Genomic DNA, 57,671 nt, shown 5'->3' with positions numbered 1-57,671 from the left:
CTCTTTTGCATTCATTTCCAGAATTTTTTCCAGCTCTTTTTGTTCCCGTCCGGTCAATTCGTTGCCGAATGCTTCTAGTAATGGTTGATGCGTTTCACTTGCTTTTTCGGGTAACCCGAAGAGTTCCAGCTCGTGAATGGCAGCATCCAATATCTCGTGAGCCTGAGCGCGAATTGGGTCAGTTAATTTGATGCCACCGGATGTATCGCGCAAGTTCCAGCTGGAATAATCGTACTTTAGGTTGTTGATGAGCCGGGCATGTTCGCTGCCTTCACCAAAAATGCGGGAAATGTAAATCAGCGTGTGTGCCTTCCAGGCTTCCAGATCGAAACGCTTCACTTCGAGGCGGGCAATCTGTTCTTTCAGGATGTCTATTTCTCTCATGGTCTGTATTCAGTTGCCAAGATGTTGATGTACAATGTCGTAAAATTCCTCGAAATATGCACCGTTTGCCGCCACGATTTCTCCGCCGAACAGGAAATTATCGCCGCCATTAAAGTCGGTTACCTTTCCTCCTGCCTGTTTAATAATCAGCACTCCGGCTGCCACGTCCCAGGCGTGTAGCGCATGTTCCCAGAAAGCCTCGAAACGTCCGGACGCCACATAGGCCAGGTCGGTAGCAGCAGAACCCAACCGGCGAATGCCTTGTGAATGTTGCATGAAGTGGTTCATGGCTTCCATATAGCCATCCAGCTTCTTGAAATTGTAATACGGAAATCCGGTTGCTATTAACGCGTCTTCGGTCGTTTTGGCATCGCTTGCGCGGATAACTTTTCCATTTAGGTAAGCCTGGCTGTCTTTCCATGCATAGAAACATTCGTCCTGCGTGATTTCATAAACCACTCCCAGGATGATTTCGTTACCACGAGAGAGTGCCACACTTACTGCATAAGGCGGCATACCGTGAATGAAGTTGGTGGTGCCATCCAACGGATCGATGATCCATTTTAATTCTTCTCCGTGGTTTCCAGCCGTATTTTCCTCCGTAATAAATCCGGCTTCCGGTAAAAGCTGCCGCAGTTTCTCGACTAATTGCTTTTCAGCGCCTTTGTCGACATACGATACAAAGTCCGATTTTCCTTTCTTTTCAACGGCATCCAGTTGAAAACGTTTTCGTTCGCCGGCAATGAATGTGCCGGCATCTTTTACAATCCCGATAACGTCGGTACAGAGTTTTTCCAGGTTCATCACAAAAAATTTCTTCAAAAGTAATGATTAATCGTCTTGGTTGTCATTTTACCTTGTCAGGATAACGTCCTTGTCGGCTCTCTTAGAAATAAAAATCCCGTCGGGAACTCCTGACGGGATGTATTATATTCCGTATTTTTGAAATCGTTAATCAATCAAAACCGCCATATTCCCGGTAGGATTGATGCCGGACAGTTTCACTTCCCTGATTTGGTTAACCAGTTCATCACGGAAGTCGGTTTCCACCTTGATGTAATTCTCGGTCCATCCTGTTATTCTTGATTTCGAACGGCTTTTTTCGAACAGCACCCGGTGATTTTGTCCGTCGTGCTTCAGGTAAAAATCTTTTAGTTTTTGGTTGGATAACTCTTTGAGTTTTTCCACCCTTTTCTTCCGTTCGTTAACCGGAACCACGCCATCGATTTTCAGGGCGCTGGTTTTCGAGCGCTCGGAATAAGGGAAAACATGGAGCTGCGAAATGTCCAGTCCTTCGATAAACTGGTACGATTCCCCGAACAGTTTATCCGATTCACCATTCATGCCGGCAATCACATCCACGCCAATGAAGGCATGCGGAAGTAGCTCCTTAATTTTCCCCACACGGTGTGCAAACAGTTCGCGGTCGTAACGACGTCCCATCAATTTCAGCACTTCGTTGCTTCCGGCTTGCAATGGAATGTGGAAATGCGGGGCAATCCGCTTCGACCGGGACACAAATTCGATGATATCGTCGTTCAGCAGGTTCGGTTCGATGGATGAAATGCGGATGCGATCGACGCTCTCCACCTCGTCCAGGGCCTGCACCAGGTCGTAGAAGGTTTCGCCGGTGCTTTGCCCAAAGTCGCCGATGTTCACCCCGGTGAGAATAATCTCGCGGATTCCCTGTTCTCCGGCGCGTGTTGCTTCTTCCACCAGGCTGGTGATGCCGGGGTTCCGGCTTTTCCCGCGCGCCATTGGGATGGTGCAGTAGGTGCAGAAATAGTCACAGCCGTCCTGTACTTTCAGGAAACTGCGGGTACGGTCGCCGTATGAATACGCATGGTCGAACCTGTTGATACGGGTAAAGGAGCAGTTATGTACATCGCCCTTTTTGTGTTTTTCGAGCCCGTCGAGGTATTTGGTGATATTGAATTTATCGTTGGCTCCCAGCACCAGGTCCACACCTTCGATGGACGCCACTTCGTCGGGTTTCAGCTGGGCATAGCATCCTACTACCACAATAAATGCGGCCGGATTTTGCCGGATGGCCTGACGAATAATGGCACGGCTCTTCTTGTCGGCGGTATCGGTTACCGAACAGGTGTTGATAACGTAAACATCAGCTTTGTCCCTGAAACCAGTCCTGTCAAAACCCATCTCCTGGAAAGAGCGGGCGATAGTGGATGTTTCGGAGAAATTCAGTTTACATCCCAGCGTGGTAAAAGCTACTTTTTTCCCGTTGTAATTCATTCCTCTCTTGCTTCAAATTTGCCCGGGGGCAGTCAACGTTTTCTGTTACTTTATACCTGAAAAACAGCTAAAAAGTTTTCAGGATAAAGTCGTCTTTTATTGTCGGCGCAAAACTAATAAATAATTTTGAAGGAGGCGGAACGGGATGATGTAAACCGGGATAATGACAACACCCGCACTTTGTTTCCCGCCAGAACGACGAAATGTACTTGCCTCCCGCGTTGTGGAGAGAACAAATTACAAATTGTAGTTTTCTCCCGCGTCCGGACAAGAGCCATCTGCCGTTCGCAGAAGCTTTCCGCAAGGAAAAAAGGTGTCGTTGCGAAATGCGGTAGCTTCCCGCTTCGTGTCGGGATCCAACCGCCAAATGCGAAAACGCATTTCAGCCGGGTTTCCCATAAAAAAAGACCAGCATTCGGAGCTGGCCCCTTTCGTTTTTCTATCTGGATGAAATCCAGAAAAATCAAAGTAAATCGCTGGCCAGCTCAGCCAGGTAGCTGCGTTCGCCTTTCACCAGGTTGATGTGTGCAAACAGGTCCTGTCCCTTCATTTTGTCGGTGAGGAAAGCCAAACCGTTCGACTGCATGTCGAGGTACGGCGAGTCAATTTGCATGATATCGCCGGTGAAGATCATTTTGGTGCCTTCGCCCGCACGGGTAATGATGGTTTTCACTTCGTGTGGAGTGAGGTTCTGCGCTTCGTCGATGATGAAGAAACAATTGGAGAGACTTCGTCCCCTGATGAAGGCGAGTGCCGTAATAACCAGTCGTCCGTCTTTTCGCAATTCCTCGATTAACTGAACTTCTGTGCTGCGTGGATTGAAACTTTTCTTAATCACGGCCAGGTTATCGAAAAGCGGTTGCATGTAGGGCGAGACCTTTTCTTCGGCATCTCCCGGCAGGAAACCCAAATCGCGGTTACTTAGTGCTACAATGGGGCGGGCCAGCAAGGTGGTATCGTAAAGCTTGTGTTGAGCAATAGCAGCGGCCAAAGCGAGCAGGGTTTTTCCTGTTCCTGCTTTCCCGGTCAGGGCAATTAGTTTTATTTCGGGATTCAACAGGGCGTCCAGCGAAAACGTCTGCTCGGCATTCCTCGGCTTGATGCCATAGGCCACATGTTTATCGACTCGTTTGATGGTTTTCGAGAACGGATCGTAATGAGCCAGTGCACTGGATCGATTTCCTTTCAAAATCAGGTATTCGTTGGCAAAGGGTGAGTCTCCGATTCCGGCTTCTTCCAGCGCAAGCGATTTGTTGTCGTATAATTTGGCGATGAGTTCGTCATTGTACTCATTCATTTCCCTGATACCTTCGTACAGCACATTGACATCGGAGATTTTATCGTTTTTGTAATCTTCCGATTCGATGTGCAGCGATTTGGCTTTCATCCGGAGATTGACATCCTTGGTGACAAAGATGGTTTTCCTTTCGGGATATTTATCCCGAACAGCTTCGGCGATGGCCAGAATACGGTGGTCGGGAATGTCATCGCGGAAGGATTCTTTCATTTGTTTGGAAAAAGGCTTTCCGGTTTCGATAATGAGTTTGCCTTTTTTCGGTCCAAGCGATAATCCTCCATTGAAGAGGTCGTCGCCGACGATTTCATCCAGAATGCGCACAAACTGACGGGCCTGAAAATTAATCTGATCGCTGCCTCGCTTGAATTTATCCAGCTCTTCCAAAACAGTGATCGGGATTACTACATCATTGTCTTCGAAATTGTAGATACACTTGTGATCATGCAAGATGACGTTAGTGTCGAGGACGAATACTTTAGATTGCGTCATATTCGTAGGGTTTGAAGGGTTTGCTTTTAAAGATAGCATTTTTTGCATCTGGTGTACGGCAGGTCGAAATGAATTTACGAACTTTAACCCGTTGATAAATTCTTTTCACATTATGGACAGATTTGAAGCGACACTGAGATATTTATATGAGCAATTGCCTTTTTATCAACGGAAAGGGCCGGCTGCGTATAAAAATAACCTGGATAATACGCTGGCACTGGATGAGCTTTACGGACATCCGCACCGATTATTTCGGAGCGTACATGTGGCAGGAACGAACGGAAAAGGATCGGTTTCGCATATGTTGGCGAGTGTGCTTCAGGAAGCAGGTTACCGGGTGGGATTATATACCTCACCGCACCTGAAAGATTTCAGGGAACGTATTCGCGTGAATGGTGTGAAAATTCCGAAAGAGGAGGTGGTGCGCTTTGTGGATGATTTTGTGGCACGTAACCAGCGTGAGAGGATGGAACCATCTTTTTTTGAGTTAACCGTAGCCATGGCATTTGATTATTTTGCCCGCGAGCGAGTTGACATTGCTGTGGTGGAAGTTGGATTGGGCGGCCGCCTCGATTCTACGAATATCATTACCCCCGAAGTGTCGGTTATCACGAATATCAGCCTTGACCATGTGGCGTTGCTGGGAAATTCATTAACCGAAATTGCCGGTGAGAAGGCGGGCATCATGAAAAAGGGGATTCCGGCTGTTGTGGGGGAAACCATGAAAGAAACGGCCCCGGTTTTCGCCGAAAGGGCGGAAAGCCTGTGTATCCCGCTGCAGTTTGCCGATCAATTGTATCAGACTGGTTATTCCATGACTTCGCCCGAAGGAAAGCAACTCTTCAATGTGCGTTATAACAATATACTTCGTTTCGAGCAGCTTTCACTTGATTTATTGGGACAATACCAGGGCCGAAATCTTTGCACAGCCTTGGCCGCTATGGATGTTTTGAAAGAACGGGGCTGGAAAATTTCGGATGATGCCTTGTACCGGGGCATGGAACATCTGGTGCAAAATACCCGATTGCTTGGACGCTGGCAGGTGTTGGGGGCTAATCCCTGCATTGTTTGTGATACCGGCCATAATGAAGCCGGGATTCATGAAATTGTGCATCAGATACATCAGACTCCTTATAAAAAACTACACTTTGTATTGGGAATGGTAAACGATAAGGATGTGATGAGCGTCTTACGGCTCTTGCCGAAGGATGCGGTTTACTATTTTACCAAGGCTTCCATTCCAAGGGCGATGTCTGAAAATATGCTTGAGTTGAAAGCAACTGACCTGGGATTGAAAGGACAGAAATATCCGGCTGTTGTTGAGGCGCTGACTGCCGCAAAACAGCATGCTGAACCCGACGACATGATTTTTATTGGTGGAAGTACCTTTGTCGTGGCTGAAGTGATTTAATCTTTTTCCGGAAGGGCATAAAAAAAGGATTCCACAGAAGTGAAATCCTTTGAGTGGGAACTGCTGGATTCGAACCAGCGGCCCTCTGCTTGTAAGGCAGATGCTCTGAACCAACTGAGCTAAGCTCCCCGAAAAAATAAAATCCTAAATATGAATATGTGGGAACTGCTGGATTCGAACCAGCGACCCTCTGCTTGTAAGGCAGATGCTCTGAACCAACTGAGCTAAGCTCCCGCTTTCGTTAAAAGCGTTGCAAATATAGATTTTTTTTGATTCCTGCAAAAACAGATGACAAACTTTTTAACTGATTTATTGCTATGCCTGATTTTCGAAATGCCTTATTCTGCCTGCTTCTTTCGTAAGGTTCTTATTGTAAATAAATTGGGGAAGGTACAAAAAAAAACTGCCTCAGGTTCTGAGGCAGTTAATAGATTTTTGCTCTTCAATGTTTTTATACTTCGTGATGTTGAAGAATTTCTTCCGCTTTTTCAAGTATGGTGGTATCATCTAAAAGTACGATACCTCCATTAGGGCCTTGTTCAAGGTGAATTCCAACTGCTTTTCCTTTCTCGTAATTTGCTCCGCCGAAATAATTCCTGACGGTCTCAACCTCAATGCCTAATTCATCGGCAATATGGTGGATGGCACCGTCAGGCAAACGGTCTTTAATTTTTCTCAGTTCGTTGAAGGTTATTTTCTTTGTCATAGCGGTAGGATTTTATCTTGTTAATAAAAAGTTTTGGAAGCAAAACATGTATCACCTTAAAAATAAAATTAAATATTTAATAACCCAACGGTAACATCGGTTACGCTTCTGTTATTAGGTATAATTCACATTTATTAACAAATAAAAACCCCCTTAAATCATTCGCAACAATCAGAAAATCAGAATCGTGTATTTTCGTCCGATAGGGAGTCAAGCCTGTTTGTCTGCAAATGTTTTATAACATGTTTTTGTCTGTCTTCTTCGCTTTTTAATCCCCGTTTAAGTGCATCATAAACAGCTTGGTGTAGACGGGGCCTTAAGTTCAGTTCGTAGAGTTTCCGGTCGTTTCGGGTAGGATAAACCCGGTTGGAAAAGAACATGAAAAGAAGTCCGTTTTCAGGATCGGCCCAGGCAAATGTTCCGGTAAAGCCACTGTGTCCAAAGCTCTCTGCACTGGATGACGGGGCAGGATAAGCTTCATCAATTGTTTTTTCACTGTTGTCAATCAGTGGTTTGTCAAATCCAAGTCCCCGCCGGTTATCGTTCTCGGGGAACTGACACCGGGTCCATTCTTTCATGGTTGCTTCACTGATGTAACGTTTCCCTCCGTATGTCCCGTAATTCAGATACATCTGGATGATTTTTGCCGCATCGTTAATGGTCCCAAAAAGCCCCGCATTACCCGAAACGCCACCCATCATGGCTGCCCCCTCGTCGTGCACAAATCCTTGAATTTGCCGGTGGCGGAAGAACGTGTCGTCCTCTGTGGGGATCATTCGGTTGATGGGATATTTCAGATAAGGATTGTAGGTAACCGTTGAGGCTCCCAACGGTCCATAAAAGTTTTCGTGTATGTATTTTTGATAATCCTCACCGGTCAGGTTGGCGATGATTTGCGGGTAGAGATAAAAGGTAAGCCCGGAATACACATATTGCTTTTTAGGCAATAACGGTGATTTATCAATGTCGGAATATATGGTGTCAATGAAGCTGTGATTCAGGTACATTCTATCGCTTACGCGAAGAGAATACTTCCTGGTAGGACGATGTCGAATGTATCCATGCTTAAACCGGCCGTTGGGTTTCACAATACTTTTCCAGTAAGGAATCCATGCTTCCAGCTGTCCCTGGTGAGCCAGGATGTCGCGAATGTGGATATTGGCTTTGTTGGTATTGTTCCATTCAGGCCAGTATTTCGAAAATTTATCGTCGACATTGAATTTTCCCTCGTCTGCCAGTTTCATCAGCGCCGGTAATGGACCGGTTACTTTGGTCAATGACGCAAAGTCGTAAATATCGGAAGGTTTTACTGGTATCTGGTCGTTGTACGTCCTGTAGCCATAGCATTTATGGAAGAATATTTTTCCGTTCTTGGCCAGCAATATCTGGCATCCGGGGTATGCTTTCTGTGCAAGTCCGATGTTCACCAGCGAATCGATACGTTGTTCCAGGAAGTTAGGGTCAATTCCAACGGCTTCGGGAATTGTGTAGGAAAGACGTCCCAATGCTTTTGTTTGTATTCCGGTTCCAGCCGGGAAAAACTGATTCAACGTAACCGGCAATTTTCCCTTAGCAGCAATGCCGCCAAAAATCATTTGCGCTGCCCGGTTTTCAGCCTCATCGGTTTCCTGGTAAGCCATAACGATGGAACGGGCATCGTTGAGGTCACGAAATGCGTTGGCCGCATAGGCATTTCCAAACAATACAACGACCGAGTTGTCCATCTTGCTGATGATATTTGTTGCATCGAGTTGAAGTTGCGTCAGATGGAAGTTATCTTCCGGAGTCATCCAGAAATTATTGACCGCTGCGATCACCAGGTTGTAATTCTTTAATTGAGGCAAAAGCTCCTGAAGCGCTTTGCGGGGAGCATTTTTATCGATATGGAAATTATCAACTTCCAGGTATTCTCCCAGTGCTTTTTGAAACACAGTATTGTAATCACGGCCGATGCTGACGGTCGCTATATGTAAGGCGTCAAGTTCCTGAAGAGGTAACAGGTCGCCTTTATTTTGTAATAGCGTGATACTTTCTTTGGTCAATTCGAGGGAAGTCAGATGGTAAAGCGGCTTCTGCAAATCTTGGTACAGGCTGTCTGTTTTTACCGGTTTCCAGTTGTTCAGGCCAGCCCATCTTTTTACCATTAATACCTTGCGGCACTTTTGGCCGATTTCTTCTTTGGTAATCCGGCCTTTTCTTACCGCCTTTTTGATGGCTTTGATGGCCACTTTCGGGTTGGTGACAAATTCCAGTACGTCGTTGCCGGCAGCCAAAGCCATTACATCAGCTGTTCCGGCAGGTCCATTCACTTTTGCGCCTTTCATGTTCATGGCATCGGTCAAAGTGAGCCCTTGAAATTCCAGTTCATCGTGGAGCAGTTTTCCGGTAATTGGCTTTGAAAGTGATGCTGCTGTTCCGGCCGGATCTAACGCAGGCACATCGAGATGCCCTACCATGATGCCGCCAATTCCTGCTTGAATCAACCGGTTAAAAGGCATAATTTCGAGGCTGTCGAGGCGTGCCTTATCGAATGGAACAACAGGAAGCGTTTTGTGTGAATCTTTTTCAGTATCGCCGTGTCCGGGAAAATGCTTGGCGGTTGGAAGTATATTTTCCTTTTGCATTCCCAGCGCATACATCATCGCTTTTCGGGCGACATTTTCTACATCCTGACCGTAAGAACGGTACCCGATAATTGGATTCTTGGGATTGCTGTTGACATCGGCTACCGGTGCAAAGTTGACTTGAATGCCCATCCTTTTACATTGCTGGCCAATGTCTTTTCCCATCTGATAAACCAACGAGTCATCCTGAACGGCCCCAATAGCCATTGCATCGGGATAACTAATGCAACTATCGAGACGCATTCCCAAGCCGTTTTCTGCATCGATGCCAATTAGCAACGGAACTTTTGATGCCTGTTGGAATTTATTGGTTAATTGTGCCTGACGGACCGGTCCACCCTGAAAGAAGGCCAGGCCTCCTATTTTATTTTCGGCTATCAGTTGTAAAATCTCCTGGGTGTGGGTTTCATCTTTGTTGGAATAGGCCGCAACGGTGATTAACTGGCCAATTTTCTCATCAAAGCTTAGTGATTGAAATACCGAATCGACCCACGCATCGTTTTCGTATGCGTAAAATGGCGGGCGGACCGGATTGGCGGCTTGATTCATTACCGGATGAAAGAGGATAATAATGAGGTTGATTAATCCAAGCAGGTTTCTCGGGAGCTTCATGATGTCATAAGTTGTAGTGATGGACAATTTCGATTTTCGTAAAATTAGTAAATGGATTGTACTGTACTAGCTTATCTCGTACCAGGAATAGTTATTTTTACTTCGAGGTTCATCACAAATTTGTATTTTAGTCGGATATAATATGTATTACAAATTTAAAGTCTTAATTGATTAATCCTAACAATTTTCTGAATCGTTTATAAAAACTAAGCCCATGAAAAATCATATCCTGCTCTTACTTTCGGTTTTCCTCTTTTCTTCTTGTGGAAATGCGAATGAAAAACACATCATAGTCGGCGCCGAACAACCTGGGAAATACCTGCCGTTGCTGGATGGTAAAAATGTGGCATTGGTGGTAAATCAAACCTCCAGGGTAAACGGTCAGCATCTGGTAGACTTTCTGCTCGAAAGGCACATTAATGTGAAAGAGATTTTTGCTCCTGAACACGGTTTCAGGGGGCAGGCTGACGCGGGTGAAAAATTGGAAAATACGTTTGATAAACGGACCGGGTTGCCGGTCATTTCGATTTACGGAAAAACCAAAAAGCCAAGTCCGGAACAGCTAACGGGAATCGATTGGGTCGTGTTTGACATTCAGGATGTAGGTTGTCGTTTTTACACGTACATCAGTACCATGCATTATGTGATGGAGGCTTGCGCCGAAAACGGCGTGAAAATGATGATTTTCGATCGCCCCAATCCCAACGGCGATTACGTAGCCGGACCGGTTTTTAAACCCGAATTTCGCTCATTTGTGGGGATGGAGCCCATTCCGGTGGTGCATGGTTGTACGGTTGGAGAACTGGCACGGATGATTAATGGCGAAGGATGGCTGACAAATCATGAAAAAGTTGATTTAACAGTAATTCCGGTTAAAAACTACGCTCATCAGGATCGATATTCTTTGCCCGTGAAACCTTCTCCCAATTTACCGAACGATTTGTCGATTCGTTTGTATCCGTCACTCTGTTTTTTCGAATCTACCAGTGTGAGTGTCGGGAGGGGAACTTATTTTCCCTTCCAGGTAGTAGGGTATCCTGATCCCAGATTTGGTTCCTTTTCGTTTACTCCAGAAAGTATCGAAGGGATGGCCAGGTCGCCACTTCATTTGGGTGAGAAATGTTATGGGATGGATTTCAGGGAACTGAAAAATACGCCGCGTTTTACGCTGAAATATTTTCTGGATTGGTATCATCGCTTTCCTAACGAGAAAAATTTTCTGACCCGCGGGCGCTGGTTTAATTTGTTGATGGGAACTGATGCTGTGATTAAGCAAATCAGGGAGGGAAAGACTGAACAGGAGATTCGCGCATCGTGGAAACCGGAACTCGATGCTTATCGACAGATTCGTAAAAAATATCTTCTTTATCCCGATAACGTCCAAAACTAAATCATGAATCCATTTATTGTGCTGGCCGTCATTGGCGGTTACTTTCTTTTGCTGATACTTATTTCGCGCTTGACAGCGAAAGGGGCGGACTCTGATACTTTTTTCACGGCCGACCGGAAATCGCCCTGGTTTGTGGTAGCTTTTGGTATGATTGGGGCTACGCTCTCGGGCGTTACGTTCATTTCCGTTCCGGGAGAAGTCGGGAGTTCGGCTTTTTCCTATTTTCAGTTTGTACTGGGAAATTTAGTAGGATACTGGATTGTGGCCGGAGTACTCTTACCCATGTACTACAAGATGAACCTGGTTTCGATTTATGGTTACCTTGAAGAACGATTTGGGCCGGCAGCGTATAAAACCGGTTCGTTCTTTTTCCTTCTCTCCCGTACCATTGGAGCGGCGTTTCGTCTCTACCTGGTAGCTGGCGTATTGCAACTTGCTTTTTTCGACGCGTTTGGTATTCCTTTTTGGGTTACGGTAATGATCAGTATTTTACTAATTTGGGTGTATACTTACCGGGGAGGGATCAAAACGATTGTATGGACCGATACTTTGCAGACCACTTTCCTGATTCTTGCTGTCGTTCTGACGATTAATTATATCCTGAATCATTTTGGATGGTCGGTGGGAGAAGCTTTCCGGCACATAACTGCTCATGCCGGTTCCAAGATATTTCATTGGGGATGGAAATCAGGCAATAACTTCTTCAAGCAGTTTTTTGCGGGGATGTTTGTCACGGTCGTTATGGTTGGCCTTGATCAGGATATGATGCAGAAAAACCTGACTTGCCGGAATGCCCGGGAAGCACAGAAGAATATGCTCTGGTTCAGTGCCAGCTTTGTATTGGCAGTTATGCTGTTTCTTGGGTTGGGTGTTTTGCTTTACATGTTTGCTGCGCAAATGGAAATGCCTCTCCCGGAAAGGACTGATGATTTGTATCCTTTGCTGGCGCTGAATAAGATGAGCCTTTCTGTCGGTATTGTGTTCCTGTTAGGAATTACTGCGGCAGCCTATTCGAGTGCTGATTCGGCTTTGGCTTCGTTAACCACAGCGTTTTGTGTTGATTTTCTGAGGTTTCAGAAGCGGACGGATGATAAAAAAGAGAAGCAGCGAAAAATGGTACACATTGGTTTTTCGGTGATCCTGTTCTTCGTGATTATACTTTTTCGGATCATTAATGATGAAAGTGTGGTGGTGGCACTTTTTAAAGTAGCAGGATATACCTACGGCCCCTTGCTCGGTTTGTTTGCTTTTGGGATGTTTACAAAGTACGAAGTGAACGACCGTGCTGTTCCAATTCTGGCTGTTACTTCCCCACTTATCAGTTGGGCCATCGATACGTGGTCGGAACAACTATTGTTTGGCTATCGATTTGGCTTTGAGATTCTTATTTTAAATGGAGGATTGATGTTTCTCGGTCTTTTTCTTTTTCGCAAAAAAAAATATTTCGAAAGTTAAAAAATGTTAAAGAAGTTTGATTATTATTATTATATTTGAACAGGGAAAGGTTGCTATTTTCCTGGCCATGATGATGTTATTGAGTGTGCTTATATAAACCGATGAGGGGATTTTGTAAAATACTGGTTGTTATGGTGTTGGTGTACCTTTTCGCTTCCTGTGAAAAGGAAAATATCAATTCATCTAACGATGCCCTTCTACATTTCTCAACCGATACAGTTGCCTTCGATACTATTTTTACCGCCATTGGCTCGCCCACCCGTAATGTTCGTGTCGTAAATCCAACCAACAGTACCCTCGTAATTTCTTCGATTAAGCTCGCTGGTGGAAACAAAAGTGGATTTCGTTTGAATGTAAATGGAGAAGTAGCTAACGATGTTTACGATGTGGAGGTCCCTCCGAACGACAGCATCTTTGTTTTCGTTGAAGTCACCCTTGGTGAAAACGGGGGGAATATTCCCATGGTTGCTGAAGACTCCATTGTCTTCAGGGTAAATGGCATTATGCAGGATGTTAACCTGATTGCATGGGGGCAGGATTTTAAGCGAATTAACTCGAAGGTGATTGAGACAACTACCTGGACCAATGAGAAGCCTTACCTGGTTTATAATTATGCCTATGTCGATTCCGGGGCTGCTTTAACGATTGAACCGGGAACCATCATTTATTTTCATGATGGAGCCGGATTTTATGTGAAAGGTACGCTTGATGTTCAGGGGACCAATGATGAGCCGGTCGTTTTTCAGGGGGATCGGCTGGAGTCGATTTACAGTGATTTACCTGACCAGTGGAATGGCATCATTCTTTTCTCTGGGAGCCATAATAACCGGCTCGAACATGCTGTTATCAAAAATGCCAATATCGGATTGCAGGTGGGAACGATTGAACACGAGGGGTATGCATCAGTCGAGCTTGCCGATACCCGAATCGAAAATATGAGCTGGGCTGGTATTTGGGCCATGAAATCGAAAATACTGGCAAGTAACTGTGTGATATCCAACGTACGGTATTACAATACAGCCTTGTTGTTGGGGGGGGATTATCAGTTTTATCATTCCACGTTTGCCAATTACTATAATGCCCTTTCTACGGGCATCCGAAATACGGAAACATTGATCGTCTCCAATTACCTGATCGACAGTAAAACCGATACGCGTTATGTCGGGAATATGACGCAGGCCACATTTGGAAACTGCATTGTAACAGGGAACCGGTCTGGTGAGTTACTGGTGCGCATGGATAAGAAAGGTGAGGGCAATTATCTTTTCGACAATTGCCTGTTGCAACTTAGCGATACAATTGATATCGATAATAACTCCCATTACCTGGGAATTCTTCGAAATGCCGATCCTCGTTTCATCGATCCGTATAAAGGGAACTTCCAGCTCGATACACTTTCCACTGTAAAAGACATTGGTAAATTGAGCTATGCCAAAATGTTCCCGAATGATTTTCTGGGGGAAAGTCGTTTGGATGATGCCGGACCGGATTTGGGAGCTTATGAACGGATTGAAAAGGATCCGGACAAAAACGCAGATTCGAAATAACAGCATATGTCATTTCCGGTACTGGCTATTTTACTGATGGTTAATCTTCTCCCTTCTGAGCTGCAATCTGCTTCGAAAAATGATTTTTGCATTGTGTTCTACAATGTGGAAAACCTGTTTGATATCAAGAATGATCCGGAAACGAAAGATGATGATTTCACCCCTGACGGAAAAAATCACTGGACTTATCATCGGTTGGATGCCAAACTACAACACATTTATAAAGTACTGATTGCAGCCGGGAAGGGCGAATTTCCCGATGTGATTGGCCTGGCGGAAATCGAAAACCGATGGGTAATCAAATGCTTAATAGACAGCACCCCATTGAGTCGTGTCCCTTATGGCATTATTCATAAGGATTCGCCGGATCGGCGTGGCATTGATGTGACATTGCTTTACCGAAAAGATCGGGTTGAGCCGGTTGACGTCGATTTTTTACGCGTGGTGAAAGAAGGGAAGAGGCAGTTCGAATCGCGCGATATCCTTTATTTCTCCGGTAGTTTAAGCGGAGATAAGGTCCATTTCTTTGTCAACCACTGGCCATCTCGCTATGGGGGCTATATGGCTACAAAGAAGAAGCGTAATTTTGCAGCCCGTATTTTACGGCAACGAATTGATACCATTTTTAAAAGTGAACCAGACGCGCGCATTTTACTGATGGGCGATTTTAATGCGACGATGAATGAAGGTTGCTTGCGGGATGTTTTGCGTGCTGCTCAGTTTACGAACATTAACGGAACGGATTCGTTGATTAACCTCACCAGTAATTGGAAAAAGGGATCCACCGGAACCTTGAGGAATCAGGGGCAATGGTCAGTTTTCGATCAGTTTATTTGCTCTCCTTCATTGCTTAATGGTACACAGCTAAAGCTGGATCTTTCCCGTACCCATATTTGCCACGAAGCCTTTTTGCTGGAAGCAGACGAAAAATACCTGGGCAGTAAACCGAACCGTACTTATCTGGGGCCAGCTTATCACGGAGGTTTTAGCGACCACCTCCCGATAGTGACCGTATTACATTATGAGTAGCTTATTTCAATGGCGATAATCCCATCTCTTTTGCCTTTTTAATCATATAGTTGTAAGCCTCTTCGTAATTGTTGTGAATAAGCCCATCCAGAATAGCTTCTTTGATGGCAGCCTTCAGCAAACCAACTTTCCGGCTAGGATTAAGGCCAAATGTCTCCATGATAACCTCTCCGGAAACGGGTGGCTGAAAATTCCGAATGGCATCACGTTCTTCCAGGTCCTGCAACTTTTGTCGGACAATCCGGAAATTATGCATATACTGTTTTACTTTGTCGGCATTTTTCGACGTAATATCGGCTTCACACAATGTCATCAGATCTTCAATATCATCTCCGGCATCGAAAAGCAATCGTCTGACAGCTGAATCGGAGACTTCTTCCTCCGACAAGACAATGGGACGCATATGCAGCAGAACCATCTTTTGTACAAATTTCATTTTCTCATTCAGCGGAAGCTTTAGCCTCTTAAACAGGACCGGAATCATTTTCGAACCGATGAAGTTGTGCGCATGAAAAGTCCAGCCCTGTCCTTCGACAAAGCGCTTGGTTGCAGGTTTGGCAATGTCGTGCAGAATGGCCGACCAGCGTAACCATAAATTGTCGGTATTGGGGCAAATACGGTCGAGAACCTCAAGTGTGTGATAGAAGTTATCTTTATGGCTGATGCCTTGCTTTATTTCGCGTCCTTTCAGTTTAACAAATTCCGGGAAAACGATGGACAGTAATCCGGTTTTATCCAGCAACTTGAAACCTACCGATGGTTTAGGAGATAAAATAATCTTATTTAGTTCATCTACAATGCGTTCCATCGATACGATCTTAATCCGTTCGGCTTGTTCCGTAATTGCTTCGAAGGTTTTATCCTCGATGATGAATCCCAACTGGGTGGCAAAACGAATGGCCCGCATCATGCGAAGTGGATCGTCCGAAAAGGTTATTCCCGGCTCCAGGGGGGTACGGATGATTTTGTTGGCAAGATCATCCAGGCCGCCGAATGGATCAAGCAGTTCTCCAAACCGATCTTTATTCAGCGAAAGCGCTAATGCATTAATGGTGAAATCGCGCCGTTTTTGGTCATCTTCCAGGGTACCATCTTCCACAATAGGCTTACGGCTATTGCTCCGGTATGATTCTTTACGGGCACCAACAAACTCAAAATCGATGTTGTCGAATTTAAACATGGCGGTTCCAAAATTTTTGAATACCGAAACGTTGAGTTTGGGATTAATGGCGCTCGCCACATCCCGCGCCAGCGAAATGCCACTACCTACTGTGACAATATCGATATCGTAGTTTTCCCGTTTCCGTTCAAGCAGCAAGTCCCTTACAAAACCTCCAATTACATAGGTTTCCAGGTTTTGCTCGTCCGATATCTCGGCGATGGTGCCAAATACTTTGTGCGTTAATTTTGATTTAAAGTTCTGCCGATTAGGCATATGGAGATATTTATGGTTAATTGCAAATTCTCAAATTGTTGACAAAAATAGAAGTTTTCACCGAACTTGTCGTTCTTTGTTCCGGAAGGGAACAATGACAGATATTCATTTGTTGACTTTTTTAAGAACTTGTCATAAAAATTGTAATCTATGCTTGAACATTTAACGAAAGAAACATTCAAAGAAAAAGTATTCAACTTTGAAGAGAATAAAGAATGGAAATTCGAAGGAGATACCCCTTGTATTATAGACTTTTACGCCGATTGGTGCCAGCCCTGTAAAATTGTTGCGCCCATACTGGAAGAACTTCAGGATGAGTATGGCAATAAACTGGTGATTTATAAAATCGACACCGAGGCGGAGCAGGAACTGGCCGGAATGTTTGGCATTCAGAGTATCCCATCGTTACTTTTTATTCCGGTAAACGAACAACCGCAGATAGCGATGGGCGCTTTGCCCAAGGATACTTTCAAACAAGCCATTTCGGATGTGCTGAAAGTTGAAAATTAGTATTCCTGATATTTCCACTACGATTTATAAACGGGTTGAATTTGATTCAGCCCGTTTATAATTTTTCCACCAGCGATTCCAGTTTCATTCCGCGCGATCCTTTTATGAGCAGATAATATCCAGAAGGTTTTGTGTTCTCCAAATAGGTTTTGGCTTCCTCCGTCGTTCGAAACGATTGGAAAGAATCCGGCATCCGGCATTTTGCGAATTCAGGTCCAACCAGCAGAACAAAATCTGGTTTGAGTGAAGCCAAGCAGTCAACTACTTTTTGGTGCTCTTCGGCCGAAGTTGTTCCTAGTTCCAGCATGTCGCCCAATATGACTCCTTTGGGCATATTATTGATATGCTGAAAAGTATCCAGTGCGACTTGTATACTTGACGGATTGGCATTGTATGCATCGAGTTGCAGTTTGTTGCTGTTGCTTTCGATGAATTGCGAACGGTTGTTGGCCGGGACATAGTTTTCCAAAGCTTCTTTTATTTTTAACGGATCGATTGCGAAGAAGTTTCCGACAGTTGCAGCGGCCAGTGCATTTTCCAGGTTATAGCCACCAATGAGTTTGGTTTTGATGTAAAGCCATCCTTTCGGGAATTTCATTTTGCAAACCATAAACGGATTGGACTCGATTAATTCGCCCTGAAAGCCGGGTTCGTTTTTGTCAGTTGTATAAGGAATGTTTGACGTTTCTCCGGCCATTTTCTTCAGGTGGGCGTTGGCCTGGTTGATGAATATCTTTCCTCCTGTTCGTTCGATAAAACGATACAATTCTGCTTTGGTTTTTTTTATCCCTTCGAAAGAACCAAATCCTTCGAGGTGTGCTTTGCCCACATTGGTTATCAAGCCGAAATTGGGAAGAGCAATTTCGCAAAGGGCAGCAATTTCACCCGGATGATTGGCTCCCATTTCCACAATCCCTATTTCTGTTTCAGCCGTCATCGACAGCAGGGTTAGCGGTACCCCGATGTGGTTGTTCAGGTTACCCTGTGTAAAAACGATTTTGAATTTCTTCGCCAGAACAGCAGCTGTTAGCTCTTTTGTTGTGGTCTTGCCGTTGGTCCCGGTAATGGCAAGTATCGGCAGATTCAGCTGCTGGCGGTGAAAGCGTGCCAATTGCTGAAGGCTTTCCAGAACATTTTCCACGTAAATGGTGCGCGAATCGGTGACATATTCTTTTTCATCCACGATGGCATAAGCAGCGCCCTGTTCGACAGAGCTGGCAGCATATTGGTTCCCGTTGAAGTTGGCTCCTTTCAGCGCGAAAAAAAGGCATCCCTTTTTTATGTTCCGACTATCTGTAGAAATGTTCGGATACGAGGTAAACAGCTGATATAATCCTTCTGTGGTCATGGCTTAAAAATAAAAAACCTCAGGCAAATGCCGAGGTTTTCAATCGGTAATATTTTTTGGGATTAATCTCCATTACCAGGACTACCTACGTGGGTCATGGCACAGCGGAAACCAATATCATCTGTCGATTTATTCTGATCTATATATCGACGTGCTCCGGGACTTAACCAATACGGGCGGTCTTTCCAGCTTCCTCCTTTGTATACTCTTACTTTGTCGGTAATGCGTGGTGCAAATTGCCCGGCATTAGCTTCATACATATTTTTTGAAGTACTGTCGGCCTTATTGGCTTCGGAGTTCCAATCTTCCGAATCGTCAATTCTTGATTGGTAATCGCCGTCCCGGAAGTTTCTGGCATCGGCAACCGTATCAACAATGAGCCGACCGTAGTCGTCACGCATCAGGTTGCCATCGGCATCTCGCTTGTATTTTGTATAAACGTTTCCACGGAAGGGCTGAAATTCAGCTTCATCCTGTGTCGCTGCCGGGCGATATACGTCCTGTACCCATTCGTTGACATTGCCCGCCATACAGTAGAGGCCATAGTCATTGGGCCAGAATGATGTTACCGGGGCTGTAATGTCATATGCATCGTTTAGTGCACCAGCCATGCCCATCATATCACCCCTTCCACGAACACTGTTGGCCATCATTTCTCCACGGTATTTTTTCTGCGTGTTCCTAATTTGAGTACCGTTCCACGGATAGATGCGACGATCGGTTAACAGCTCTTTGTCGGTATTCCCAATAAGGCCAAGTGCTGCATATTCCCACTCCGCTTCGGTAGGAAGACGATAGTTCGGTAAAAGCAGACCATCTGATTGTTTTACACGACGCGTCGCTCCATCCTTTGAATAATCCTTCATCGGATTGTCTCCTTCTACTCCCTGATACAAACCGTTCAGATATGATTCAGTCGTGAAAATATTTTGTCCCTTCTGAGACAAGTCATCCGTAAGGACCCCTTCGTTAATGAGAATTCGTTCATTAACACGGTCGGTACGCCATTTACAATATTGTGTTGCCTGTACCCAGCTGACACCTACTACCGGGTAGTTACTGTAAGCCGGATGACGGAAATAGTTTTCCAAATAGGGTTCGTTATAAGCCAGCTCGTTTCTCCAAACCAATGAATCGGGAAGTGCTTCGTTATATTTATTTTTGTCATCGGGATATACCCTTTTTATCCAATGTAAGTATTCGCGCCAGTCAATATTTCTCACTTCCGTTTCATCCATGTAAAACGAAGCAACGGTTATTCGTCTTGGTGTGTTATTCCAATCATACGTAACATCCTGCTCAACGCGGCCCATCGTGAAGGTTCCTCCTTTTATGAAGACCAATCCCGGACCTGTTGCCTGATGGTATCCCGCCTGGTATTCAAACCCACCGTTATCCGGATCGTTATACGCCCAGCCTGTGGTAGAAGAAACTCCGGGATCTTTTCCTTTAAAAAGAGTGCAGGAGCCAAGTAATAAAAGACTAATCGCCAATAACGGAATTAATTTCAATCTCATGATGTGTATAATCGTTAATGATTTTCCTTGGTGAACACAAATATAACTGAAAACCCGCCTTACTTATTGTCTGTCGGGAATAACTTTTTTAAATGCCGCACGGTATCGGGACAAATATAATTGTAAAATATTGCGATTAAAGAAAATTGCGTTCATTTGTCTTGTTCGAAATATTTGATTTTCCAAAAAAACGTTGATATTGTCAATGATTTTCTGTTTTTCAGTCAGTTTGGAATTCAGAGAGCGGAATAATACCATCAGTATTTGCTCGTCCACAATGTATAAATTATTCTTTTTCATATCAATCTTTCTATTCGGCGGTAATCTTTACGGCGAGCAGCTTACGGTGTCATTGACGTGGCACAAGGCTGATAATTCAGCACTTCCTGTTTTTACCGGTGCTAAATTCGATGATGTTCAACCCGACATCCCTTTTTGGTCGGCAATGATACCGGTTAATTCGGTAAACGTTGATGCGGGGCTGGTGGTTGACCAGTGGAATTCTCTTCCGGATACGGGAGCGGTAGAAGAATATGCCTTCCCCGATACATTGACTTTTACCGGTAAAGTAGTGATTGCAGCAGGGACGAAATTTCTTCAATTACGATTGTCTCCTTTCGTCAGGGAATCAGGAAACGTTCGGTATGTTTCCCGTTTTCATGTAAGATACTCTGTCCTTCCGACCTTGAAGACAGCCAGTTTGGTTGGTAGAGTGGCCACTCATTCCGTATTGGCTTCCGGTACATGGAAAAAGGTGAAAGTAACCGGACAAGGGATGCATTGCATTACCTATGCCGATTTGACTGATATGGGGTTTCAGACACCGGCGAACTTGCGGATATACGGAAACCTGGAATATATGTTAGATCGGGTGAACAGGCCGGACTCTCCGGATGATCTGGTTCCGATTCCTTTTTATACCGGGAAAAATGCCTCGGGAGACGATTGTTTATTCTTTTATGCACCCGGAACCGTGAAATGGACGTACGATGAGACAACGGGGATGTATCAGCATCAGCTGAACTCGTTTGCCCCTGATTATTCCTTCTTTTACCTAACGGAAAATTCCAGTATAGCCCCTCAAGTACCAACTGAAGCGATTGCGGGATCAACAGCTGATGCCATTGTTACACAATATGATTATCATGATTTTTCGGAAAAGGAAGAGAATAACCTGATTGAATCGGGGCGGCAGTGGTTTGGTCCGGCTTTAACCGGTAGTGCTTCTCAGAGTGTTGCTTTCTCTGTGCCCAACCGGGTTGTTTCGGAGCCTGTTTCATTTCAAATGGAGGCTGCGGCGAGGACCAAGAGCGGCTCCTCACTATCTGTCAAGACTAATGGAACAATACTCTCCGATTTTCAATTTAGTGCGTATCAAACATACGAAAGTGCCGACTACGCTGATCTGCAAGAGAAACAATTTGCATATTCCGGTGCGGGGACTCAACTGAATGTCGTGCTGCAGTCAAATGCGGGAGGAACCGATCAAACCTGGCTGGATTATATCCGAATGCAGGCCCGGGCAAGTTTGATTCTTTCGGGAAATGAACTCATATTTCGGGACAGTCGTTCGGTGAAGCCAGGACGGACAGCCCGATTCAGTCTTTCCGGTGCCAATTCCCAAACAAGGATTTGGGATGTAACCTCGCCTTTGAGTCCCAGGGCGATGCAGACAACATTGGACGGAAGTAAATTAAATTTTCTCGCTTCAGTTGATAGCTTGCATGAATTTATTGCGTTTAATCCTTCTGCCAATTATCCGGGCGTTGAGTTTGTTGAAGATATTGCCAACCAGGATTTACATGGCATTGATGCAGGACAAATGCTCATCATCACTCCTGAAATTTTTCTGGCGCAAGCTAATGAGTTAGCCAACTTTCACCGGCAAAAAGACGGGTTGAATGTTTCGGTTGTTCCGGTAGAAAAGATTTACAATGAATTCTCAATGGGCATAAAAGATGTAACAGCTATCCGGAATTTTATTCGAATGTGTTACCGTAAAAATTCGGGTAATTCGTTGAAGTATGTATTGCTTTTCGGAAAAGGGACCTACGATAATATTCATGACGTGCCAGATGAAAATCCGGATTATATCCCGACCTGGCAGTCTGAGAATTCGGTAAATCCGTCATTGTCTTTTGTGTCGGACGATTATTTTGGGCTGCTCGATGATGGTGAGGGAGAGTACAATGGAGCTGTAGATGTTGGGGTAGGAAGAATTCCTTGTTTATCACAGGCTGAAGCAGCATCAGCCGTTGAAAAGATTATCCATTATGCTTCGGGAGCTAGTTTGGGGGAATGGCGAAATGTGTTGTGCTTTATTGCCGATGACGAAGATGGGAATTTGCATATGCGTGATGCCGAACGGTTGGCTGATCAGGTGAACTCGAATTACCCGTCATTTTACACCGATAAGATTTATTTTGATGCCTATCCGCAGGAAACAACGCCCGACGAGCGATACCCGGAAGTGACTACTGCCATTAACGACCGTATCAAGCGGGGGGTTTTGATCATGAATTATACCGGTCATGCGAATGAGGAGGGCCTGGCTCATGAAAAAGTGTTGATGAAGCCCGATATTGACGCCTGGACCAATTATGATAAACTTCCGGTGTTCGTTACAGCTACCTGCGAATTCAGCCGGTGGGATTATACCAATAAACAATCGGCTGGTGAACACGTTCTCTTTAATCCCAATGGTGGTGGGGTAGCGCTTTTCTCGACAACCCGGTTGGTTTATTCTTCTGCCAATTACCAGATTAATAAAAGTTTTTTCAACCATGTATTTGAGCAGGACCAGAATGGAGAAAACCTGAGAATGGGCGATGTTATCCGGTTATCGAAGATTGATAATGGCGGGACTATTAATTCGCGAAAATTTGCTTTACTGGGCGATCCGGCATTGCGCCTTACCTATCCGCAATATCATGTGGCTACGTTGAAAATTAATGGACAGCAGGCTGATACATTGCGCGATACGATTCATGCGTTGGATGTTATTAAGGTAAGCGGACAGGTGCAGGACATCAAAGCAGACAAATTGACAAACTTTAACGGCGATCTTTATCCGATAGTTTATGATAAGCAAACGACAGAGCAGACGCTGGGAAATGCCGGGCAGGCACCTTTCGATTATGTTGTTCAGAATAATGTACTGTACAAAGGGAAAGTGTCGGTTACAAATGGTGTATTTTCCTTTTCGTTTGTTGTGCCAAAGGACATTAATTACCGTGTGGATAAAGGGACGATACGCTATTATGCAACGGATGGAAAGGTTGATGGGCAGGGCTATTATAATCAATTTGATATTGGCGGAGCCTCTTCCGGCTCAACAAACGATGTAACCGGACCAGATATTCAGATTTATTTGGATAATGAAAAGTTCCGTTCGGGCGATGAAACCGGGAAAAACCCGCTGCTATTGCTTTCCCTGGCTGATGAAACCGGCGTTAACACTTCCGGAACGGGTATTGGGCATGATTTGACCGCGACGCTTGATGGCAATGAGCAAAACTTAATTGTATTCAACGACTTGTTTCAGGCCGATCTGAATTCTTATAACAGCGGAACCGTAAATTACCAGTTTAATAATTTGTCCGACGGTATTCATACCCTGAAGATAAAGGCTTGGGATGTATTGAATAATTCTTCGGAGAAAGAGGTGGTATTCAACGTAAATACGGGGTTAAAGATAAGCCGTGTCTATAATTATCCGAACCCGGTTACGGACGAAACGCATTTTGTTTTTGAACATAACCAATATGGTGAACTATTTGATGTTACCATTTCCATTTACGATTTGCAGGGACGTCTGGCCGACCGAATGGATAAATCGGTTCTATCCGATGGATTGTCGAGTAATCCGGTTACCTGGAATCCTGCCTCACGCGGTATTTATTTGCCAAAGGGAATTTATGTTTATCGGATCACTGCCACTTCAAGCGAGGGTTTTTCGGCTTCAGGAAGCGGACAAATGTTGATATTGTATTAGAAACATACGTCTGAAGATAATTTTTTATTATGAAAAGCGTTCCAGTATAGGAATGCATTTTGAAAACAAAAGCTTATTTTTGTGGACATTAATGATTTTACTTTACCATGATCTATGAGAAAACTGCTTGTTAGCCTAATTGTCATTGCCCCGTTGCTGCAAACAGCGAAAGTATTTGCGCAGGAAACTATTACCGGCCAGGATGTGAAGGCAAATCCGATTACGACGGCTGTACCTTTCCTGACCATTGCACCCGATTCAAGACATGGAGCGATGGGGGATGCCGGTGTGGCTACATCTCCGGATGTAAATGCCCAACACTGGAATGCATCGCAATATGCATTCATGGAAAGCTCATTCGGGATCGGAGTTTCCTATACCCCATGGCTTCGGGATTTGGCCGACGACATTAACCTGGCTTATGTGGCCGGTTACTATCGTCTCGACAACCTCCAAACAGTAAGTGCATCATTACGGTATTTCTCTCTGGGTAGCATTCAGCTTACCGATGTGCAAGGACAACCGATGGGGAGTCAGAATCCGAATGAATTTGCTTTCGATGCGGGTTATTCAAGGAAACTTTCGGATAATTGGTCCGGTGCTGTTGTGCTGAGGTATATCCGTTCCGACCTTTCCGGTGGAGTGGGCGATGAAACCTATTCGCCTGGTAACGCCTTTGCAACCGATGTTTCATTCTATTATCACTCGGCTTGGAAAGACAGTCGGCAACGTCGGGAGATTTCGGCTGGTATTGATATTTCCAATGTTGGTTCGAAAATTTCATATGACCAGGGAGAAACGAAAGAGTTTCTTCCGGCCAATCTTCGTTTGGGAACGGCATTCTCCATGGATTTGGATGAATATAATTCGTTGACGCTGACGGCGGATGTCAATAAATTGCTGGTGCCGACTCCAGCTGATACCATTTCTGCAACCGGTTCAGGTAACGGAACTATTGTTGTAACTCCGGGATATGGTTCAGATAAATCTGTTATTAGCGCTGTTTTCTCTTCATTTGGTGATGCGCCAGGTGGATTTAAGGAAGAGTTGCAGGAAGTGATGGTGTCACTTGGAGTAGAGTATTGGTATAATAAGCAGTTCGCTTTGCGTGCCGGATATTTTTATGAGAATCAAAATAAGGGCAACCGAAAATATTTTACAGCTGGTGCTGGTTTGAAAATGAATGTGTTTGCTCTGGATTTTTCTTATCTTCTTCCGGTTGAACGAAACAATCCGTTGCAAAATACGCTACGTTTCACATTGTCATTTGATTTGGATGCATTTCAAAAAAATCGGCGTTAGTTTATGGCTTATCGTGTGGGACTGGGCTACGATGTTCATCGGCTAGCCGAAGGTGAGGAGTTATGGCTTGGCGGAGTTCGGATTCCTCATTACAAAGGGATCGTGGCGCATTCCGATGGTGATGTTTTGTTACATGCCATTAGTGACGCCATGTTAGGAGCCGCCCGTCTGCGTGATATTGGTTTTCATTTTCCCGATACATCGGAAGAATTTAAAAATGCTGACAGCAAAATGCTAATGGCGGAAGCATACCGGCTGGTCAGGGAAAAGGGCTATCAAATTGTCAATATCGATTCAACCATTGCTGCTCAGAAGCCGAAGCTGATGCCTTTCATCACGATGATGGAACAAAAGATTGCAGAGGTATTGGTAATCGATGAAGAAAGGGTGGCGGTAAAAGCCACAACTACTGAAGGACTTGGTCCGGAGGGGAGGGAAGAGAGCATTTCGGTACAAGCTGTTGTGTTGTTACAAAAACAAATTTCATAAACGCGGGAGCAACAATGTTCCCGTTTAGCATTTAATGATCTTATGCATTTTGAAGAGTTGGTAGAAACCAAAGCACTGGTATTATTGTATTTTACCGGCCCCAACTGCTCGGTTTGTCATGTGCTGAGGCCCAAAGTTGAGGCGTTGGTGCAGAGAGAATTCCCGAAAGTCGCTTTTCGGGCGGTGAGTGTGGACCAGGAACCTGAATTGGCTGCATCATTTTTAGTCTTTACAGTTCCGACGGTAATCTTCTTTGCCGAGGGAAAAGAAACTTTCAGAAAAGTTCGTGCCTTTTCTCTCGATGAGCTTCAAGGCGATATGTCCAGAATTTACCGCTTCTTTGAGGATTAATAACCGACAAATACTGTCTTACATATTGGCCTTATTTTAATTAATGTTTTTTTATCTCAGTAATTTTTTTTAATTTGTTTATCTAAACCCAACGTTCTGTTACCAATTTTAAAACCTACTTAACCAACCGTGCCCAGAGGTAAGTTAATTTATATAACCCTATTGTTGGGATTGGTTTGTATACCCTTAATCTTGAGAGCCAAGCCTAACGTTGAAGAAGTCGACAGTCTCGTGCAAAAGCTTTCTTCCGTTTCGGAGAAAAATAAAGCAGAGTTGCTCAACAAGATCTCTTTTGCCTACCTCTATTTAGATTCCAGGAAAGCCCAAAATTATGCTGAGCAAGCCCTTGAACTGGCTATTAAACGGAAGGATCGTAAAGAGGAAGGGACCGCTTACTTGGCAATGGGCAGTAATTATTTTCTGCGTGGGGAATATGAGGCTTGTCTGCCACTGTTAAAACAGGGGTTGTTGATTGGCAAAGATTTAAATGACCGGAAATTAATTACCAATTCCCTTAATTCGCTTGGGGCCTATTACAACAAGATAGGCGATTTCAAGAAGGCAGTGGATACCTATGAGGAGGCTTTTACTTATTTGAAGTCTCCCAGGGACGATCTTGAGATTTCTACTATTGACTCGAACCTGGGCGGATTGTATTCTACTTCTGGTAATTATGTTAAGGCAATGGAGCTGTTTATGCGTGCTTTAACCGTTTTTGAAAAGAAAGGTACAAAAGAACAGGTGGCACGCATTAAAAATAATATTGCGGTAGCCTATCACGATTGGGGCAACCTCGACAAAGCGCTTAAATATTACAATGAGGCACTTGACGTGTATCGTGACTTGAATCAACTTTCCAACGAAGCTATTCCATTAAATAATATCGGAGAGATTTATAAGGACCTGGGTGAATATGAAAAAGCGATTGACTACTACCGTCAATGTTACGGTATCGGTATTATGCTTGATAACAGGCAGTACGAAGGCATTGGTGTTTTGGGCATGGGCGAGGCTTTGATTAAGCTCAACAGGATTGACGAAGGCGAAGAGAAGATTCTCGAAGCAAAAGCAAAATTCGAAAGTATGAATTATGTGGAAGGACTGGCGCATGTATACTATAATATGGGATTGATTGCCAACGCAAGAAAGCAATCGGACCAGGCCATGGCAGCCTTCGAACAGAGTATCGACTATGCCAAGAAGCTGCATATTATTGATTTGCTGGAAAAGAATTACGCTGCTTTGTCCCGGCTGGTAGCAATAACTGGTGATTATCGCCGCGCTTTCGATCTGTATAACACCTATTCAACGATTCGTGATTCGGCTTTCAATGAGAGTAAAGCTAAATTGGTTACGGAAATTCAGAGCCGTTATGAACTGGGGCAGAAACAAAATGAGATTGAAATTCTAACCCGCGACAACGCGATTAAGGATTTGGAGTTGGGCAGAAAACGGGTTCGTTTCAATATCATGCTTGGAATCATTTTGGTTCTGGCTGTTTTTTCTGTATTGGTCGCTACGCTCTATTCAACCAAGCGTAAATCCAATCTCTTACTCGAATCCAGTAATGAACAAATTCTCCGGCAAAAGGATGAGCTGGAAAAACTTAATACCACAAAAGACAAGTTGTTGTCAATCATTGGTCACGACTTACGTGGTTCGATTGGTGCTTCCAAGAGCATGCTTCATCAACTGATTAAGGAACCGGATGTGTTCCCGCCAGAGGAGCAGGAGCAAATCAAAGAAGAGTTGTACCGGCTTTCGGAGAATACCTATGAATTGCTGGAAAACCTGCTTTCCTGGGCAAAAAGTCAGCGGGGGCTCAAGATTTTCAAAGATGCTAATTCTATTCGTCGGTTAGTGGATTCGAATATCGAGCAGCAGCGTTTCTTTGCTGACAAGAAGAATATTGAACTGACTTCGCAACTGACAGAAGACTGCATGGTATACTGCGACAGGAATATGATTAATATGGTCATTCGTAACCTGTTGACGAATGCCATTAAGTTTACACCGGAAAAAGGCAAAATCACCATTTTCGGTCACCGTGCCGGAAATAACTATCGCGTTTCGATTAAAGATAACGGAATCGGTATTCCTACTGAGAATATTTCCCGCATTTTTGATTCCCGTGAATTCTTTACAACCTATGGTACAAATAGTGAAAAAGGTTCCGGTCTTGGTTTGATTCTTTGTAAAGAATTTGTTGAAAAGAATGGGGGCGAAATCAGTGTTGAATCTGATTTGGGCCGTGGTACCACATTCTCATTTACATTGGTTGTTGCCACCGGAGTTAATAGCTCCAGCATGGATGTGAACCAGGATAACGATAATGGAAAAGCAACGCCTGGTAATACTTCCATCGGATAAAAAAACTGCCCGAATATTCATCCGGACAGCTCTTTCCTATGCATTGTATCCCTTTTGTTATTTCTTGAATTGCTTTGCGACTATATCATCGTCGGCAATATTGGGCAATGTCACCTTCAGGTTGGGATTTTGCTCCATTGCGCGTTTGATGGCAAATATGGCGGGTTCATTTCTGGCCCACGAACGTCGTGAAATACCATTGTTCACATCCCAGTGAAGCATTTGTGTTATTCGGCAATCGCATTCTTCCGAACCGTCAAGCAGCATACCGAATCCGCCGTTGATCACTTCGCCCCAACCGACGCCGCCACCATTGTGCAACGAAACCCAGGTAGCCCCTCGGAAAGCATCGCCAATGACATTCTGAACTGCCATGTCTGCCGTAAAACTTGAACCGTCATATATATTCGAGGTTTCCCGGAAAGGGGAATCTGTTCCTGAAACATCATGGTGGTCGCGTCCCAAAACGATCGGAGCGGAGATTTCACCATCAAGAATGGCTTTGTTAAACGCGGCGGCAATCTGCATCCGGCCATCACAATCGGCATAAAGAATCCGTGCCTGTGAGCCAACCACCAGTTTATTCTCTCCTGCTTTGCGGATCCAGTGAAGGTTGTCCTCCATCTGCGATTTGATTTCTTTCGGTGCTTCCGCAGAAAGTTTTTCCAATACCTGAGCAGCGATGGCATCCGATTTTTCCAAATCTTCCGGGTTCCCTGAAGTACAAATCCAGCGGAAGGGTCCGAAACCGTAATCAAAGAAAAGTGGTCCCATTATATCTTCCACATATGACGGATAACGGAATAGCCCGTTGTCTTTCATTACGTCAGCTCCGGCACGCGAAGCTTCCAGAAGGAAGGCATTTCCATAGTCCCAGAAATACATGCCATTGGCTGTCAGTTGATTAATGGCAGCCACGTGGCGACGCAGGGTTTTCCGGACCTCTCCTTTAAATCTTTCCGGGTCTCCTACCATCATTTTGTTTGACTCCTCCATCGTCAGACCTGCCGGGTAATAACCTCCTGCATATGGATTGTGCAAAGAAGTCTGGTCGGAACCAAGTTCAACGGGGATACCGTCTTTCGCCAGTCGTTCCCATAAGTCGACTACATTTCCCAGGTAAGCGATGGAGACAGCTTCTTTGTTGCGACTTGCCTGGAGCATTCGCTGAATCAATTTATCTAAGTCACTGAACACTTCGTTAACCCAACCTTGCTCATGCCTTACTTGCACTGCTTTGGGATTGATTTCAGCTACGACACCTACGCATCCGGCAATAACGGCAGCCTTGGGCTGGGCACCGGACATTCCACCCAAACCGGACGATACGAATATTTTGCCGGCAATTCCTCCTTCCGAATGCATTCGGGCTGCATTTATTAAGGTGATGGTTGTGCCGTGCACAATACCCTGCGGGCCAATGTACATGAATGAACCAGCAGTCATCTGACCATACTGGGTCACACCGAGCGCATTCATTCGTTCGTAATCATCTTTCGATGAGTAGTTGGGGATGACCATCCCGTTGGTGACCACCACTCTGGGGGCCTCCTTGTGCGACGGGAAAAGTCCCATTGGATGGCCAGAGTACAAAACCAGGGTTTGCTCATCGGTCATTTCCGAAAGGTATTTCATGGTCAGCCGGTACTGGGCCCAATTTTGAAAGACCGCCCCGTTTCCACCATAGGTGATCAATTCGTGAGGATGTTGCGCCACTGCTTTGTCCAGGTTGTTCTGAATCATTAGCATAATGGCTGCAGCTTGTTTTGAGCGGGCAGGATAGTCAGCGATGGAATGCGCGTGCATTTTTATTTCCGGACGAAACCGATGCATGTAAATACGCCCGTAGGTTTCCAGTTCCTGAGCGAACTCCGGAGCCAGTACTTCGTGATGCTTTTTAGGAAAATATCGTAATGCATTGCGAAGGGCAAGCTGCTTTTCCTCATTGGACAGAACCTGCTTCCGTCTTGGGGCGTGATTGATATTCGGATCATAACTTTTCGGTTCCGGTAAAATATCCGGTATTCCTTCGGTTATTGATTTCGCAAACGTATCATTGGTCATAGTTTTCATACGTTTAAAATTTATAATTATGGTCCATAATTTAATTCTAAATTTGAGAACGTATGGAACCGCTTCGCTCTCACATAAACTTTTTTTAATCATTGCCTTTGGCGAACTTTTGATTAAAAAAGTTCATGTCCGTTTCGTTTTAATATTCTGACAATAAAATTACAATGGAGGAGATGATTAAAAAATGAGGAAGTGCATGTTTGATAACCGGCCTTAATAGAGCTCTTTTTTTACTGGCATGCCAATTCGGCAGGAAATGTTTTATTTTGAATGAGTTGATTATGATAGTGTTTGTTAGATGAGACTGCCATGGCGTATCACGGACTGGATTTTGTGTTAACTTGTAAGAAAATATTCAAGTAGTAATTGAGCCACAGAGAATGAGAGAACTTCATAACCTGAATGATGCTCACTTGTGGTCATCCCGGCATTCGTCGGTAAAATTTGATAATTAAAAGAGATAATACACATGAAAAGAGTTGGAATTATTATTCTGGTTGTAATCGTCGTGATCTTCTTCGGGATTTTTAAATGGGGCGTTGGTATCAATAACCGGATGGTAGAAAAGCAGGAAGCTGTTTCGTCTCAGTGGTCGCAAGTTGAAAATGTCTATCAGCGCAGGGCAGACCTGATTCCTAATCTGGTGAATACCGTAAAAGGATACGCTGAACACGAAAAAGAAACCCTCACTTCAGTAATTGAGGCGCGTGCCAAAGCCACATCAGTCAATGTAAATGCCGACAATCTCGATCAGGCTTCAATGCAAAAATTCCAGGAAGCGCAGCAGGGACTGTCTTCTGCCCTGAGCCGTTTGATGGTAACAGTAGAGCGGTATCCTGATTTAAAGGCGAACCAAAACTTCCTTGGGCTGCAGGCACAGCTGGAAGGAACAGAAAACCGGATTGCTGTTGAACGCCGCCGTTTTAATGAAGTGGCCCGTGATTACAACACCTACATTCGTAAATTCCCGCAAAGTATTATTGCCAATTTCCAGGGATTTGAAAAGAAAGCCTACTTTGAGGCGGATAAAGGAGCAGACAGGGCGCCAAAAGTCCAATTTTAAAAAAAAGAGTTTCATGAAAATCGAAGAATTTTTCAGCAAGGAAGAACAGGCTAATATTATGGAAGCCATTCAGGAAGCTGAGCACAATACCAGTGGCGAAATCCGGGTACATATCGACGATAAATGCCCCGGCGACGTGATGGATCGGGCCGCTTATGTATTCAAAGTACTTGATATGCACAAAACCAAAGAACGAAACGGTGTTTTGTTTTACCTGGCCGTGGGAAACAGGAAATTTGCCATCCTGGGTGATGGCGGCATCAATAAGGTTGTTCCGGAGAATTTCTGGGATGATATTAAAAACAAGATGCTCGAATCCTTTAAGAAAGGTGATTTTGCTATCGGACTTGCTGAAGGTATTTCCATGGCCGGACATCAGCTTAGCGAACATTTCCCTTATCAGAAGGATGATGTAAACGAATTATCAGACGAAATCTCATTCGAAAAATAATGAAACAAATTAAACATATTTCTATACAACTTAAGGGACGGTTGCTGTTGCTGGCTTTGATGGTTAGTTTTAGTGCTTTCGCAGAAAACAGTGATTTCCCGTCTCGTCCTGAACCAGCCAGACTTGTCAACGATTTGGCCAATATTTTGCCGCAGCAGAAAGCAATGATGCTGAATGAAAAACTGGCCGAATTTGCCCGGCAAACATCCACCCAGATTACTGTAGTAACAGTCAATAATCTTCATGGTTACGATAAAGGTGATTATGCTGTCCGGTTAGCTGAAAAGTGGGGAATCGGACAAAAAGGGAAAGACAACGGCATATTGATGTTGATAAAACCAAAAACCAGCGAATCGACAGGGAAAGCATTTATTGCTGTCGGTTATGGCCTTGAAGGTGTCGTTCCGGATGTAGTCGCAAAACAAACAATTATTGAAAATGAGATGATTCCCTGGTTCAAAAAAGGAGATTATTTCATTGGCATCGATCGGGCGGCCAATGTGTTGATGGGATTGACAAAGAAGGAATTTACAGCCGGCCAGTATATCAAGGCTACACGCGAACAGAGCAAACGAGGAAGAGGTACCGGAGGAGTTGGGGTGGTGATTTTCTTCATCATCTTATTCGTCATCTTTGGTCGTCGACGCCGCAGGGTTGGCGCTGTTGGACGCGGTCCTTCATTTTTGGAGGGACTGTTACTGATGAATCTTTTAGGCGGGAGCCACCGGGGCTCCTGGAATGATTTCTCCGGCGGAGGCGGAAGCTTCGGTGGCGGAGGAGGATTCTCAGATTTTGGCGGTTTCGGTGGCGGAAGTTTTGGCGGCGGTGGAGCCGGTGGGGAGTGGTAAATAGCAAAACGATATAATAAAAGAAACCCGGTCCAGAAATGAACCAGGTTTCTTTTATGGAATAATGCTTTGTTTATTTGCTTTCTTTCTCTTCTGAGAGTGGTGTCATGATATCCTGGTCAACAAGGATACGACCACAATACTCACAAACAATAACTTTTTTCCGTGAAGCAATGTCCATTTGACGCTGCGGCGGAATTTTGTTGAAGCAACCTCCACAGGCATCGCGCTGCACGGTAACAACAGCCAGTCCGTTACGCGCATTCTTACGGATACGTTTGAAAGCCGTGAGTAAACGATCGTCGATGGAAGCTTCAATCGATTCTGATTTATCGACGAGTTTTTGCTCTTCAACGGAAGTCTCAGAAGTAATTTCTTCCAACTCTTTGCGTTTGCGCACCAGATCTTCTTCGTGTTCTTTCAGGTCGACCTGAGCTTTGTCGATTTCGTCTTTTTTTAGTTTTGCTTCAGCAGTAAATTCTTTGATGCGCTTTTCTGCCAGCTCGATTTCCAGCGTCTGAAATTCAATCTCTTTCGACAGCGAATCGTACTCACGGTTATTACGTACATTATTCTGCTGCTCGGTGTATTTTTCAATCAGCGACTTGGCTTCCTTAATTTCGGCCTTCTTGTTGGTAACCGCAGTATTCAAGCTCTTTACCTCATCGTCATAATTCGTGATGCGGGTTTTCAAACCGGCGATTTCGTCTTCCAAATCCTGTACTTCCAGTGGCAATTCTCCGCGCAATGTGTGGATTTTATCGATTTCTGATACAACTGTTTGAAGCTCATAAAGCATTCTCAGCTTCTCTTCTGCAGGAACTTCATTTCCACCAGCCGGCTTGTTGAATTCTGTCGTCATATCCTGTCTGTTATTTATTGTGTTTCTTAAGTATTTACAGGTACATTACCGGGTTGGTTTTCACCTCCGATAAGCGAATGGCAAAGTTAGGGAAATTTTCGGTAAGTATTTCATAAAAAACTTCTTTAGTAAACTGCTCGCTTTCATAGTGCCCAATGTCGGCAATTACCAGTTGATCCCCGGCATCGAAGAACTGGTGATATTTAAAATCACCGGTAATGAAAACATCGGCTCCGGAGGCTTTTGCTTCGTTTAAAAGGAAACTACCCGAACCTCCGCAAAGCGCCACTTTTTTAACGGGCTTACCCAATAACCGGGTGTGCCGGACAGCTCCGCAACGAAACGTTTCTTTTACCTTTAGCAGGAAGGATTTTTCGTCCATCGGTTCCGGAAGATGGCCGACCATCCCCATGCCTGTTTCAGCCCAGTCGTTTTCCAACGGATAAAAATCGTAGGCTACTTCTTCGTAAGGATGACTTTCCAGAAGTGCGCTAAGAACTTTGCCTTTCCGGTAACGGGGTAAAATAGTTTCCACACGGGCTTCCTTTTCGGTATGCTGCTTTCCGGGTTCTCCCACAAAAGGTTTAGTGTTTTCGCTTCCGCGGAAAGTCCCTTCGCCGGGCAGGTTAAAACTGCATTGGTCGTAATTACCAATGTGCCCTGCTCCAGCAGCGAAAATGGCTTCACGGACTATACCGGCCTGTTCAACCGGCACGAAAGTAACCAGTTTCAGCAGCTGCCCTTTCATGGGCGATAAAATGCAGCACTCCTTCAGCCCCAGCTTTTCACACATCTTACTGTTCACTCCGCCGGGGACACTGTCGAGATTGGTATGCGAGGCATAAATGGCCACATCGTTTTTGATGGCCTTTATCACACAGCGTTCCACGTAGTTTTTGCCGTTCAATTGCTTCAATCCTTTGAATATAACCGGGTGGTGAGCGATGATCAAACCCGCTCCGGATGAAATAGCTTCATCAATGACCTCTTCGGTTACATCAAGGGTTAGCAAAACGGCGTCAACCTCATCTTCCTGGCGGCCAACAATTAGTCCGGCATTGTCGTATGGTTCCTGAAACGAAAGCGGCGCCAGCGCTTCCAGTTTACTGATGATCTCATGTATCTTGAATTTCATTTTTTGTGGTTTTTGAAGACAGGTAGTTTGGATAAAAAAAGAAGGACCTGCTATAGTTCTTCTTTTATGTCGAGTAAGAATTTTTTTATATCCTGCAGTTTCTTTATGACTTCGTAAGTCTCTTCAGTATCCTGCCGGTTTTCTTTTATTTTCTTATGTGCACCTTTAAGTGTCATCCCGCGCTCCTTTACCAAGTGATAAATCAAACCGAGATGTTCAATATCTTCTTTGGTGAAAAAACGGTTGCCCTTCTTGTTCTTATGCGGCCTGAGGGATTCAAATTCTTTCTCCCAGAAACGAATGGTGGAAGGCCGGAGATCGAACATCTCGGCTACTTCTCCAATCGAGTAATATAATTTTTCCGCTTTAGGCTGTTTAAATGGCACGGTATTCGGTTTTTAGTCAAAACTCTGTCCCATGTTGGACGAAATTTCAATCATCTTCTCATACTCCTGCGGCGACAAATCGAGGAAGTAATAATTCTGGGGGTTAACTTTTTTACCGTTTTTATGAACTTCATAATGAAGGTGCGGTGCCGTTGATGTCCCGGTACTTCCCACATAACCAATTATATCGCCGCGTTTTACCTTTTGACCGGCTTTCACATTGAAAACGCTCAGGTGAGCATACAATGTTTCGAAGCCATAACCATGATCGATGGTAATGTGATTTCCAAATCCGATTTTTGACCGCTGAATACGTTCTACCACACCACTTCCGGTAGCGAAAACCTCAGTCCCGGTCGGTGCAGAGAAATCCATTCCGTAGTGAAATTTACGTATTTTATAAATCGGGTGGATACGGTAACCCCATCCGGATGCAGTTCGTTTCAAATCTTTGTTTGAAACGGGCATGATGGATGGCAAACTGGCCAACATTTTTTCCTTGTTCAGGGCCATGTTCATCACATCATCATATGATTTGGACTGAATATAAATCTGTTTGGTCAAAACATCCAGCTTGCGAGCTGTGGAAATGACCAAATCAGCATTGCCCATACTTTCCAGTTGTGAATATCGGTTTACGCCACCAAAACCGGCTTTACGAACGGACGCGGGAATCGGTTCGGCTTCAAAAATGACCCGGTAGATATTGTCGTCCCGGTACTGAATATCCTTCAACACCTTGCTCATATTATCCAGGTCCTTATTCATCAAAGTATATTGCGTGAGCAACCTTTCGTTCTCACGTTTCATCCGGCGAAGTTTGGGGGAATCGAAGAACTGCAGGGACACCATCGAAATGATGACTGCCAGGACTATGCTCGTAGAAAGGTAGCCAAACAATCTCTTGACAAGAGATTTAATGTTGCGTTCAATCTTGTCGTAACTGAGCGTTTCAGGGTTAAATCTATAGTTGGTTTTACCCATGCTGGTCCTTTATTTTACAATATATGTTAACAAATTTAACGAAATAATCTAAATTTGCAAGGATCAATAAAACAGACCCTTCAAACGGTTGCAAATCTAAAATTTTTTTCGAGTTTCGCAGGAGAAAACCCAACGAACCGGGTCGATTTTAACATTTATTGAATTAAGCTTCCTGATTATGAATTCAAAAGAGATACGTCAAACATTTCTCGACTTTTTTGCATCGAAACAACATCGAATTGTTGCCTCGGCGCCCATGGTGGTCAAAAATGATCCAACATTGATGTTTACCAACGCGGGGATGAACCAGTTCAAAGATATCTTTCTGGGGAATTCGCCGGTTAAATCGCCGAGAATCGCGGATACTCAAAAATGTTTGCGTGTTTCGGGCAAGCATAACGACCTGGAAGAGGTGGGACACGATACTTATCACCATACGATGTTCGAAATGTTGGGCAACTGGTCATTTGGCGACTACTTCAAGAAGGAAGCTATCGATTGGGCATGGGAATTATTGGTCGGCGAGTTTAAAATTTCTCCCGATCGTTTTTATGCTACGGTATTTGAAGGCGATGAGAAAGACGGAGTTGCAGCGGACGAAGAGGCCCGGAGTTACTGGAAACAGTACCTCCCGGATGCTCATATTCTGTATGGAAATAAGAAAGACAATTTCTGGGAGATGGGTGATACCGGTCCATGTGGCCCCTGTTCCGAAATTCATGTCGACTTGCGTGACGAGCACGAACGTGCTAAGAAGGACGGACGTTTGCTGGTCAACAAAGATCATCCGCAGGTAATCGAAATCTGGAACCTGGTATTTATTCAGTATAACCGGAAAGCTTCCGGAAAACTGGAAGAACTGCCGGCCAGGCATGTCGATACAGGAATGGGGTTCGAACGCCTTTGCATGGTGTTACAGGGAAAGCAATCGAATTACGATACTGACGTTTTTCAACCCGTTATCAGGGAACTCGGAAACCTGGCCGGAGTAAAATACGGCGATGACGAGAAAACCGATATTGCCATGCGCGTGGTGGCTGACCACTTGCGCGCCATCGCGTTTTCTATTACGGATGGACAGCTTCCGTCGAACAATAAAGCCGGTTATGTTATCCGGCGTATTCTTCGCCGTGCGGTGCGTTATGGTTATACTTTCCTGAATTTCAGAAAACCATTTATTTTCCAACTGGTTCCGGTTCTTATTCAGAATATGGGGGAAGCATTCCCTGAACTGAAGAAGCAGGAAGAGTTGGTGACCAAGGTGGTTCACGAGGAAGAGGAATCATTCCTGCGGACGCTGGAAACCGGTATCCGTATGTTGGACAGCATTATTGGGGAGACGAAAAAGAACGAATATAAAGTGGTCAGCGGGAAGCTGGCCTTCGAACTTTACGATACGTTTGGTTTTCCGCTTGACCTGACCGAATTGATTCTTCGTGAAAACGATTTGGTGGTAAACCGGAAGGAATTCAACGAGGCCATGGAGACTCAGAAGAACCGTTCGCGAAATGCCACTCACCAGGAAACCGGCGACTGGATTCAGCTGCAGGCCGACGATGAAGAGGAGTTTATTGGTTACGAGCACCTGGAGGCTAAAGTGAAAATTACCAGGTATCGCAAGGTGAAAGTGAAGAACAAGGAATCGTATCAACTGGTCTTCAACTTCACGCCTTTTTATGCCGAGTCAGGTGGTCAGGTTGGCGATACCGGCTACATCGAAGCGAATGGACAGAAAATAAGTATTCTGGATACCCAGAAGGAAAATAACCTCATTATTCATTACGCAAAAGAGTTACCGGACGATCCATCGGAAACCCTTGTAGCACATGTCGATAGCCGCAAACGGCAGTTGACAGCCAATAACCACTCGGCAACACACTTGCTGGACTACGTACTGCGGGATGTGTTGGGCGGGCACGTGGAGCAGAAAGGTTCACAGGTGAACGAAGATTACCTGCGTTTCGACTTTTCGCATTTTAAGAAAGTAACCGAAGAAGAGTTGGACGAAATTCAACGTCGGGTGAACCAGATGATTCGCATGAACCTGAAACGGGAAGAGTTTCGTGCTGTTCCGATGCAGGAAGCGATGGATATGGGAGCGATTGCGTTGTTTGGTGAAAAATACGGCGACCTGGTTCGTGTTATTCGTTTTGGCGATTCAACCGAATTGTGCGGAGGGACCCATGTGGAAGCTACCGGTGAAATCGGTTTGTTTACCATTGTTTCCGAAGGTTCGGTTTCGGCTGGCGTTCGACGGATTGAAGCTATTACGGCCGACCGTGCCGAACAAATGATGGTGCAAAATCACAAAGTGCTGAAAGAGGTTTCAGGTATGTTGAATAATCCGAAAAACCTGAAAGTATCAGTTGAGGAGTTTATGAAGCGCAATAATGAGCTGACCAAGCAAATTGAAGCTTTCGAGAAAGAAGCCGTCGGCATTATGAAGCGCGATTTATTACGCGAAGTAAAAGAGATCAATGGGATGAGCTTCATTGCTCGTCAGCTGAATGTCAATAATGCCGCTATGTTAAAAGATTTGGCTTTTCAGTTGAAAGGTGAAATCGATAATCTTTTCCTGGTACTGGCCTCTGAGATTGACGGGAAAGCCAACCTGCATCTCATGATTTCGGACAAGCTGGTGAAAGAGCGTGGTTTCAATGCCGGCAAAATGATTCGCGATTTGGCTAAGCTTGTGAAAGGCGGCGGTGGCGGACAGCCGTTCTACGCAACGGCCGGAGGAAAAGAACCGGCCGGAATCCCATCGGTATTGGAGGAGGCATCCAATCTGGTGAATCAGTAAACAAGATTATTAAAGATATTGCTTGAAAGGCTGCCTTTATGGGCAGCTTTTTCTGTATGAAGGGGATAAGTTTTAGGAAAAAGAAAATTATTTCTCCCCAAACAGTATCTTACTTATGGTCTTAAATACAGACACTTTTAATTATTTATATATGTTTTAAATTTGTGATATGCCGCAAAATCTCATATTTCATACTGAGATAAAACAGCGCAGATGCTATTTTTGTCAGGTGCAGAGATCTGCCTTTGTAAATTGAACTAAACCAATTGGGATAATGAAAGTGACAAGAACATTTGATTTGCTCGATCGGATGGCCGCTAATTTCGATAAGGAGGTAATCATTGCCGGCAAACAGGACGGAAAGTGGAAGACCTATAGCACCCGGCAATACATCGAAAAAGTAAACCACTTTAGTTATGGTTTGTTGGCCCTGGGAATAAAATCTGGCGACAAAATTGTCACGGTTTCGAACAGTCGTCCCGAGTGGAATATTATGGACATGGGGATGGCGCAGGTTGGCGCTGTTCATGTAGCTCTTTATCCCAACCTGACGGAAGAAGAATATACCTACCTGCTTTCGCATTCCGGTTGTCGTGCCGTGGTGGTCGGCAACCGTACCATGTACAACCGCCTGAAGAAAGTATCTGATGCAGCTGATAATGTGGAGCTCTTTTTCACGATAGATGACATCGACAGTGAGCGAAACCTCTCTGAAATCTGCGCGTTGGGCGAAAAACATCAGGATGAATATAAGGAAGAGGTTGAACGAATCAAGAGTGGTATCACGGAAGAGGATTTACTTTCCATTATTTATACTTCCGGTACAACCGGAACCGCCAAAGGGGTAATGTTGGCCCACCGAAGTGTGGTGACCAATGCCATTGCCACTTCATCGCGAAACAAAGTGGATGAAAACGATAAAGCCATCAGTTTCCTGCCACTTTGCCACATCTACGAACGCATGGTCAATTACCATTACCAGTATAAAGGTGTCAGCATTTATTATGCACAGAATCTGGGAACAGTAATGAATGATCTTCGCGATGTACAGGCCGATACCTTTTCAACAGTGCCTCGCTTCCTGGAAAAGGTGTATGACAATATTATTGCCGAAGGGAAAGACCTGACGGGTATCAAAAATTCGATCTTTTTCCGGGCGGTCAGGCTCGGAGAAAAATTCGATCCTTCGAAGAATTACGGATCTTTCTACCGTTTCAAACTGAAGATGGCCCGTCAACTGATTTTCGACAAGTGGCGCGCTGCCCTTGGCGGGGAAATTCGTGTTATTATCACCGGTGGAGCGGCTATGCAGGAACGGCTATGCAGGATTTTCTCAGCCGCGGGAATTAGTATCCAGGAAGGGTACGGACTGACCGAAACAGGACCGGTGATTGCCGTAAACGGATGGGGAAAAGAGGAGAAGATGATTGGTACCGTCGGTCTTGTTTTGGACGGGGTGGATTGCAAAATAGCTGAAGATGGCGAAATTTTGTGCAAAGGCCCCAACGTAATGTTGGGCTATTATAAAGATCAGGAATACACTGCCGAAGTGGTTGACGAAGACGGATGGTTTCATACGGGCGATATCGGAACATTGATTAATGGTCAGTTTTTGAAAGTTACCGACCGGAAAAAGTCCATATTCAAACTGTCGTCCGGGAAATATATTGCTCCGCAGGTGATTGAAAATAAGTTGAAAGCTTCCGGTTTTATCGAACAGGCTTTGGTGGTGGGTAGGAATGAGAAATTTGCCGCAGCCATTATTTCGCCGGCTTTTGATTACCTGCATTTTTGGGCTGCCAAACACAAGATTAACTATCGTGACAACGAAGAATTGACACAAAATCCGTCAGCAATTGGCCGGATTCAAAAAGAGGTGGCCATCATAAATAAAACGTTGGCTCCACACGAACAAGTCAAAAAAATAAAAGTGGTGGTGGATGAATGGACGCTGGCAACCGGTGAGTTGTCGCAAACGCTCAAAGTGAAAAGGGAGGTGCTGATTGAAAAGTACCAGGCCGGGCTGGAAGAGATATTCGGTCATCCTTATAACGCCCGCCAATAATTCGAATAACGATTTCAGATCTACAATAGATGAGTGCAGTAACACGTACATTCGATCTCCTCGATCACTGTTTGAAGAATTTTCCACGTGAAGATGCGCTTTGCAGGAAAGAAGGAGGCGAGTGGAAAAAGTACAGTACAGAAGAATATGCCCGTCATGCCTACCTGATTGCCTATGGCTTAATGGCTTTAGGATTAAGAAGGGGCGACCGCGTGGTGACGGTGAGCAGTAACCGGCCGGAATGGAGTTTCCTCGACATGGGACTGGCATTGTCAGGCGGCGTGCATGTTCCTGTTTATCCAACCGTCAGCGAAGAAGAGTACCGTTATATTCTGGCACATTCCGAAGCCCGGTTCCTGTTTGTCTCCGATGCGAAGATGTATGAAAAATTAAAGCCATTGGCTGGTGAGCTGAAGTCAATAGAAGGGATATTCACGTTTAACGAAGTGGAAGGGGCCAGGCACATCAGCGAAATTTATTCATTGGGCGAAGCAAATGAGGGCCATTTTCGCGGTGTGGTAGGTGAACTGAAGAACAGCATGAGTGAGGACCAGATGGTGACGCTGATATATACTTCCGGTACAACCGGGATGCCAAAGGGGGTCATGCTTTCGCACAAAAACCTGGTTTCCAATTTTAAGGCTCATGCGCAAAATCACGAATTGGGGGATCAGCACCGGGTGATTTCATTTTTGCCACTCTGTCATGTTTACGAACGTTCGATGAACTATCATTTCCAGTACAAGGGAATGGGAATCTATTATGTTGAAAACATTGCTCAGATTATGCCTGCCGTGAAAGAGGTAAAACCTCATCTGTTTAATACGGTCCCCCGCTTGCTGGAACGTATATATGACGGCATTATTGGGAAAGGTGAGCAACTTACCGGAATAAGACGAAAGATATTTTTCTGGGCGCTGGCCCTTACCGGGCGGTTCGACTACCAGGTGAAACTTGGCTTGGGATACCGGTTTAAGTTGGCTATTGCCGATAAACTGGTGTTTTCGAAGTGGCGCGAAGCCCTTGGTGGAAATGTGCATTACATTGTTTCGGGTGGCGCTGCGTTGCAGGAACGGATTGCCCGCGTCTTTGGGGCAGCTAAAATTTGCACCCTCGAAGGGTACGGTTTGACGGAAACCTCACCAGTGATTGCTGTCGCTAATCCGGCTACCGGCGAAATGAAGATTGGCACCAATGGCCCGGTACTGCCGGGCGTTCAGGTCCGTATTGCCGATGATGGCGAAATATTGGTGAAAGGCCCGAATGTCATGCTGGGATATTACAACGAACCGGAGATGACCCGGGAGGTGATCGACGACGGAGGTTGGTTTCATACCGGCGATGTGGGAACATTAGTCGAAGGGAAATACCTCAAAATTACCGATCGAAAGAAGGAAATTTTTAAATTGTCGGGCGGAAAATACATCGCACCTCAGATGATCGAGAATAAATTCAAGGAATCTCTCTTCATCGAGCAGATGATGGTGATTGGAGAAAACCAAAAATTTGCCAGTGCGCTGATTTCTCCTAATTTTGATTTTCTTCATGACTGGTGTGCTGAAAGGAAGATCCATTTTCATGATAATAAAGCGTTGGTTCGTACCCCCGAAGTGATGAGCCAGTACCGGGAAGCGGTTCGTGAAATCAACAAAGTATTGGGCCGGCACGAGGAGATTAAACGGTTCCGGTTGGTTTGTGAGGCGTGGTCGCCGCAATCGGGCGAATTATCACAAACTTTGAAACTGCGGCGAAAATTCGTTGCTCAGAAGTATAAGACGTTAATTGATGATATTTACAATAAACCGGTGTAGTAGCCGGTGACTAAATCCAACCTATCATTTATTCTGAAGGGAAGGTTCATTGTCCGAATCTTCCCTTCTGTATGTGTAAAATGTGTAGTAATGGGTGGAATTGAATTTCCTGAAGAGGGCGGTTTTCGGAGGAATCTAAGTTATTTTTTTCTGATTATGTAAAAATCAATCTTTATTACGGATCGGGTTTTACAGCTAATCCATTACTTTTGTCAGGTTAAAGAGATTTACTTTCAACAGTAAATTGCTTTACGGAATAATCCAGTACGCAATGGAGAAAATTTTAATAACCGGTGCCACGGGCAATGTAGGGTTGGCAACGCTGAAGTACTTAGGCGAAAAAAATCTGCCCGGAGTGGAATTGCTTGCTGCCGTTCGGGATGAGAAACGTGCTCATCATGATATTGGCGCAGGACATTGCCAGTTCATTCCGTTCGAGTTTGATGAACCTTCGACCTATGCAGATGCACTCGAGGGCGTAACGAAAATTTTGCTGGTCAGGCCACATCAACTTTCCGATGTGTCGAAATATATTTACCCGTTTTTGGATGAAGCAGCCCGTAGCGGGGTGAAGCAAATTGTTTTCTTATCGGTTATTGGCGCGGAGCGTAATAAATTGCTTCCTCATTACAAGATCGAGAACTACTTGCTGAACCTGGGAATCAGTTACACATTTGTGCGGCCCTGCTTCTTTATGCAAAATTTTACGACCATTTCCCGGGAGGAGATACTGGAGCATAACAAAGTATATATCCCGGCGGGAAATACCCCGGTTAATTACATCGATGTGCGGGATGTGGCCGAGGTGATGGGACGTGTGCTCACCGAACCGGGCCACGAAAATATGACGTATGAAATTACTGGTTCGCAAACGATGACTTACTATGAACTGGTGGGGATTCTGTCATCGGTCCTTGACCGGGAAATTCGTTACCCACGCCCCAGTACACTGATGTTTGTGCGTCAGAAAATCGGAGAGAAAAAGCCGTTGGCTTTCGTAAAGGTGATGAGCTTGTTATACAGTGGGGCACGGAATGGTAAGATGAATGTGGTAACCGAAGATTTTAAACGGCTTACCGGTCGTAACCCGATTGATTTCAAAACATTTGCCAACGAGTATAAGCAAAAGTGGATAAAACAGGAAAAGAAATAAAATCAGATAAAATCGAAGCCGGTCAGTGAACCGGCTTTTCTTTTTCAATTTCCCTGAATCTTCTTCATACAGCAATGCTTGTATTTTTTCCCCGAGCCACACGGGCACAGGTCGTTTCGCCCGACATTGCTGGTAATTCCGGCCAGCATGGGCTTTTCTGTTTCAAAAAGTGGTACCAGTTGCTGATAATGCTCCTTCCATTTGCCACGCTGTAAATAGTAGCTGTTCGGTTGCTTTTCGCCTTTCTTCAAAATGTCCAACGCATAAGCAATTTCCACCCTGATGTGGTTTTCCTCGGTTCCGGTCTGTGTTTGCTGTTCGTATTCGTTGTAGAATGCCTGTAAAGCGGGCCCGCATTCAGTCAACCCAGCTTCAGCCGCCTGAACGGCCAGCAATTCTCTCCATCCGGTTTTTTTATCCTTCAGCAAAGCTGAAACCTTATCCGCCTGCTTGTTATCGGCAAAAGCCAGGCATTCGTACAGAAAAAGGTAGGGTGTTTTGTGCCCTTCTTTTACCTCTTTCGTTACGGCATCCAGAAAGGTGTCAATCACTTCGGGATATTTCTCGGCGAACAGTCCTACCAGGTAAAGTCCCTGTTCGTTCAGTATATCCCAGTCGGGTGCATCGGGCGTGGTAAAAAGCTTGACAACCGCATCAGCCATCTTCCGCGTGGGGTGTGCTTCCGCAAGAATAGCATACCAAAGCGGCAGGTTGGCATATTGACCGTCCTGTTTTAGCATAAGCGATTCATCGTACGCATGCTCCAGGTGAAAAATGATCTGCTCTTCCAGCTCTTTATCGGTTGGCTGATGGTACAGAAAATCCAGTGCTTCGAAAGGAATTCCATCTTTGTTGTTATGGAGAATGGCCAACGCCTCTTTGTTATTCATGGTAATAAAATTAATGGGGCAAAGATAAAGGAATATAAACTATTGGCTGACTTTTAAATTGAAAGTTGCAATCCTGCCGAATAACATATTTACAACCCTGTTTTTTGATGAACGGTTCAAATTCTTCCGTGAATGGCCCGATCTTTTATAATAACCTAAATATCTGTTATCATGGCAAAGAATGATTCGATTAAAGTAAAATTTACCGATGAACAACTGGATGCAATGAAACAGGGCCTGCAACAGGTATTCAGTGTGATTAACCCGATTGCTCCTGTATTGTCGAGCGACGACCGACGCAACTACGGCTCGGTGGCCGATCAAAATAAGCTCCTGATTAATAGGTCGAAGAGTTACATGGAGCAGTTTCCCAAGCTGAAACCGGCCTTCGTCAATAAGGCTGAGTTCCATCGCGATTTTGCTGCCCTCAAAGAGATCGGGGACCTGCTCATCCTGTTGTCGGATATGCAAAGGAAGCTCACTTATATGAAAATCCTGCTCGACCACGGCAACTACCAGGATGCCCTGGCATTTTACCGGTCGGTGCGGTACAACCCCCAGGAGAAGGAGGCCAGCGCTATTCCGATTTACAACGACTTGAAGAAATATTTCCCAAGTGGAGGCGCCAAAACGGATGGTGAAGGACCTAATCCATCAGGTCCCGAACCTAAATTTTGGCTAAAGGACCTAATTTTTTAGGTTATATAACCTAATGGATTACGTTAAGTAGAAATTGATAAATGTATGCCCGGACAGGGGATTAGTAAAGTAGGATGTGTTTTTGTAAATTAAATTTCCACAGTGCTTTTTTTGTGCATGCTCCCCTGTTAATTTAGTAGGTGAGTTACGTGCACAAAACTCAGGTGGAATCCGAAAAGCCTGGAATAGAGTAGGGAATTATAAACTTTTGTCAGTATGAAAGAACTAGATGAGAAAGAATTAAAGAAAGTTGAAGGAGGCGAGGAGACCCTTCCTGTTTTAAAAAGCGATGGAAGAGGCACATATTATGAATGGCCCGATGGTTCATGGGTCGCAGTCGATTGGCTCGCTTAATCTACAACTTAGAAATTATTTTTATAAATTAGGGGTTACCAAAGATGGAAAACTCCTAATTTAATTCTAAACATAATGAAAAGAATTATTGCAAAAGGTATTCTGCTTAGTTGTATTACGTTAATAATTTTTAGCGTAAAGGCTCAGGAGCCGGCAGGCATAAAGTACGGTAAATGTTACAAAGCCATTGAACTGATTCAGGAAACACTGAAAAATGATTCACTTGCTGTGGCTTGGTTTTGGACAAACTATAAGATACTTTCCGATTATCCGCAAAGTTTGAAGAAGAAATCTCCTGCCGAGGTTATCATATATTTTAAAAAAGAAGAGAATAAAGACTTAATGTGTGTGCATAAGCGATTTGCAAACGATGACAAAGTTTTGTTGGATACAACTGGAACCAGGGGGGATTAGTCGCTAATCTATTGATGTACTGATAATTTTCATTGCTTTATTGGCATTGTTCCTTACTTGGAGTGTTTAGCTAATTAAGCTGAAAAAGACGGAGTCCCCTTGTTTCAGCATCTTGGAACAGTAAAAACCTTGAGTCATTGCAGTTTTTCCCGTGAAAATCCATGTTATAAAAAAGACTGCCCATTTGGACAGCCTTTTTCTTTTGTAAAGATATACTAGCCTGGATTAAGCTTCCGATGCTCTTCCCAGCCTTTTCAGAACCATGAAAATAAAGGCGGCTGAAACCAGGCACATCACCACCAGGATGAGGAAGAATTGCCACAATTCCAGGGTGTCCCGGAATTTACCAATCAATCCGGCTATCAGGTTACCAATGGCGGTAGCTCCGAGCCACCCCCCCCTGGGCCAAATCTTTGTACTTGGGCGGTGCCACTTTCGATACAAACGAAATACCGACAGGACTCAGGAACAACCCGGCCATGGTGAGCGTAAAGTACGTGTTGATACGCCAGCAGGGTAAGTCAGTGCGTTGGATAGACTTTAATTCATCCGAATCCCACCTTGAAACTTAACATCAAGATGTTGGTAGAAAGCTGACGATGTATGAATAAAAGGCGATTCTCTAAAATTAAATTTCCACAGTGCTTTTTTTGTGCATGCTCCCCTGTTAATTTAGTAGGTGAGTTACGTGCACAAAACTCAGGCGGAATCCGAAAAGCCTGTGAAAGAGTAGGAATTGTAATTAAACCTTTTATGTTATGAAAGAATTGAAGTATGAAGAATTGAAAGAATTAGACGGTGGTTCAGGTTGGCCAGATTTATTTTGGATGGCAGGAGAAAAACTAGTTGTTGGATGGGTAGAACTAAGCAAAGCTATGAATGATTGGCAGGTAGCTAATCCAGAGCAAGCTACTTATTATCGGGCTCTCCATCATTAAAAATAAAATTAAAAACCTGTGCTCTGTCGATTGCAAAGCTTATGATAGAGCTACAGTTTTTTATGAGAAAATAGAACGATATTGTCTATGAAAACAGGGAGGATGAAAAAATTTGATACAATCATATTTGTTGTACGATATATGAAACGCTTGAATGTGTTGATTTTTATACTAATTGGCGTTTCAGCTCTCCTTTTGATTTCATTTTTAATTCTGCTATTCCAAAATATTACAGGTATATCCATAGGGAATGGAAGCGAAAACCCATTGCTTAACGAAAGCAAGTTTTTTGTTTTAATCATCGGAATTCTGATTATTCCTTTCTTCGAGACTTTAATTTTTCAAGCACTTCCTTTTTATGTTATAAACAAACTAATTCGCCACAAAAGAAAATTGTGGATGTTTTTAATTGTTTCACCTATTCTTTTTTCTCTTAACCATTTATTTAACCCTGCATACATTTTGGCTACTTATTTCGGTGGCCTTGCACTTGCTTTGATATATTACATTGGTTATTACCGTAAAGAAAATGCAATCTTATTGGTGGCTGTCATCCATCTCATTAATAACTTAGTCGCATTCATCTTTCGATATTTGATTGGTAGCTAGTCACTTTAGGTGGTTCCTGTGAGCTTCAGTATAGATGTTCAGATTATTATATGTGAAGAATTTTAGGGGTAACCCTTATTTGATACTGATGTTATCTCCGGTTATGGTAGTACCGCAACTTCTCTTGGGAGGTATATTGGGTGTTATTCGCATGAAATACGGACCGGTATATAGCATATTATTTCATGCAGCGATAAATTCCCTGATTTTCCTTTGTTTCTTGATAAAGCCCGGGATATTTCTGTGGCTGTTTTAGCCTCATTTTATATTGTATTGGCGGGTTAATTTTATGTATACTATACTCAGACAAAATCTTAAGAAAAGAGAAAGTACAGACGAAGAAAATTATAGAAGTGGAGGCTTGAACAATAGATGATGAATAAACTGCAATTTGGCTAAAGCCAATAGAGTTGTATTTTCCTTCCTAGCCTCTGATTGAAGTTAGTGGCAGCTAAAACATTGAATTTTAATAGGCTCCCAACATTATTTCACTGGAACTTTCAATTGTCCATGTCCTGAGAAGTTGGGATATCCATGAGATCAAGAAGTCTCACAAATGATGGGTTCCCAAATTAATTTCAGTCTGGTCATCATCCGAATTAAGTGTTTACTGCAACCTCTTAAAGGGGCTTTAAAGCAGTGAAAGTTTGTTACTGCATAGCCACAAAGTAGATGTGGAGTTATCGCGTATTTGCAGTATCCATTATCGAAGCGGCTATGTCCCCTTCAGGACCCCGATACACATCGCAGGTAAGGGTGCAAATAAGAAAGACCACCCTTTTGCCAGGCAGCCTCTCTTTCAGTGAAAATATAATCATATAGGTTAAGCTTCCGATGCTCTTTCCAGCCTTTTCAGAACCATGAAAATAAAGGCGGCTGAAACCAGGCACATCACCACCAGGATGAGGAAGAATTGCCACAATTCCAGGGTGTCCCGGAATTTACCAATCAATCCGGCTATCAGGTTACCAATGGCGGTAGCTCCGAGCCACCCCTCTGGGCCAAATCTTTGTACTTGGGCGGTGCCACTTTCGATACAAACGAAATACCGACAGGACTCAGGAACAACCCGGCCATGGTGAGCGTAAAGTACGTGTTGATACGCCAGTAGGGTAAGTCAGTGCGTTGGATAGACTTTAATTCATCCGAATCCCACCTTGAAACTTAACATCAAGATGTTGGTAGAAAGCTGACGATGTATGAATAAAAGGCGATTCTCTAAAATTAAATTTCCACAGTGCTTTTTTTGTGCATGCTCCCCTGTTAATTTAGTAGGTGAGTTATGTGCACAAAACTCAGGCGGAATCCGAAAAGCCTGTGAAAGAGTAGGAATTGTAATTAAACCTTTTATGTTATGAAAGAATTGAAGTATGAAGAATTGAAAAATATTGATGGGGGATTTTATTATTAGGTAGTAGTGGTGTTTTTTGGAGTTCTAAATGGTTCTGGCGTGGTGTTGGGATTGGAGCTGCGCCCGGTACCGCCGGGGCTGCATTAGCTCTTTCTGCTGAAGCATAGTTAAACTTAAATGAGTTATTATTATGAAAGACTTAGAAAAGAATGAATTAAAAAAAGTTGAAGGAGGTTCAGTCCTGGCGGCGGTAGGTGCAGCTGTTTCAATCGCTGCAGGTGTGCTTACGGGAGCCGTTATTGCGGCAGCAGTCGTAGTGGGGACATACTATCTTGTAAAAGCGCTAGTATAAGAATTTAGATGCTGATAAGCTAGTGGAAATTAGACTTTAAAATAAACTGTAAAGATATGAATTTTAAAAAAGTAAAACCCCAATCAAACACCGACTATTTCTTGTTCGGTTTGTATAGCGGTACTGTCTTAGGAATAGTTGGAGCTATATTAGCCTTATTAAACTAAGAAAAGGGCTACAGCTACGTGAGTATAGATTGATTTGGTTTATTAGAATGTTGAGGTGATTATGTAGTAAATAATATTGATGCATTATTGATCTTTATAATTTACTATTCATATCTTATGCTTAGTATTACTAAAAGAGGTCAATTGCAGTGCAGGGCGACCTCTTTTATATAGTTATTATTTTATTGTGAATAGATTAAGCTTCCGATGCTCTTTCCAGCCTTTTCAGGACCATGAAAATAAAGGCGGCTGAAACCAAACACATCACCACCTGGATGAGGAAGAACTGCCACAATTCGAGGGTGTTCCAGAATTTTTTACACCCCAAACCCTTGAAAGGGGCTTCAAGGCGGTATAAGTTTGTTGCTGCAGAGCCTACAAAGTAGGTGTGGGGTTATCACGTATTTGCAGTATCCATAATCGAAGCGGCCAAGTCCCCTTCAGGCTCTTTTAACCTGCCCGTTTTTGACCCTGGCACCAACACGTATCCAGACTACCAAAGAAGAACTTTTTGTACAGCAATTATTAGAGGAACGTGACGCTTTTTACCGGGAGACATCCAGGCTAAAAAGCCAATTGTCCGGCTTCGGTGATTTTACTATAAAAAGGGTTGTGGGATTCCAACCCTTCGGCCTGAATTACCCCACCTGACAGCGTCGGCAGACCTGTCAGCATGTTAACGATAGGAACAACTAAAACCTCTTCTTGTCAACCAAAAAATTCCGACGACTGCCGGGATTCCTCATATGATGGGGGTGTTTTCTGTGTCAATTAAACTCTATCCGGAAAACCGGTTTGTGTCCGCGTAACGTGTTGTCGTTGTTGTAAACTTCGTAGCCGAGCGTCATGGCGGTCACTTTCTTTTGCAGCCGGGCGTTTTTCTCGTCCCAGTACCATTTTTCATCGAACTGGATTTTTCCGATTTTGCTACGGGAAAACTCACCGGAGGCTTCCATTGCCTTCACTTCGTTACCGGTGAATTTTTTCCGGGTAAAGTAGTCTACGGCCGTTAGTTTGCCGGCATAAACCGCATCAAAGATATCGTCGATGAGTTTTTTGCGTTCGAATTTGCTCAGGCATTCCGTGGTCCATATATCATCGGCGTTGGGGTTCAGTATGATGGTATCATACGTAATTTTTCCCATCGACGTTCCCCGGGGGGCCGGGGTTGCTGCCGGCCCCTTCTTTTCCTGACTGCATCCCGAAATGATAAGCGCCAGGGCAGCAATGATCAGAATGTTCCGTGTCACTTTATTTGCGGTCAAAAGTTAAACGTTCGCCGCGAAACGCTTCGTTGAATTTTCCTTTCCCGTCGGCATTTGTGTTTTCGTATACGAGGTTACCATTCACGAATGTGTGGGTTACCTGGTAGTAGAATGATTCGCCTTCAAAAGGCGACCACTGGCATTTGTAGTGGAGATTGTCTTTCGAAACGATCCAGCGCGATGGTTCTACCAACACCAGGTCAGCTTTGTAGCCTTTCCGGATGTAGCCGCGTTTTTTTACGCCAAAAAGTTCAGCCGGGGCATGGCACATCTTCTCAACCACTTTCTCGATGCTGATTTTGCCATTACGGCTCAGTTCCAGCATGGCAACCAGCGCGTGTTGCACCAAGGGTCCGCCGGAAGGCGCTTTCAGGTACTTGTTATCTTTTTCCTCTTCGGTATGCGGGGCATGGTCGGTCGCAATCACATCAATCCGGCCTTCTTCCAATGCTTCGAGAAGCGCTTCCCTATCGTTGGCTGTTTTCACTGCCGGGTTCCATTTGATGTGTGTGCCGTATTTTTCGTAATCCGTGTCGCTGAACCAAAGGTGGTGTACACAGGCTTCTGCGGTAATTTTTTTGTCCTTCAGGGGTTTGGCGTCGAACAATGCCATCTCCTTGGCGGTGGAAAGATGCAAAACGTGCAAACGGGTACCATGTTTTTTCGCCAGTTCAACCGCTTTGGATGTGCTCAGGAAGCAGGCTTCCGCACTTCTGATCTTCGGATGTTCGCTTATCGGAATGTCTTCGCCGTATTTTTCTTTGGCTGCTGCCAGGTTAGCCTGGATGGTAGGTTCATCCTCGCAATGCGTGGCAATCAGCATCTTCGATTTGCTAAAGAGTTTGGCCAGTGTTTCGGGATTGTCGACCAGCATATTACCGGTGGAAGAGCCCATAAATACTTTTACACCGCAAACCGATTGGGGATCAGTTTTCAATACTTCGTCGAGGTTGTCGTTGGTGGCTCCCATGTAAAAGGAGTAGTTGGCCATCGAAACCTCGGCTGCACGGGCATATTTTTGTTCGAGTAATTCCTGCGTGGTTGCCTGGGGAATGGTGTTGGGCATTTCCATAAAGGAAGTGATGCCGCCGGCAACGGCTGCTCTCGATTCGGTTGCAATCTCGGCTTTATGGGTTAGTCCGGGTTCCCGGAAATGTACCTGGTCATCGATGGCGCCTGGCAGGAGGAGTTTTCCGGAAGCATCAATCACTTCGGCTTTGGCCAAAACGTTTTCCGGTATTTCTTTACGAAAAATTTTCTCAATGTTTCCGTTTCGGATCAGGATGCTTGTCCCTTTCATTATTTTACCTTCATTCACCACCTTCGCATCCCTGATGACAATATCCTTCATTTTTAAGTTTGATTGATTTGTTTTTGAATATACCGTGGTCTGTGTCCCACTGGTTTTTGGTTGAAAATAAACATTTTTCAGGGGATTTGAAAGTGCCTGATTTAATCTGTTATCACAAGAAGCTTCTGGTTTCTCTATTTTTGGCCCCCGTTTGGGTTGGGGCAAAACAAAAATGAAGAAACCAGGGACATCCATACTTTTCTTTTAAGAAATCTGAATAATTGCCGCCTTCAGTGAGCCCTTCAGAAAAAAAAAGAACAACTTCGAAGCTGCTCTTATATTGTTTTGTCAGCTCCCTCACCGTTTGTAGGCTCTGAACCAACTTCTGATTTTCATTTTCATCACCCCGAAAAAGGCTTCTCCGAATATTCCGCCGCTCATTTTCGACGACCCTTCCTGCCTTTCGGTGAAGATAATCGGGACTTCCACAATGTTGAAGCCAAATTTCCAGGCGGTAAATTTCATCTCAATCTGAAATCCGTAACCTTTCATCCTGACTTTATCGAGATTGATGGTCTCCAGCGCTTCCCGGCGGTAACATTTAAAGCCGGCCGTCGTATCCATCACGGGCATCCGGGTAACGATCCGAACATATACCGAGGCAAAATACGACATCAATACGCGCCCCAATGGCCAGTTAATCACATTGATCCCGGTGATGTAACGCGAACCGATGGCAACATCCGCCCCTTTTTCCGCGCAAGCGTCATGAAGTCGAATCAAATCTTTTGGATCATGCGAAAAGTCGGCGTCCATCTCGAAAATATATTCATATCCATGTTCAATGGCCCATTGGAAACCGGTAATGTAAGCCGTACCCAGGCCAAGCTTTCCTTCGCGTTGCAAGAGGTGAAGCCTGCCCTCATATTCAGGCATTAAACGTTTAATAATGTCGGCAGTTCCGTCGGGCGAATTGTCATCAATAATTAACAGATGAAACGGATGCCCGAGGCCAAATATGGTGCGGATCATCCGCTCAATATTCTCCTTTTCGTTGTATGTGGGAATAATTACTACGCTGTCTGGCACAATTAATTTTTTTTTGGGTGGTAAAGATAAGATTATTCTTTTTGGTTTAAAGAGTTGTATCAAACTGTGGTTAACGTTTTTTAGTATTTTTAGCAAAACGATAAACCTGGCAACCTGGTGGAAATTTTTCGCGGCCTCGGTTTATTGAGCCCGATTTTTCGAATCCATTAATGAATTACCGGTTTGTCTTGTTAACGAACCCGTGCAGACGTATTTAGGGCGGCTTCACGGTCTGCGGCCTTTAGCGTACTTGCGTGGCCGTGGCCGCACTGGTCGTTCCGGGGGCTTCCTCCGGTCGCCCCGGTACTCCCGTCCGTCCAACCGGCCCCGCTTCGTCCGGCTGCCGGCCTCCGCCCTGCCGCAAAAACAATTAGTAGTTAACAATGAGAAATTAGAAATGGAAGAGGTTGTTGTTGGAGGTACCTCAGCCTGAAGGGCTGAAAGTTCACAGCCCGGGGCAAGGCATCGCCGGCGTATGCCGGGATGACGCCACCCCGGGATAAGATAACGGCGATGAACCCAAGGCGCACATTCCTGCCATCATTGAAACAGAAACGTTCCTGCGCCGCACGGGCAAACGTCGATTAAAAACAGCTTCTATTTGCCCCATCGCCCTGGCGGTCGAAACAACCACCGGTTCCAATTCAAACTACCGCGTGGCCGCGTCTGCATCGAGGAGTCTGCATTGAGGAGGCCTTATATTCCCAAGGCGTTGCCATTGGTCTGAAATAATTTGGCCCTTCAGGCCGAAGAGAAATATCCCGAAAGATTTCAAAATTTTCGATCAGTCCGTCAGGCAGTTGAATATTCAAGTGAAAAAAGAAAGGAAAAAGGTTTGGAGTAATAGGAAAAAATACGCTTTCTTTGCACCCGCTTTCCGAAAGGGGGGCAGCGTTCAGCCGGTGATGAAAAGAAAAAGCAGGACCGGTAAAAAGGTATTTGCGGGTGAGGGTTTCCAGCCGGGATGGCGAGACAATCCGGGCCGTAAAAACTGAAGGTTAAGCCAGGAAAACACACCGAAAAAAAAATCTTGAGGAGTATTTGGAAAGCCGGGAAAAAAGGGTTTATCTTTGCGGCCACGTTTTTAGCGAAAAGCGGGCGTTGATAACCGGTACTGGAGCCTAAAGAAAAAAGGCAAAAAAAGATTTGGGATTAACGCAAAAGATTACCTATCTTTGCAACGCTTTTTTCGGCCCGTCCGACGGCAACTGAGGGTTGGGCAGGAGAGCGAAAGTAAAAGAAAGAAGACAAGTTCATTGAAAATATTGAAAAGGAAAGAAGATAAGCACCAGGAGTTCAATTTTCTTTTAGAGGAAAACCAATCGTGCCAGGCAAATAGACATTTAAACTTTTTAATTACAACGAAGAGTTTGATCCTGGCTCAGGATGAACGCTAGCGGGAGGCTTAACACATGCAAGTCGAACGGTAAGGCCCTTTCGGGGGCACACGAGTGGCGCACGGGTGAGTAACGCGTATGCAACCTGCCCTGTACAGGGGGATAGCCCGGAGAAATCCGGATTAATACCCCATAGTTTTTGGAAGCCGCATGGCTAATAAAATAAAGTTTCGGCGGTACAGGATGGGCATGCGTGGCATTAGCTAGTTGGTAAGGTAACGGCTTACCAAGGCGACGATGCCTAGGGGTTCTGAGAGGATGATCCCCCACACTGGGACTGAGACACGGCCCAGACTCCTACGGGAGGCAGCAGTGAGGAATATTGGTCAATGGGCGATGGCCTGAACCAGCCATCCCGCGTGCAGGAAGACGGCCCTACGGGTTGTAAACTGCTTTTCTGCACCAAGAATAGGCGCTACGCGTAGCGTTATGACGGTAGTGCAGGAATAAGCACCGGCTAACTCCGTGCCAGCAGCCGCGGTAATACGGAGGGTGCAAGCGTTATCCGGATTCATTGGGTTTAAAGGGTGCGTAGGCGGCCCTGTAAGTCAGTGGTGAAATGCTGCAGCTCAACTGTAGGACTGCCATTGAAACTGTGGGGCTTGAGTGCGCCTGAGGTAGGCGGAATGAGTAGTGTAGCGGTGAAATGCTTAGATATTACTCAGAACACCGATTGCGAAGGCAGCTTACTAAAGCGTAACTGACGCTGATGCACGAAAGCGTGGGGAGCGAACAGGATTAGATACCCTGGTAGTCCACGCCGTAAACGATGATAACTCGCTGTTGGCGATACACAGTCAGCGGCAAAGCGAAAGCATTAAGTTATCCACCTGGGGAGTACGATCGCAAGGTTGAAACTCAAAGGAATTGACGGGGGCCCGCACAAGCGGAGGAACATGTGGTTTAATTCGATGATACGCGAGGAACCTTACCTGGGCTTAAATGTGGATTGACCGTTGCTGAAAAGTGACTTTCCTTCGGGGCAATTTACAAGGTGCTGCATGGTTGTCGTCAGCTCGTGCCGTGAGGTGTCGGGTTAAGTCCCATAACGAGCGCAACCCCTATCGTCAGTTGCTAACAGGTCAAGCTGAGGACTCTGGCGAGACTGCCACCGTAAGGTGAGAGGAAGGTGGGGATGACGTCAAATCAGCACGGCCCTTATGCCCAGGGCTACACACGTGTTACAATGGCCGGTACAAAGGGCAGCTACATAGTGATATGATGCTAATCCCAAAAGCCGGTCCCAGTTCGGATTGGAGTCTGCAACCCGACTCCATGAAGCTGGATTCGCTAGTAATCGCGCATCAGCCATGGCGCGGTGAATACGTTCCCGGGCCTTGTACACACCGCCCGTCAAACCATGGAAGCTTGGGGGACCTGAAGTCTGCAACCGCAAGGAGCGGCCTAGGGTAAAACAAGTGACTGGGGTTAAGTCGTAACAAGGTAGCCGTACCGGAAGGTGTGGCTGGAACACCTCCTTTCTGGGGCCGGCACGAGAGGTTTCTGAGAGGAAATGAATGAAGGGTGTTTACTTCTTCCTTTTTAAAAAAAATACTGAAAAACACAGGAGCAATTGAATCCCGATACTTCGGGGGGAGAATTGAAGTTGAGAATTCAATGAAAAGCGGTTCTCACGGTTCAATGCACGGGGCGATAAGTCAGGGGCAGAGCAGGAAACGGACATTATCAATTTTCCATTCTCAATTGGGATCTGGGGGATTAGCTCAGTTGGCTAGAGCGCTTGATTTGCATTCAAGAGGCCGTCGGTTCGACCCCGACATTCTCCACAGGCGAGATAAAAGGCCCGGAAAACACGAAGGCACAAGTTCATTAACGACATTTTGGAACACGAAGGATTAGGCTGGCGCCTGAAAGTAATATGCGGGGTTCGATTCCCTGTAATCCACAGGCCCAATAGTAAGGGTAAAGTTCATTGACATGCTGGAAGAAAAACAGAGTTACAAGAGAAACGCCGAAGGATAAAACCTTCGAAAAGGCGAGAGAAAGTAATGAAGGGCGTACGGGGGATGCCTTGGCTCTCAGGGGCGACGAAGGACGTGATAAGCTGCGAAAAGTCGCGGGGAGGTGCAAATAACCGCTAATCCGCGAATATCCGAATGGGGCAACCCACCATGAGTAATTATGGTATCCTGTTATGCAGGAAGCTAACCCGGGGAACTGAAACATCTAAGTACCCGGAGGAAAAGAAAACAAAAGTGATTCCCCAAGTAGTGGCGATCGAACGGGGAACAGCCCAAACCGCAAGTGTTTCGGCACTTACGGGGTTGTAGGACTGCGCTATATGAAGTAAACGGAAATGGAAGTGTCCTGGAAAGCCACACCAAAGGAGGTGAAAGTCCTGTACATGTAAAGTTTGCGGAATTAGCAGTATCCTGAGTAGGGCGGGACACGAGAAATCCTGTCTGAAACAGCCGGGACCATCCGGTAAGGCTAAATACTACTGAGAGACCGATAGTGGACCAGTACCGTGAGGGAAAGGTGAAAAGCACCCCGGACAGGGGAGTGAAAAAGTACCTGAAACCGTACGCCTACAAGCGGTCGGAGCCCCGATGCATATCGGGGTGACGGCGTGCCTTTTGCATAATGAGCCTACGAGTTACTCCTCACTGGCAAGGTTAAGTGGTTCAGCCACGGAGCCGAAGCGAAAGCGAGCCTGAACAGGGCGGAATAGTCAGTGGGGGTAGACGCGA

44 protein-coding genes, 3 tRNA genes and 2 rRNA genes (2 of these 49 cut by a window edge) are annotated in these 57,671 nt (G+C 44.9%); 27 read left to right on the top strand and 22 right to left on the bottom strand.

Translation table 11 applies throughout. The features are described 5' to 3' along the window. The 4 genes from GJU82_RS11690 to GJU82_RS11675 form a co-directional block, all read right to left on the bottom strand. Positions 1–384 carry the 5' portion of a hypothetical protein gene (locus GJU82_RS11690; RefSeq protein ID WP_153632297.1) on the bottom strand. It extends 87 nt beyond the left edge of the window, so 384 of the gene's 471 nt are visible here — the first part of the coding sequence; the start codon lies at positions 382–384; its stop codon lies beyond the left edge, outside the window. A 9-nt stretch (positions 385–393) separates the two neighbouring features. Beyond that, positions 394–1,206, bottom strand: coding sequence for an inositol monophosphatase family protein (locus tag GJU82_RS11685; RefSeq protein ID WP_228488684.1), 813 nt, complete (start codon positions 1,204–1,206; stop codon positions 394–396). 129 nt (positions 1,207–1,335) lie between these two features. Then, entirely contained in the window at positions 1,336–2,637 is a 1,302-nt protein-coding gene (mtaB, locus tag GJU82_RS11680; protein WP_153632296.1) for a tRNA (N(6)-L-threonylcarbamoyladenosine(37)-C(2))-methylthiotransferase MtaB, read from the bottom strand. A gap of 463 nt (positions 2,638–3,100) precedes the next feature. Then, positions 3,101–4,423, bottom strand: a complete 1,323-nt coding sequence (locus tag GJU82_RS11675) for a PhoH family protein (RefSeq protein WP_153632295.1) — start codon at positions 4,421–4,423, stop codon at positions 3,101–3,103. Between the two features lie 112 nt (positions 4,424–4,535). Between GJU82_RS11675 and GJU82_RS11670 the strand changes: the two genes are divergently transcribed. Then, the gene (locus GJU82_RS11670; protein WP_153632294.1) at positions 4,536–5,834 is read left to right on the top strand and encodes a folylpolyglutamate synthase/dihydrofolate synthase family protein; all 1,299 of its coding nucleotides are present in this window, start codon (positions 4,536–4,538) and stop codon (positions 5,832–5,834) included. A gap of 54 nt (positions 5,835–5,888) precedes the next feature. Here GJU82_RS11670 and GJU82_RS11665 read toward each other — a convergent pair. From GJU82_RS11665 to GJU82_RS11650, 4 genes are all read right to left on the bottom strand, one after another. Further along, a tRNA-Val gene (locus GJU82_RS11665) sits at positions 5,889–5,963 on the bottom strand. A 30-nt stretch (positions 5,964–5,993) separates the two neighbouring features. After that, positions 5,994–6,068, bottom strand: a tRNA-Val gene (locus tag GJU82_RS11660). Positions 6,069–6,285: 217 nt separating this feature from the next. Beyond that, positions 6,286–6,540 (bottom strand): DNA-binding protein, encoded by a 255-nt coding sequence (locus GJU82_RS11655; protein WP_153632293.1) that lies wholly within the window; start codon positions 6,538–6,540, stop codon positions 6,286–6,288. Positions 6,541–6,719: 179 nt separating this feature from the next. After that, a complete protein-coding gene (locus tag GJU82_RS11650; RefSeq protein WP_153632292.1) occupies positions 6,720–9,776 on the bottom strand; it encodes a glycoside hydrolase family 3 N-terminal domain-containing protein in 3,057 nt (1,018 codons plus the stop codon). 214 nt (positions 9,777–9,990) lie between these two features. Between GJU82_RS11650 and GJU82_RS11645 the strand changes: the two genes are divergently transcribed. The 4 genes from GJU82_RS11645 to GJU82_RS11630 all read left to right on the top strand — a co-directional run bounded on the left by GJU82_RS11645 (position 9,991) and on the right by GJU82_RS11630 (position 15,197). Then, positions 9,991–11,166 carry an exo-beta-N-acetylmuramidase NamZ domain-containing protein gene (locus tag GJU82_RS11645; protein WP_153632291.1) on the top strand — a complete coding sequence of 392 codons (1,176 nt, stop codon included), beginning with the start codon at positions 9,991–9,993 and terminating at the stop codon, positions 11,164–11,166. Positions 11,167–11,169: 3 nt separating this feature from the next. Then, positions 11,170–12,621 carry a sodium:solute symporter gene (locus GJU82_RS11640; RefSeq protein WP_153632290.1) on the top strand — a complete coding sequence of 484 codons (1,452 nt, stop codon included), beginning with the start codon at positions 11,170–11,172 and terminating at the stop codon, positions 12,619–12,621. 101 nt (positions 12,622–12,722) lie between these two features. Continuing rightward, positions 12,723–14,168: a hypothetical protein gene (locus GJU82_RS11635; RefSeq protein WP_153632289.1), complete on the top strand. Its 1,446-nt coding sequence runs from the start codon at positions 12,723–12,725 to the stop codon at positions 14,166–14,168. Between the two features lie 6 nt (positions 14,169–14,174). Next, complete coding sequence (locus GJU82_RS11630; protein WP_153632288.1) at positions 14,175–15,197, top strand: endonuclease/exonuclease/phosphatase family protein; 1,023 nt, start codon at positions 14,175–14,177, stop codon at positions 15,195–15,197. Between the two features lies 1 nt (position 15,198). Here the strand turns inward: GJU82_RS11630 and GJU82_RS11625 are convergent, their stop codons facing one another. Beyond that, positions 15,199–16,632, bottom strand: a complete 1,434-nt coding sequence (locus tag GJU82_RS11625; RefSeq protein WP_153632287.1) for a CCA tRNA nucleotidyltransferase — start codon at positions 16,630–16,632, stop codon at positions 15,199–15,201. Positions 16,633–16,782: 150 nt separating this feature from the next. Between GJU82_RS11625 and trxA the strand changes: the two genes are divergently transcribed. Then, entirely contained in the window at positions 16,783–17,142 is a 360-nt protein-coding gene (trxA, locus tag GJU82_RS11620; protein WP_153632286.1) for a thioredoxin, read from the top strand. A 55-nt stretch (positions 17,143–17,197) separates the two neighbouring features. Here the strand turns inward: trxA and murF are convergent, their stop codons facing one another. Further along, complete coding sequence (murF, locus tag GJU82_RS11615) at positions 17,198–18,490, bottom strand: UDP-N-acetylmuramoyl-tripeptide--D-alanyl-D-alanine ligase (RefSeq protein ID WP_153632285.1); 1,293 nt, start codon at positions 18,488–18,490, stop codon at positions 17,198–17,200. Between the two features lie 62 nt (positions 18,491–18,552). Beyond that, entirely contained in the window at positions 18,553–20,007 is a 1,455-nt protein-coding gene (locus GJU82_RS11610; RefSeq protein WP_194831041.1) for an SUMF1/EgtB/PvdO family nonheme iron enzyme, read from the bottom strand. Between the two features lie 205 nt (positions 20,008–20,212). Between GJU82_RS11610 and porU the strand changes: the two genes are divergently transcribed. From porU to GJU82_RS11585, 5 genes are all read left to right on the top strand, one after another. Beyond that, positions 20,213–24,001: a type IX secretion system sortase PorU gene (porU, locus tag GJU82_RS11605; protein ID WP_153632284.1), complete on the top strand. Its 3,789-nt coding sequence runs from the start codon at positions 20,213–20,215 to the stop codon at positions 23,999–24,001. Between the two features lie 114 nt (positions 24,002–24,115). Then, on the top strand, positions 24,116–25,303 hold the full coding sequence (gene porV / locus GJU82_RS11600; protein ID WP_153632283.1) for a type IX secretion system outer membrane channel protein PorV: 1,188 nt from the start codon (positions 24,116–24,118) through the stop codon (positions 25,301–25,303). A 3-nt stretch (positions 25,304–25,306) separates the two neighbouring features. Then, positions 25,307–25,792 carry a 2-C-methyl-D-erythritol 2,4-cyclodiphosphate synthase gene (gene ispF / locus GJU82_RS11595; RefSeq protein ID WP_153632282.1) on the top strand — a complete coding sequence of 162 codons (486 nt, stop codon included), beginning with the start codon at positions 25,307–25,309 and terminating at the stop codon, positions 25,790–25,792. A gap of 42 nt (positions 25,793–25,834) precedes the next feature. Beyond that, positions 25,835–26,143: a co-chaperone YbbN gene (locus GJU82_RS11590; RefSeq protein WP_153632281.1), complete on the top strand. Its 309-nt coding sequence runs from the start codon at positions 25,835–25,837 to the stop codon at positions 26,141–26,143. Positions 26,144–26,335: 192 nt separating this feature from the next. Further along, positions 26,336–28,513: a tetratricopeptide repeat protein gene (locus GJU82_RS11585; protein WP_153632280.1), complete on the top strand. Its 2,178-nt coding sequence runs from the start codon at positions 26,336–26,338 to the stop codon at positions 28,511–28,513. Between the two features lie 57 nt (positions 28,514–28,570). Here the strand turns inward: GJU82_RS11585 and GJU82_RS11580 are convergent, their stop codons facing one another. Further along, the gene (locus tag GJU82_RS11580) at positions 28,571–30,586 is read right to left on the bottom strand and encodes a urocanate hydratase (protein ID WP_228488683.1); all 2,016 of its coding nucleotides are present in this window, start codon (positions 30,584–30,586) and stop codon (positions 28,571–28,573) included. 469 nt (positions 30,587–31,055) lie between these two features. Between GJU82_RS11580 and GJU82_RS11575 the strand changes: the two genes are divergently transcribed. From GJU82_RS11575 to GJU82_RS11565, 3 genes are read left to right on the top strand one after another with little or no spacing between them, the layout of a single operon-like run. Then, a complete protein-coding gene (locus GJU82_RS11575; RefSeq protein WP_153632279.1) occupies positions 31,056–31,649 on the top strand; it encodes a LemA family protein in 594 nt (197 codons plus the stop codon). A 13-nt stretch (positions 31,650–31,662) separates the two neighbouring features. Next, positions 31,663–32,100, top strand: a complete 438-nt coding sequence (locus GJU82_RS11570; protein WP_153632278.1) for a TPM domain-containing protein — start codon at positions 31,663–31,665, stop codon at positions 32,098–32,100. Continuing rightward, positions 32,100–32,948 (top strand): YgcG family protein, encoded by an 849-nt coding sequence (locus GJU82_RS11565; protein ID WP_228488682.1) that lies wholly within the window; start codon positions 32,100–32,102, stop codon positions 32,946–32,948. The genes GJU82_RS11570 and GJU82_RS11565 overlap by 1 nt, the downstream gene beginning before the upstream one ends. Before the next feature lie 73 nt (positions 32,949–33,021). Here the strand turns inward: GJU82_RS11565 and GJU82_RS11560 are convergent, their stop codons facing one another. Genes GJU82_RS11560 through GJU82_RS17770 form a run of 4 tightly spaced genes read right to left on the bottom strand, consistent with a single transcriptional unit; the run spans position 33,022 to position 36,315 of the window. Beyond that, positions 33,022–33,810: a zinc ribbon domain-containing protein gene (locus tag GJU82_RS11560; protein ID WP_153632277.1), complete on the bottom strand. Its 789-nt coding sequence runs from the start codon at positions 33,808–33,810 to the stop codon at positions 33,022–33,024. A gap of 34 nt (positions 33,811–33,844) precedes the next feature. After that, positions 33,845–34,945, bottom strand: coding sequence for a Nif3-like dinuclear metal center hexameric protein (locus GJU82_RS11555; protein WP_153632276.1), 1,101 nt, complete (start codon positions 34,943–34,945; stop codon positions 33,845–33,847). A 50-nt stretch (positions 34,946–34,995) separates the two neighbouring features. Beyond that, entirely contained in the window at positions 34,996–35,331 is a 336-nt protein-coding gene (locus tag GJU82_RS11550) for a MerR family transcriptional regulator (protein ID WP_153632275.1), read from the bottom strand. A gap of 12 nt (positions 35,332–35,343) precedes the next feature. After that, the gene (locus tag GJU82_RS17770) at positions 35,344–36,315 is read right to left on the bottom strand and encodes a M23 family metallopeptidase (RefSeq protein ID WP_153632274.1); all 972 of its coding nucleotides are present in this window, start codon (positions 36,313–36,315) and stop codon (positions 35,344–35,346) included. Positions 36,316–36,493: 178 nt separating this feature from the next. Between GJU82_RS17770 and alaS the strand changes: the two genes are divergently transcribed. From alaS to GJU82_RS11525, 4 genes are all read left to right on the top strand, one after another. After that, entirely contained in the window at positions 36,494–39,115 is a 2,622-nt protein-coding gene (alaS, locus tag GJU82_RS11540) for an alanine--tRNA ligase (RefSeq protein WP_153632273.1), read from the top strand. A gap of 274 nt (positions 39,116–39,389) precedes the next feature. After that, entirely contained in the window at positions 39,390–41,180 is a 1,791-nt protein-coding gene (locus tag GJU82_RS11535; protein ID WP_153632272.1) for a long-chain fatty acid--CoA ligase, read from the top strand. 29 nt (positions 41,181–41,209) lie between these two features. Next, a complete protein-coding gene (locus GJU82_RS11530) occupies positions 41,210–42,991 on the top strand; it encodes a long-chain fatty acid--CoA ligase (protein ID WP_153632271.1) in 1,782 nt (593 codons plus the stop codon). A 271-nt stretch (positions 42,992–43,262) separates the two neighbouring features. Further along, on the top strand, positions 43,263–44,144 hold the full coding sequence (locus tag GJU82_RS11525; RefSeq protein WP_153632270.1) for an SDR family oxidoreductase: 882 nt from the start codon (positions 43,263–43,265) through the stop codon (positions 44,142–44,144). 44 nt (positions 44,145–44,188) lie between these two features. On the opposite strand, the gene GJU82_RS11520 is transcribed toward GJU82_RS11525, so the two are convergent. Next, positions 44,189–45,034 (bottom strand): YecA family protein, encoded by an 846-nt coding sequence (locus GJU82_RS11520; RefSeq protein ID WP_228488681.1) that lies wholly within the window; start codon positions 45,032–45,034, stop codon positions 44,189–44,191. Positions 45,035–45,205: 171 nt separating this feature from the next. Here GJU82_RS11520 and GJU82_RS11515 point away from each other — a divergent pair, with 171 nt between their 5' ends. From GJU82_RS11515 to GJU82_RS11505, 3 genes are all read left to right on the top strand, one after another. Then, a complete protein-coding gene (locus GJU82_RS11515) occupies positions 45,206–45,733 on the top strand; it encodes a hypothetical protein (RefSeq protein ID WP_153632269.1) in 528 nt (175 codons plus the stop codon). 216 nt (positions 45,734–45,949) lie between these two features. Then, the gene (locus GJU82_RS11510; protein WP_153632268.1) at positions 45,950–46,087 is read left to right on the top strand and encodes a bacteriocin; all 138 of its coding nucleotides are present in this window, start codon (positions 45,950–45,952) and stop codon (positions 46,085–46,087) included. 75 nt (positions 46,088–46,162) lie between these two features. Then, positions 46,163–46,501 carry a hypothetical protein gene (locus GJU82_RS11505; RefSeq protein WP_153632267.1) on the top strand — a complete coding sequence of 113 codons (339 nt, stop codon included), beginning with the start codon at positions 46,163–46,165 and terminating at the stop codon, positions 46,499–46,501. Positions 46,502–46,726: 225 nt separating this feature from the next. Here GJU82_RS11505 and GJU82_RS11500 read toward each other — a convergent pair whose 3' ends face one another. After that, positions 46,727–46,945: a hypothetical protein gene (locus GJU82_RS11500; RefSeq protein ID WP_153632266.1), complete on the bottom strand. Its 219-nt coding sequence runs from the start codon at positions 46,943–46,945 to the stop codon at positions 46,727–46,729. A 314-nt stretch (positions 46,946–47,259) separates the two neighbouring features. Here GJU82_RS11500 and GJU82_RS11495 point away from each other — a divergent pair, with 314 nt between their 5' ends. Both GJU82_RS11495 and GJU82_RS11490 read left to right on the top strand, forming a co-directional pair. Next, complete coding sequence (locus tag GJU82_RS11495; protein WP_153632265.1) at positions 47,260–47,439, top strand: hypothetical protein; 180 nt, start codon at positions 47,260–47,262, stop codon at positions 47,437–47,439. Positions 47,440–47,541: 102 nt separating this feature from the next. After that, positions 47,542–48,048 carry a type II CAAX prenyl endopeptidase Rce1 family protein gene (locus tag GJU82_RS11490; protein ID WP_194831040.1) on the top strand — a complete coding sequence of 169 codons (507 nt, stop codon included), beginning with the start codon at positions 47,542–47,544 and terminating at the stop codon, positions 48,046–48,048. 823 nt (positions 48,049–48,871) lie between these two features. Here GJU82_RS11490 and GJU82_RS17695 read toward each other — a convergent pair. Further along, positions 48,872–49,000 (bottom strand): hypothetical protein, encoded by a 129-nt coding sequence (locus tag GJU82_RS17695; protein ID WP_255473968.1) that lies wholly within the window; start codon positions 48,998–49,000, stop codon positions 48,872–48,874. A 589-nt stretch (positions 49,001–49,589) separates the two neighbouring features. Here GJU82_RS17695 and GJU82_RS11480 point away from each other — a divergent pair. After that, positions 49,590–49,751, top strand: a complete 162-nt coding sequence (locus GJU82_RS11480; RefSeq protein ID WP_153632263.1) for a hypothetical protein — start codon at positions 49,590–49,592, stop codon at positions 49,749–49,751. Between the two features lie 934 nt (positions 49,752–50,685). Here GJU82_RS11480 and GJU82_RS11475 read toward each other — a convergent pair. The 3 genes from GJU82_RS11475 to GJU82_RS11465 form a co-directional block, all read right to left on the bottom strand. Continuing rightward, positions 50,686–51,168, bottom strand: a complete 483-nt coding sequence (locus GJU82_RS11475; protein WP_153632262.1) for a hypothetical protein — start codon at positions 51,166–51,168, stop codon at positions 50,686–50,688. A 1-nt stretch (position 51,169) separates the two neighbouring features. After that, positions 51,170–52,534: a dihydroorotase gene (locus GJU82_RS11470; RefSeq protein WP_153632261.1), complete on the bottom strand. Its 1,365-nt coding sequence runs from the start codon at positions 52,532–52,534 to the stop codon at positions 51,170–51,172. 297 nt (positions 52,535–52,831) lie between these two features. Continuing rightward, entirely contained in the window at positions 52,832–53,563 is a 732-nt protein-coding gene (locus tag GJU82_RS11465) for a polyprenol monophosphomannose synthase (RefSeq protein WP_228488680.1), read from the bottom strand. A 1,358-nt stretch (positions 53,564–54,921) separates the two neighbouring features. Here GJU82_RS11465 and GJU82_RS11460 point away from each other — a divergent pair. The 3 genes from GJU82_RS11460 to GJU82_RS11450 all read left to right on the top strand — a co-directional run. Continuing rightward, positions 54,922–56,441 (top strand): 16S ribosomal RNA (locus GJU82_RS11460). A gap of 232 nt (positions 56,442–56,673) precedes the next feature. After that, positions 56,674–56,747: transfer RNA gene (locus GJU82_RS11455), tRNA-Ala, on the top strand. A 213-nt stretch (positions 56,748–56,960) separates the two neighbouring features. Beyond that, positions 56,961–57,671: ribosomal RNA gene (locus GJU82_RS11450) — 23S ribosomal RNA — on the top strand (it continues 2,192 nt past the right edge of the window). The 16S and 23S rRNA genes sit together here with 1 tRNA gene alongside, the layout of an rRNA operon.

Source organism: Prolixibacter sp. SD074 (genome assembly GCF_009617895.1).
Lineage (GTDB): Bacteria > Bacteroidota > Bacteroidia > Bacteroidales > Prolixibacteraceae > Prolixibacter.
The sequence above is the reverse complement of the archived record's forward strand: the minus strand, read 5'-3'. Positions and strand labels throughout refer to the sequence as shown.

What these genes read in the sequence shown, in the direction of transcription:
- GJU82_RS11580 (WP_228488683.1), bottom strand. Translation starts at nt 30,586, where the DNA reads ATGAAAACTATGACCAATGATACGTTTGCGAAATCAATAACCGAAGGA.
- GJU82_RS11630 (WP_153632288.1), top strand. Translation starts at nt 14,175, where the DNA reads ATGTCATTTCCGGTACTGGCTATTTTACTGATGGTTAATCTTCTCCCT.
- GJU82_RS11650 (WP_153632292.1), bottom strand. Translation starts at nt 9,776, where the DNA reads ATGAAGCTCCCGAGAAACCTGCTTGGATTAATCAACCTCATTATTATC.
- GJU82_RS11635 (WP_153632289.1), top strand. Translation starts at nt 12,723, where the DNA reads ATGAGGGGATTTTGTAAAATACTGGTTGTTATGGTGTTGGTGTACCTT.
- murF (WP_153632285.1), bottom strand. Translation starts at nt 18,490, where the DNA reads ATGACCACAGAAGGATTATATCAGCTGTTTACCTCGTATCCGAACATT.
- GJU82_RS17770 (WP_153632274.1), bottom strand. Translation starts at nt 36,315, where the DNA reads ATGGGTAAAACCAACTATAGATTTAACCCTGAAACGCTCAGTTACGAC.
- ispF (WP_153632282.1), top strand. Translation starts at nt 25,307, where the DNA reads ATGGCTTATCGTGTGGGACTGGGCTACGATGTTCATCGGCTAGCCGAA.
- GJU82_RS11655 (WP_153632293.1), bottom strand. Translation starts at nt 6,540, where the DNA reads ATGACAAAGAAAATAACCTTCAACGAACTGAGAAAAATTAAAGACCGT.
- GJU82_RS11505 (WP_153632267.1), top strand. Translation starts at nt 46,163, where the DNA reads ATGAAAAGAATTATTGCAAAAGGTATTCTGCTTAGTTGTATTACGTTA.
- porU (WP_153632284.1), top strand. Translation starts at nt 20,213, where the DNA reads ATGATTTTCTGTTTTTCAGTCAGTTTGGAATTCAGAGAGCGGAATAAT.
- alaS (WP_153632273.1), top strand. Translation starts at nt 36,494, where the DNA reads ATGAATTCAAAAGAGATACGTCAAACATTTCTCGACTTTTTTGCATCG.
- GJU82_RS11525 (WP_153632270.1), top strand. Translation starts at nt 43,263, where the DNA reads ATGGAGAAAATTTTAATAACCGGTGCCACGGGCAATGTAGGGTTGGCA.
- GJU82_RS11520 (WP_228488681.1), bottom strand. Translation starts at nt 45,034, where the DNA reads ATGAATAACAAAGAGGCGTTGGCCATTCTCCATAACAACAAAGATGGA.
- GJU82_RS11470 (WP_153632261.1), bottom strand. Translation starts at nt 52,534, where the DNA reads ATGAAGGATATTGTCATCAGGGATGCGAAGGTGGTGAATGAAGGTAAA.
- GJU82_RS11575 (WP_153632279.1), top strand. Translation starts at nt 31,056, where the DNA reads ATGAAAAGAGTTGGAATTATTATTCTGGTTGTAATCGTCGTGATCTTC.
- GJU82_RS11675 (WP_153632295.1), bottom strand. Translation starts at nt 4,423, where the DNA reads ATGACGCAATCTAAAGTATTCGTCCTCGACACTAACGTCATCTTGCAT.
- GJU82_RS11560 (WP_153632277.1), bottom strand. Translation starts at nt 33,810, where the DNA reads ATGACGACAGAATTCAACAAGCCGGCTGGTGGAAATGAAGTTCCTGCA.
- GJU82_RS11670 (WP_153632294.1), top strand. Translation starts at nt 4,536, where the DNA reads ATGGACAGATTTGAAGCGACACTGAGATATTTATATGAGCAATTGCCT.
- GJU82_RS11515 (WP_153632269.1), top strand. Translation starts at nt 45,206, where the DNA reads ATGGCAAAGAATGATTCGATTAAAGTAAAATTTACCGATGAACAACTG.
- GJU82_RS11590 (WP_153632281.1), top strand. Translation starts at nt 25,835, where the DNA reads ATGCATTTTGAAGAGTTGGTAGAAACCAAAGCACTGGTATTATTGTAT.
- trxA (WP_153632286.1), top strand. Translation starts at nt 16,783, where the DNA reads ATGCTTGAACATTTAACGAAAGAAACATTCAAAGAAAAAGTATTCAAC.
- GJU82_RS11640 (WP_153632290.1), top strand. Translation starts at nt 11,170, where the DNA reads ATGAATCCATTTATTGTGCTGGCCGTCATTGGCGGTTACTTTCTTTTG.
- porV (WP_153632283.1), top strand. Translation starts at nt 24,116, where the DNA reads ATGAGAAAACTGCTTGTTAGCCTAATTGTCATTGCCCCGTTGCTGCAA.
- GJU82_RS11565 (WP_228488682.1), top strand. Translation starts at nt 32,100, where the DNA reads ATGAAACAAATTAAACATATTTCTATACAACTTAAGGGACGGTTGCTG.
- mtaB (WP_153632296.1), bottom strand. Translation starts at nt 2,637, where the DNA reads ATGAATTACAACGGGAAAAAAGTAGCTTTTACCACGCTGGGATGTAAA.
- GJU82_RS11645 (WP_153632291.1), top strand. Translation starts at nt 9,991, where the DNA reads ATGAAAAATCATATCCTGCTCTTACTTTCGGTTTTCCTCTTTTCTTCT.
- GJU82_RS11495 (WP_153632265.1), top strand. Translation starts at nt 47,260, where the DNA reads ATGAAAGAATTGAAGTATGAAGAATTGAAAGAATTAGACGGTGGTTCA.
- GJU82_RS11610 (WP_194831041.1), bottom strand. Translation starts at nt 20,007, where the DNA reads ATGAGATTGAAATTAATTCCGTTATTGGCGATTAGTCTTTTATTACTT.
- GJU82_RS11535 (WP_153632272.1), top strand. Translation starts at nt 39,390, where the DNA reads ATGAAAGTGACAAGAACATTTGATTTGCTCGATCGGATGGCCGCTAAT.
- GJU82_RS11530 (WP_153632271.1), top strand. Translation starts at nt 41,210, where the DNA reads ATGAGTGCAGTAACACGTACATTCGATCTCCTCGATCACTGTTTGAAG.
- GJU82_RS11555 (WP_153632276.1), bottom strand. Translation starts at nt 34,945, where the DNA reads ATGAAATTCAAGATACATGAGATCATCAGTAAACTGGAAGCGCTGGCG.
- GJU82_RS11570 (WP_153632278.1), top strand. Translation starts at nt 31,663, where the DNA reads ATGAAAATCGAAGAATTTTTCAGCAAGGAAGAACAGGCTAATATTATG.
- GJU82_RS11490 (WP_194831040.1), top strand. Translation starts at nt 47,542, where the DNA reads ATGAAAAAATTTGATACAATCATATTTGTTGTACGATATATGAAACGC.
- GJU82_RS11510 (WP_153632268.1), top strand. Translation starts at nt 45,950, where the DNA reads ATGAAAGAACTAGATGAGAAAGAATTAAAGAAAGTTGAAGGAGGCGAG.
- GJU82_RS11480 (WP_153632263.1), top strand. Translation starts at nt 49,590, where the DNA reads ATGAAAGACTTAGAAAAGAATGAATTAAAAAAAGTTGAAGGAGGTTCA.
- GJU82_RS11625 (WP_153632287.1), bottom strand. Translation starts at nt 16,632, where the DNA reads ATGCCTAATCGGCAGAACTTTAAATCAAAATTAACGCACAAAGTATTT.